Genomic DNA, 49,590 nt, shown 5'->3' with positions numbered 1-49,590 from the left:
CACCATGGGTGAGAACGACTTCCGGTCCACCGAGAAGTCCGCCGTGGTCGCCGAGGCCGGCGCCCTGCGCATCGAGCACGTCGCCGCCGACGGCAAGCGGATGCGGGTGGCATATCCGCGCCCCGACCTGGGCAGGGTGACGCTGCGTCACGAGGATTGACAGCGGTGTCACTTCACCGGCGCACGCCCGAGGGAGTCACCCGCTCCGGGCCGCCTTGAAGCGGGCCAGCGCGTCGGCGAGGTCCACCACCGGCTCCGGGTAGTCCAGCCGGGCCCGTTCCGCGGCCGGGAGCTTCCACGGCTGGTGCACCAAGGGCGCCGGCAGGTCGGCGAGTTCGGGCACCCAGCGGTGGACGTACCGGCCCTCTGGGTCGTAGCGCAGGCCCTGCCGGACGGGGTTGAGCACGCGGTTGGGGCGGGTGTCGGTGCCGGTGCCGGCCACCCACTGCCAGTTCAACTGGTTGTTGGCCACGTCCCCGTCGACCAGCAGGTCGAGGAAGTGCCGGGCGCCCACCCGCCAGTCCACGTACAACGTCTTGGCGAGGAAGCTCGCGGCCAGCATCCGGCCGCGGTTGTGCAGCCAGCCCTCGTGGGCCAGTTGCCGCATGGCGGCGTCGACCATCGGGTAGCCGGTGCGCCCGGCCCGCCAGGCCTCGGTCTCCTCCCGGGCCGCGCCTCCGGTGCGCCAGCGGTCGTGCCGGGGCCGGTAGTCGGCGGTGGCCGCCTCCGGCCGGGCGGCGAGCAGTTGGTGGTGGAAGTCCCGCCAGCAGAGTTGCCGGACGAAGGCCTCGGCGCCGGGTCCGCCCCGGGAGCGGGCCCGGGCGACCGCCTCGGCGGCGGAGAGGGTGCCGAAGTGCAGGTGCGGGGAGAGCCGGGAGGTGCGGTCGCCGCCGAGGTCGTCGTGGCCCTCCTCGTACCCGTCGACGGCGCCGCGCAGCCAGCCGGTCAGCCGGGCGCGGGCCGCGTCCTCGCCGCCGGGGGCCAGTCCGGGCGAGGTGCCGGTCACCTTCGAGCGGGCCGGCAGCGGGGCCGAGGACAGACCGTCGGGGACCGGGACCTTGCGCGGGGCCGCGACCGGGCGGCGCAGCGCGGCGGTCGCCCAGCGCTTGAAGTACGCGCTGAAGACGGCGTAGTGGTCCGAGCCGGCCGGCAGCAGCTCGCCCGGGGCGACCGCGGTGATGACGGCGTCGTGCACGTGCAGGGCGCAGCCCTGCGCCGCCAGGGCGTCGCGCAGCCGGTCCTCGCGCGCCTGGGCGTAACCGCTGGCCCCGGCGGCCAGATGGACCTCGCGGGCGCCGCTCTCGCGGACCGCCGCGCACACCTCGGCCACCGGATCGCCGGTGCGCAGGACCAGCCGGCCGCCGCGGGCGCGCAGTCCGGCGTCGAGGTCGGCGAGGCAATCGGCCAGGAAGGCCAGCCGGTTGGGGACGGCGAAACCGGCGGCGGCCACGCCCGGGTCGGTGACGAAGAGCGGTACCACCGGTCCGCCGGCGGCCAGCGCGGCCCGCAGCGGCGGGTGGTCGTGCAGCCGCAGGTCCGAGGTGTAGAGCACGACCGACGGCGCCGCGCCGGCCGCCGCGGGACGGCTCACCGGCGCTCCAGCAGGCCCCGCAGGTAGGCGGCCTGGCCGACGTGCTGGAGGTCGTCGGCGAGGATGCTGACCAGCCGCACGCCCAGGGTGACGGGCGGGTCCCAGCGTTCGTCGACCACCCGCCCGAGGTCGGCTGCGGTGAGTCCGTGCAGGTACTCCAGGGAACGGGCGTGGACCGCGTCGTAGTAGTCGCGCAGCAGCGCGCCGTCCTCGACCAGGACCTTCCCGGCCTCCTCGGGGGTGTGGCCGTACCCGTCCGAGCCGGCCGGCAGGTCCAGGCCGAAGCGCCCGGCCCAGCCCTCCTCGTGCCACACCTCGGTGCGCCCGGCCGGGCCGGCCACCTGTACGTCCTGGATGCGGGCCAGGTGCCAGACCAGCCAGGCGACGGAGTTGGCCCCGGGGTCGGGGCGGGCTGCCAGGGTCTCGGCGTCGAGTCCTTCGAGGACCGCGTGCACCTCCTCCCGGATCCGCCCGAAGCCGTCCGCCAGTACCTCTGTGGCCTTCATGTCCCGTCCTCTGCACGCCGGTCGTCGCTGTCGGGACCACCTTGCAGCCCCGCGCCCGCCCGCGCTGCCGACCGGGCGGGCGACACGCGGAGCGGCCTGGCGGCCGCCACCTGGGATCCCACCGGGGCCCTAGCGGACGAGAGCACGATGGGCCATCGGCCGACCGGCCGCCGCGCCTCCGGGACGGCGCAACTCCCCGCATGTGCAGTCCGGTTGACCACCGGCGCGGGATCCGGGACGGCACGGCACAGGCGCGACGAGAGGACTGGACCGGTGCTGACGATCAACGTGGCGGTATTGCTCGCCGTCATCGTCGTGCTGCGGCTGCGGCGCAGGACCGAGGCCAGGAGCCGCGGGGACGAGCAGCTGACGGTGGTGCTCGTGCTGACGCTCGGGATCCTCCTCGCCCCCACCGCCCTCGGGCACAGCATCTACGACCTGGTCGCGGGCGTGGTGGACGGGGTCAACCAGCCGCAGCAGCACACTCCCTGAGCGGCCGGGCGGCGCGAAGGCGCCCTGTTGCGGCCGCCGCCCGGCGGTCATGCTGACCGGGCAGCGGCCGGACGGCGACGAGGGGGCGGGCATGGGCCAGGGCACGGGAGCGGCAGCCGTGGGGGTGCGACCGGTGGCGGCCCGCATCGGGGCGGAGATCACCGGGGTCGACCTCGCCCAGGAGCCGGACGCCGCGACCGTGGCGGCGCTCCGGGCGGCGCTGCTGCGCTGGAAGGTGCTCTTCTTCCGGGGGCAGCACCTGGACCACGCCGCGCACCTGGCCTTCGCCCGGCGGTTCGGCGAGCCGGTGGCGGTCCGGGCCCGGGGCAGCTACTCCCCCGGCGAGCACCCGGAGATCGAGACCACCGCCGACCGCCTGGAGCTGGGCGGCCGCTACGGCATGGACCGGGACGAGTGGCTGGAGCGGCGGCGGCACACCCTGCTGCGCGGCTGGCACTGCGACCACGGCGCCCGGATCGACCCGCCCGCCGCGACGCTGCTGCGGGCCGAGTCGGTGCCCGCGTACGGGGCCGACACCTGCTGGGCCAACCTCGCCGCCGCCTACGAGGGGCTGTCGGCGCCGCTGCGCGGTTTCGTGGACGGGCTGCGCGCCGAGCACCGGCTGGGCGTCGGCTACCAGCCCCGGGCCGGCGAGGACGCGTACCTGCGGCACCTGCTGGAGCACCAGACCGCCTCCCGGCACCCGCTGGTGCGGGTGCATCCGGAGTCGGGTGAGCGGCTGCTGTTCGTGAACGGCTACTACGTGGAGCGGATCCTGGACCTCACGCGTGCGGAGAGCGGGCCGCTGCTGGAGCTGCTGCTGGCGCAGGCGGTCCGGCCGGAGTACACGGTGCGGTTCCGCTGGGAGCCGGGGGACGTGGCGTTCTGGGACAACCGGGCCACCATCCACCTGGCGCCCTCGGAGCTGCCGGCCGGGGACCGGCCCCGGATCATGCACCGGGTGATGCTGGCCGGGGAGGTGCCGGTCGGGGTGGACGGGAAGCCCTCGGAGCCGGTGACCGGCACCGAGGCCGGACGCTGGTGACCGGCCGGGGCCGCGCGCGGCGTACGGGCCCCGGGCCCCGTACGCCGCTGGTCGGGACCAAGGGGCGCGCCCTCGCGGACAGGCGCTTCCCCGGTGCTTCCGCACGCCCGCCCCCGATCGGAGCAACCCATGGTCGGCCACCTGGCCGGATCGATAGGTTCCCCCTCGCCGGCCGCGCCGGAAGTCGGGCGGCGGCACCGAAGAGGGGGACGACGCAGATGCACGCATCCACTCTGTTCAAGAAGTGGCGGGGCCGCGCCCTGGCCGCGGCCACCACCCTCGCGCTGGCCGGCGGGACGCTGGGCCTCGCGGCCGGCCCCGCCGCGGCGGCGCCCAGCTTCGGCCGGGCCTACGTGTGGGCCAACAGCCCCGCCGCGGCGCTCGGTTCGCCCTACGTCCCGGCCGGCGCCTACAGCCGCAACTCGACCGGCGCGACCAACACGGTCGTCCGGACGGGCACCGGCCAGTACACCGTCCGGATGCCCAACCTCGGCCGGATCGGCGGCGTGGTGCACGTGACCGCCTACGGCCCGGGCAGCCACACCTGCTCGACGGTCTCCTGGGTCCCGAACGGCAGCCGGCTCGACGTCCGGGTGGCCTGCTTCACCCGCACCGGGGTCCGGGCCAACAGCATGTTCACCGCGAGCTTCGAGAACACCGCGGCCCTCGGCGGGACCCGGTACGCCTACCTGTGGGCCAACCAGCCGAGCGCCGCCGGCTACGTCCCCGCCACCGCCTACCAGTTCAACTCCGCCGGCGCGACGAACACCATCACCCGTTCCGGGACCGGCAGTTACCTGGTCCGGCTGCCCGCCATCGGCTCCTCCGCCGGGCACGTCCAGGTCACCGCGTACGGTGACGCGGCGGCCCGCTGCAAGGTCGGCAGCTGGACCGTCTCCGGTACCGCCCAACTGGTGCGGGTGTACTGCTCGAACGCCTTCGGCCGGGCCCTGGACCACCGGTTCTCCCTGACCTACACGCGCGCGACCGGTCTGCTGCGCACCACCCCGGCCGCGTACGCCTGGGCCGACCGGCCCACGAACGCCGGGTACAACCCGGCCGCCGCCTACTCCTACAACTCCTCCGGGGTGGTGAACCGGATCCGCCGCACCGGTGTGGGCGTCTACCAGTTCCACCCTGCCAACATGCCGCTGGCCAACGGCACCGTCCAGGTGACGGCCTACGGTCCGGACGCCGCCTACTGCAAGGTCGACTTCTGGACGCCGGGCTCCGGGGTGCAGGTGCGCTGCTTCAGCGCGCTCGGCGCCCCGAAGGACACCTTCTACGACGTGTCGTTCCAGCGCTGACCGGCCCGCGCCCGCGGGACCTGCCGGGCCCGGTCACCTCGGTGGCCGGGCCCGGACGCCTGCCGCCGGGCGGGCGGTCGGGTCACCAGCGGCCGGACTCGGTGATCCGGGCCAGGAAGCGGCGGGTGCGCTCCTGCGTGGGGGTACCGAAGACCTCCTCGGCGGTGCCCCGTTCGCACACCACTCCGCCGTCCAGGAAGCAGACCTGGTCGGCCACCTGGCGGGCGAAGCCCATCTCGTGGGTGGCCAGCACCATCGTCATGCCCTCGTCCTTGAGGTCCCGGACCACCGACAGCACCTCGCCGACGAGTTCGGGGTCGAGGGCCGCGGTGATCTCGTCCAGGAGCAGCAGTCGGGGCCGGACCGCGAGGGCGCGCACGATGGCGGCCCGCTGCTGCTGGCCGCCGCTGAGCCGGTCGGGGTAGTCCCCGGCCTTGTCGGCCAGCCCCAGCCGCTCCAGCAGCTCCCGGGCCCGCTCCTCGGCCTCGGCCCGGGAGACGCGGTGCACCCGGCGCGGGGCGAGGGTGATGTTGTCGAGCACGGTCATGTGCGGGAAGAGGTTGTACGCCTGGAAGACCACGCCGATGCGCCGGCGCACGGCGTCGGCGTCGGCCCGCGGGTCGGTGATGTCCTGCCCGTCCAGGTGGATGGCGCCGTCGTCCACGTCCTCGAGGAGGGCGGCGCAGCGCAGCAGGGTCGACTTGCCCGAGCCGGAGGCGCCGATCAGCGCGGTCACGGTGTGCGGGGCCACGTCGAGGCTGACGTCCCGGAGCACGGGCGGGGCGTCCTTGCCGTAGGCCTTGCGGACCGAGTCGAAGCGGAGCACCGGTTCCGGCGCGGCGGCGGAGCCGGTCATACGAGGCCTCCCTGGGCGCGGCGCCGGGCGGTGCGGGCGGTGATCCAGTCGGTGAAGCGGGTCATGGGCACGGTCAGCGCCACGAAGATCAGCCCGGCCACCACGTAGGGCGTGAAGTTGAACTCCTTGCCGACGATGATCTGGGCGGCGTACACGGCCTCCACGACGCCCCCGATGGAGACGAGGCTGGTGTCCTTCTGGAGGGAGACCATGTCGTTGAGGAGCGGCGGGATGACGTGCCGGACCGCCTGCGGCAGCACCACGTGGCGCAGGGTCTGCGCCCCGCTGAGGCCCAGCGAGCGGGCCGCGGCCCGCTGCGAGGGGTGGACGGCCTCGATACCGGCCCGGAAGACCTCCGCCAGGTAGGCGGAGTACGTGATGACCAGCGCGGTGCCGGCGAGGATCACCGGGTCGGTGGTGACGCCCTGGAGCCGGAGCGCCGGCACGCCGAGCACCATGCTGAGGATGCTGATGATCAGCGGCAGGCCGCGGAAGAAGTCGGTGTAGGCGGCGGCGAGCACCCGCACCGGCATCAGCACCGGCCCCTTGAGGGTGCGGGCCACGGCGATGAGCAGGCCGAGGCACAGGGCCGCGGAGCCGCACACCAGCAGCAGCCTGATGTTGAGCCAGAGGCCTTCGAGGACGGCCGGCAGCGCCGCGCGGGCCTGGTCGAGGTCGAAGAAGGTGGCCCGGGTGCGCGGCCAGCCCGGCGAGTTGACCACGATCAGCACCACCGCGACGGCAGTGATCAGCATGGACACGGCGGCGGTCAGCGCGGCGCGGCGGGCCCGCCCCCGGCGGATCCGCTCGCGCTCGAGCCGGCGGGCGGAGGGGACGTAGCCGTCCTCCTCCGCCGGGCCGGCGACGGAGCTCTTCTCGGTGTGCAGGGTCATTTCAGGACCGGGGCGTCGGCGGCCTCGGAGAGCCACTGCTTCTCGAGGGCGGCGAGGGTGCCGTCCGCGCGCAGGCCGTCGACGGCGCCGCTGACGCAGGAGGTGAGCCGGCTGCCCTTGTCCAGGACCAGGCCGAACTGCTCCGGGGTGCCGGTGGCGGGCGCGAACTGGCCGACGATCTTCGCGTCGGTCACCTCGGCGGAGGTGATGTAGAAGGCGGTGGGCAGGTCCACCACGATCGCGTCGACCTGGCCGTTGCCGAGGGCGGCCTTGGCGAAGTCGTTCTTCTGGAAGATGGCGGGCTTCTGGTCCGGCTTGATCTCGTCGTTGATCACGTCGAGGCTGGTGGTGCCGACCTGGGCGCCGAGCTTGACCTTCTTGAGGTCGGCGAGGCTCTTGGCCCCGGCGGCCTTCGAGGTCTTGAGGGCGATCACGGCCTGCCGGACGTCGTAGTAGCCGGAGGAGAAGTCCACGGCCTTGCGGCGGCCGTCGCTGATGGAGATCTGGTTGATGTCGAAGTCGAAGTTCTTGGAGCCGGGCGCGAAGGAGCTGTTGAAGGGCACGGTCTGCCAGCTGACCTCGCTCTTGTCGAAGCCCAGCTTGGCGGCCACGGCATAGGCGACGGCCGCCTCGAAGCCCTTGCCGCTGGCGGGGGCGTCGTCCTGGAACCAGGGGGCGTAGGCGGGCTTGTCCGTGCCGATCACCAGCTTGCCCGGGGTGCGGGTCGCCAACTCGCCCTTGGTGCAGGCCGCCGCGCCGCTCGTGGCGGCGGACGCGGTGCCGCCGGGGGCCGCGGAGGTGTCGGGTTGCGGAGCGCAGCCGGCCGCAGCGGCGAGGGTGACCGCGGCGAGGCAGACGGCGTGACGGAGGACTGGGGTGGCGAGTCGCATCTGCGGAGCGTCGCAAGATCGGTGCCGTCTGTCCAGGTCAATCGGCTGCCCGCTCACATGGTGGGACGATCATTGCGGTGGCGTGAACTCCGCTACGGCGGAGGGCCGTCAGGCAGCGGACAGCGGGCAGCGGCGGGCTGTCCGGTGGTGCCGGGGCCGGGCACCCGTGCGGGTGGCCGGCCCCGGCGTTTCGTGCGGTGGTCAGCGGCCGAGGAGCTTCAGCATGCGCTTGCCCTCGCGGGACTCGCCGAGCGTGGTCCACAGCTTGGCCGAGCTGGTGGAGGTGTAGACGCCGGGGGCGCCCTGCTCCGCGCAGCCCTCGCCGTAGGAGACGATGCCGATCTGGTAGGTGCGGCCGGCCACGGTGCGGAACAGCGGGCCGCCGCTGTCGCCCTGGCAGGAGTCCTTGCCCTCGACCCCGGCGCAGATGTTGACGGCCTTGTCGTACTCCTTGTTGGTGGCCTTGCACTCGGCGTGCGAGAGCAGCGGCACCAGGACCCCGCGCAGCCGGTCGGGGTAGTGGGTCATCTCGGTGTCGGTGTTGCCCCAGCCGATGACCTTGGCCTTGGCGCCGGGGCGGAGCAGGGCGTCGGTGCCCTGGGTGGGCAGCTTGACGGTGTTGACGCCGGTGACCGGCTTGGCCAGCTCTATGAGGGCAAGGTCGTAGGCCTCGTCCTTGGCGTAGCGCGGGTGGACGACGATGCTGCGGACGTTGCGCAGCTGGCCCTGGCCCTTGCGGGACAGGACGGTGCGGCCGACGGTGATCTCCAGGTCCTTGGCCTTGGCGCCGGTGACGCAGTGCGCGGCGGTGAGCACCACGTTGGCGTCGATCAGGCTGCCGCCGCAGAACTGGCGCTGGACGGGGCTGGCCGAGCCCTTGGACAGCAGCGCGGCCATCCAGGGGTAGGCGCCGTCGGACTGCTCCTTGCCGCCGATGATGCTCTCCGGCTGGCCGGGGGGCACGGGCGCGGCGGTGGCCGACGCGGCGGCGGTGCCCAGGAGCGCGAGGGCCGCACCGGCGGCGAGGGCGGCCGAGGCCGCGCGACGGGCGGACGGGAAGGTGGTCATTGGGGGGTGGTCTCCACTCTCGTTGTACGGAACGCCGAAGGTCCGGACCACGGGGGCCGTTTCGGATCTTCGGCAGGTACCTCAAGACGAGACCGGAACCGACGGCCGGAGGTTCACTGGGTTCCCGGCATATTTTCAGCCGAATCGGGGGCCGGATCCCCGCCGGACGGGAGAACGGTCGCAAAAGGAGAGGGGGATGGGCGCCCTGCATCGCCCACCCCCCTCGGTCTCACGGTGTGATCAGCAGCGCGGGCAGGCGTCGCGGATCACCTTCCAGTTGAAGGTCGTGCTGCCGGCGGCGCCCGTCCGGTCGGTCGCCGTGACGGTGACCGCACGGGTGCCGGAGCCGCGCAGGGTGCCGGAGATGACGCCCGTGCCCGAGTTGATCGTCGCGCCGGTGGGCAGGTTGACCGCCGACCAGGTGTACGGCGCGGTGCCGCCGCTCGCCGACATCCCGAAGCTCACGGAGTCGTACTGGTAGTCGGTGCGGTCGCCCGGGTTGGCGACGCTGACGCCGCCGCTGGCGGTGCCCCCGGTGTAGAGCAGCAGATTGGGCGAGCCGGCCCCGGGGTTGAGCACCCGGTTCGGGGTGGCCGCGGCGACCAGGGCCGCCTGGACCTGGGCCGGGGTGTCGGCCGGGTGGGTGGAGAGGTAGAGGGCGGCCGCGCCGGCCACGTGCGGGGTGGCCATCGAGGTGCCCTGGAGCGAGTTGGTGGCGGTGTCACTCGTGTTCCAGGACGAGGTGATCGCCACGCCCGGGGCGAAGATGTCGGTGCAGGTGCCCCAGTTGGAGAAGGAGGCCCGGTTGTCGCCGCTGTCGGTGGCGTTGACCGTGATGGCCTCGCCGACGTGCGCCGGGGAGTAGTTGCAGGCGTCGGCGCCGGAGTTGCCGGAGGCGATGGCGAAGGTGACGCCGGTGGCGATGGTGTTGCGCACGGCGGCGTCCGCGGTGGCGTCGATGCCCTGGTAGCCGAGGCTCAGGTTGACCACCGCGGGCTTGACGGCGTTGGCCGCGACCCAGTTCAGGCCGTCGACCAGGCCGGCGGTGGTGCCGGAGCCCGCGCAGTTGAGGACCTTGACCGCGGTCAGCCGCACGTCCTTGGCCACTCCGTACTGGCTGCCGCCGACGGTGCCCGCCACGTGCGTGCCGTGGCCGTTGCAGTCGGTGTTGTCGGCGTCGACGGAGTTGTGGCCCCAGACGGCCCGGCCGCCGAAGGTCGTGTGGGTGGTGCGGATGCCGGTGTCGACGATGTACACGTTGACGTTCGGCGCGGTCCCCGCGTACGAGTAGCTGCCGTCCAGCGGCCGGTCCCGCTGGTCGATGCGGTCCAGGCCCCAGGACGGCGGGTTCGGCTGGGTGCCCAGTGCGTGCACCTCCGCGTCCTGCTGGACGTAGGAGACCCGCGGGTCGGCCGCCAGCCGGGCGGCCTCGGCGGCGCTCATCCGCACGGCGAAGCCGTGCAGGGCCGCCTGCCAGACGTGGCGGACGCGGCCGCCGTAGCGGGTGGTGAGGTCGGCCGCCGTCTGCGGGACGGCCGTCGGCGCGACCAGCCCGTCCTTGAGGACGACCAGGTAGCTGCCGGGGACGGCGCGGGCACCGGCGACGGTGCGGACCGTGCCGGTGCCCGCGGGGCTCGGCGCGGGCGTGGCGGCCTGGCCGGTACCGGTGGCCGCGGTGAGCGCGGCCACGGTGGCGGTCAGGCTGACGAGCGGGGCGAACAGGCGCCGGTGACGGCGGCGTTGCGTACCCAAGGGAGACCTCCGACTCGACAGGACATGGCGCGGCGCACCTGGTCGGCGCATGCCGCGTGTGCATCCCCCGCAGCGCGGGTTGATGGACGACATGTGTGCGAAGTGCGGTGGAACGGTGCAGCTCGGGCAGCATAGGAAGAGCCGCCGAGCAGGCACCAGGTGCGCAGCCCTCCCCTGAACAGGGGGGTTGCCCGGCTCGGGTGGAGCTGCGGGTCAGGCGTGGCCCGCCAGCCATTCCTCCACGGCGGCGAGGTCGGCGGGGTCCAGCTCGATGCCGAAGTGCTCCGTGAGGACGGGCCCGACCTCCGCCGGGGCGATCCGCCGCTCGGTGGCGGTACCGTCCGGGAGCCGGGTGGTCCAGGTGGCGCCGTCGAGCTGGTACAGGGCGTCGAGGGTGAACTTCTGTACGAAGGGACGGGCCACGAAGGGCGAGCGCGGATGGGTGCTCACGTAGTGGTTGCCCACCGCGAGGTCCACGGGCAGGACGGGGCTGAGGGTGAACCGGTTCCGGTCCTCCCAGCCCTCCTCGCCGCGCTGGCGCAGCGTCCAGAGGTCGATGCCGTACGGGCCGTCCTCGCGCTCCAGGACGAACCCCCAGCCATCCAGGTCGACTTCGGCGCCCTCGGCGACCTCGATCGGGGCGAGCGGGCCGCTGCCGAAGCCGATGTCGCAGAGCCAGGTCCGGCCGTCCTCGGGGTCCTTGACGGTGAGCAGGGCGTGGGTGGAGGGGATGGTGCGGACCTGGTGCAGCAGCACCCGGCCGAGCACGCCGACGATCTCGAAGCCCAGCCGCTCGAGCGCGGCGGCCAGCAGGGTGACGTGCTCGAAGCAGTAGCCGCCGCGCCGCCGGTCGACCAGCTTGCCCTGGACGGAGGCCAGGTCGATCTGCAGGCCCCGGCCGAGGATGATCTCGAAGTTCTCGAACGGGATGGTCAGCAGGTGTGCCCGGTAGACGTCGAAGAGGGTGGCCCGGGTCACGGGGTGCTCCCCCGGCAGTCCGATGCGGGCCAGGTAGGCGTCGAGGTCCAGCTGGTCCGCGTGCCAGACGGTGGGGGTGGCGGGTGGGGTCATGACGGAGGTCCTTTGCGGGTGTGTCCGGTGCCGGTCGGGGCCGCCCGGGGCGCGGTGGCGCTCAGACGGCGAGGAAGTCCAGGACGAGCTTGGTGAACTGCTCGGCCTGCTCGAAGAGGACCACATGGCCCGTGTCGAACTCGACGTACTCGCTGCCCGCGAGGCCGGCGTGCAGCTCGCGGTGGTTCTCCACGGGGATGGTGGCGTCCTGGGTGCAGCCGATGACCAGGGCGGGAGCCTGCACGAGCGGCAGCAGCGGGCGGATGTCCAGGCTCAGGTTCAGGTCGAGCTGGCGCAGGACTCCGGGGGTCGGCCGCATGAAGCCCGAGCTCGTCTCGACCCCTTCCCGTCCGATGCTCTGGATGTGGCCCCGGCTGAAGGCGGTGAGGGTGGCGAAGCGGCCGAAGGCGACGGGGTCGGCGGCCAGCCGCTGCCAGAGCGTCATCTGCGTGTGCAGGTAGGCGTCGCCCGGGTGGGTCCAGCCGGCCACGGCGACGAGGCGGTGCACCAGGTCGGGGCGGAGCGCGGCGGCGGCCGTGGCGACCGGGGCGCCGAGGGAGAAGCCGACCACGTCGGCGGGGCCGACCGCGGCGTGCTCGAGCACCGCGTGGACCTGGCCGGCCAGCAGCTCCGCGGTGAGCGGGCCGCCGTCGTCCTGGGCCTGCTCGCTGCCGGACAGCTCCGGGAGGATCACGGTGTGGTCCGCGGCGAAGGCCTCGACCATGCCGTCCCACAGGCTGGAGCCGGGGCCGGTGCCGTGGACCAGGATCACCGCGGGGCCGTGGCCGACGAGGCGGTAGGGGATGCGGGCGGCGCCGGCGGGGGCGACTGCGGTGATGGCGTCGAAGGACATGGCGAACTCCTCTTGCGTGGCGGGTCTTTGCCGATCGCACGGCCTCGTCCCGTGGCGTGCGGGACCGGGCCGGCGGGGCGGCTCTGCGCCGCCCTCCCGACATCGAAAACACTACACCGTTCAGTGCAGTTACTGAACTGAACGGTGTAGTCGATATCCGGAGCGGTCTATTCCGAGGAGTCCGGGGGGGGGCCACTACGCCGGCCGGGTCGTCTCGCGGCCCGTTCGGCCCAGCGTGGCGGGGTGACGATCATCGGTTGATCCAAGATCGTTTGATACTGCGAACCGGCGACGAGCGCAGGAGGGCGGCGTGACGGTGTCACGGGCACGACGAGGGCTGAAGTGGAGCACGCTGGGCTGTGTGACGGGGGCCCTGCTGGTGACCGGAGCGGCGGCGGATCCCGCGCCGGCGGCGGGCACGGCCGGCCGCCCGGCCCGCACGGCACCGGCCGGCTCCCCCGCCGCGGACACGGTCGCGGGCACCGGCACCGTCGCCGTCCAGGTGGGCCGGATGCTGGACGGCTCCGGCCCCGGGTGCCGGCCCGGATCGCTGCTTACCAAGGAGTGCGGGGGCTGGCAACTGGAGACCGTGCGCGCCACCCCCGGCGGGGCCCTCGACGTGGCGCCGGAGCACCTGGCCGCCCTCGCCCCCGGGGCCACCGCCGGTCCGCTGACCCGGCCCGGCGGCCCGCTGCGGCTCTCGGTCGCCGCGCCGGCGCGGCTGACCGACGTCACCGTCCACGACACCCACGGGCGACGGATCGCGGGCACCCTCGGCGCCGGCGGCGGAGTCTGGCGGAGCACCGACCCGCTGCGCGCCGACGAGTCGTACGCCGTGCAGGTCCGGGCACAGGGCCCGGCGGCAGCGGCCGGAACCGCCTTCGTCTTCCGGACCGCCCCGGCCCGCGAGCGGACCGAGGAACGCCTCACCGCCGACCTCGGCCCGCGCTCGGGGACCTACGGCGCCGGGCAGATCGTCACGGCCGAGCTCAGCGCGCCGGTACCGCGGCGGGACCGGCGGGCCCGCGCCCTGGTCGAGCAGGCCCTGGAGGTGGTCTCCGAGCCGCGGGTCAGCGGCTCCTGGTACTGGGTCGACGACCAGACCCTGCACTACCGGCCGCGCGGCTACTGGCCGGCGCACACCGTGATCGAGGTCCGCAGCGGCCTGGACGGGGTGGCCCTGGGCGGCGGCCGGTACGGCGGGCCGTCGGCGCCGGTGCACCTGGTCGTCGGCGACCGGATCGAGGCGGTCACCGACTCCGCCCGGCACCGGATGACCGTCCGGCGCAACGGCCTGCTGCTGCGGGAGCTGCCGGTGACCACCGGCAAGGCGGGCTTCCGCACCCGCAGCGGCATCAAGGTGGTGCTGAAGAAGGAGGCCAAGGTGCGGATGCGCGGGGACAGCGTCGGCATCAAGCGCGGCACCAGGGAGTTCTACGACATGCCGGTCTACTGGGCCACCCGCGTCACCTGGAGCGGGGAGTACGTGCACGCGGCGCCCTGGTCGGTGGAGGCGCAGGGCGAGGAGAACGTCAGCCACGGCTGCACGGGCATGAGCACCGAGGACGCCCAGTGGTTCTTCGAGACGGTGCACGAGGGCGACCTGGTGAGCGTGGTCAACAGCGGCGGCCAGGCGATGACCCCCTTCGACAACGGCTTCGGCGACTGGAACCTCGGCTGGCCCGCCTGGCTGGCGGGCAGCGCGCTGCCCGGCGCCCCGGACGACGGTCCGGCGCCGGGCGTCGAGGCCCCCGCCCCCTCCGCACCCGACGCCCCCGAGGACGCCGCCGACGAACTCCCCCAGCCCCCCACCGCCCTGCACCCACTGATCTGAACCGCAGCCCGGCGCCCGGCCACTGACCCGGCGTCACCTGGCCGGGCCTGGCTCGGTAGGTTCGTTGTATGACTCAACTGAACGGGTGGGAACTCCCGGCGCCCGCGACCCGGGCGGCGGACAGCGACCGCGAGGCGGTGGCCGAGCGGCTGCGGCTGGCCGCCGGGGAAGGCCGGCTCGAGACGGCCGAGTTGACGGAGCGGCTGGAGCTGGCCTACGCGGCCAGGACCTACGCGGAGCTGGCGGAGCTGGTCGTCGACCTGCCGGCCGACGGCACGGCGCCGGGGACCGGGACGCTGCTGTTGAAGACGCACATGACGCCCCTGCGGCAGACCGGGCGGTGGACGGTGCCGCAGCGGATCGCGGCCGAGTGCGGGATGCTCAACATCCTGATCGACTTCACCGAAGCCACCTGCCTGCACCGCGAGGTCACCCTGGAGGCGACCTGCGGGATGGGCACCGTCCAGGTCGTGGTCCCCAAGGGCTGGGACGTCCTGATCGACCCGGCGAGCACGAACACGGCGCGCATCGCCGTCAAACCGGGCGGGCCGGTGGACCCGACCGACCCGGTGCTGCGGATCGTCGGGCACCCGCGGACCGGACAGATCCGGGTCAAGCGCGCCCGACGGTAGCGACGCTCCGGCGCCCGCCCGGGTCGGCGGCAGGAGCCAGGTCCACGCCGGCCGGCCCGGGCGGGCGCCGATGTCAGTACGGGCCGTCGCCCGCCTCCCGCAGGGGGTTGGGGAGCGGGAGGTAGCGGGAGTCCGCGCCGTCGGCGTCGGTCCAGCGCAGCAGCAGATTGGCCTTGCCGGGCAGGGTGGCGCCCCGGAGCAGCCCGGCGATCTCGGGCAGCGGACGGCGCGCGTCGTACCGCTCGAACTCCCGGCGCACCGCCGCCCACAGCGCGGGGGCGGCGCCCGGGAAGCGGTCGGCGAGGGCGCCGGCGATCTCCGCGAGGTGGTTGACGACCAGGCAGTAGACCAGCCGCTGCCAGCCGGCCTGACGGCCGGTCTCCGCGAGGAGCTTCACCCCCTCCGGGTCCCGGAAGACGGCCTGCACCGGCAGGCCGTCGGGCGCCACCGCGACCAGGGTGTTCTGCAGGTGGCACTCGAGGACCAGGCCGTGCCGGTCGAACACCTCCAGCACCGGCGGCACCACGCACCGCAGGTACGCCTCCCACCAGGCGGCCGGGTCGCTGAGGCCGTCGAGGGGGTTGCCCTCGAAGCCCTCCGCGATCGCCGCCGGCAGCAGCGCGGTCGTGCCGGGCAGCAGGTGGCGGTCCAGGCCCTCCCGCACCAGCACCGCGCACGGCTCGAACAGCCCCTCGACGGTGCGGTACCCGAGGTCGCTCATCCAGGCCGCCGGGCCCTCCAGCGCCTCGAAGGCCACGGCAACCGCCCGGTCGGTGCGGCGCACCGTGAGCAGGTCGTGCCGCCACAGCCGGCGGATGTCGTTGGTGATCCGCACGTCGAGGCTGAACTTCAGGAACAGGTCCTCGCCGGGCAGGCTCCGGCCGCGCGGGACGTGGACCGTGCGCACCGAGGCGGTGGGCCACACCGGCCAGGAGGTCTCGCCGAGCCGGATCAGCCGCCCCTGCGCGAAGGCGTCGTGCAGCTCGGGGAGGTGCCCGGCCAGGGCCAGCTGCCAGGGGTGCGCGGGCAGCAGGCGGTAGCCGGCCGGGACCGGGCCCAGGGCGTCCAGCGCGGTGGTGTCGCCTTCCTCGGCGAGGACGTCCTCGCGCACCCCGAGCAGGACGAGCGGGAAGCTGGCGTGGGCCTCGGGGGCGTACCGCAGCCAGGTACCGGCGGGGGCACCGCCGCGGGCCTTGGGGGCGGGGTGGAAGGGGTGGCCGGTGACGAGGGCCTGCTCGGAGCGGAGCCAGGGGTCGGCGGGCGGGGTGGCGGTGGCCCGGGCGGCCAGGATGGCGGCCACCGCGGCGTGGCTCTCGGCCATCTCCCCGGCCAGGGAGTCGTTGGGGCGCCCGGTGGACAGGCTCATCTCCTCGGTGACGAGGGCGACGAGCGCGGCGTGGCTCAGCGGCTGCCAGGAGCTCTGCGCCCACACCTCGGGGGCGCCGGGTCGGTGACCCGCGCTCACCCTCAGCAGCTTGCCGCAGGCGGGTAGCCGGTAGGTCCGGTGCCCGTCCCGGGGCACGGACCCGAGGGCGGACCGGGGCCCGCCGGGCAGCGCCCCGGCCGGTTCGGCCAGCTCGCGGACCAGGCAGTTCAGCAACGGAGCCACGGCGAGGGCGTCGGCGGTGGGCTCGGCGGTCATGGGAAAGGCGTTCATCAGGATCCAGTATCCGCAGAGATCAGCTTCCGCTGAGATCAGTATGTATAACGTGCAGTCCTACGTGTCACGGGAGGCTTTTCTTGTTCCAGACGGGCGCCGAACGGGCCCTTGCCGACGAACTCCGCTCCGTACGGCCGGACCGGCTGTCCGCCTACGAGGCCGCCCTTCCCGGGGCGCGGGCGGCGGTCCTGGCCCGGCTGTGGCGGGGGCTGGTGTACGACCCCCTGCCCTGGACCGGCCGACGCGCGGCGACGGCCGACGGAGGCACGGCCGTGCACCTGGCCGACGGCCGCCGGATCTCCGGTCCGGCCGCCGACCCCTGGGCGACCGGGGACCTGACCGGGCCGCTGGAGCTGGCCGGCCGGGCGTACGGGCATCCCGCCGAGCTGCTGCTCGCCCTCGGAGTGCCGCGCGGCGCGCAGTTCGCCGAGGAACTGGCGGGGAGCGTGGCCTGCCTGGCGCTGGCCCGCACCGCACCCCTCCCCCACGGCGCGCCCCGTACGTCCTGGGAGTGGGAGCAGCGGGTGGTCGACGGGCATCCCTACCACCCCGGCTGCCGCTCCCGGCCCGGATTCGACGCCGCGGAGCAGCTGGCGTACGCCCCCGAGCAGGGGCAGAGCGTCCGGCTGCCGCTGGTGGCGGTCACGGACCCCCAGCTCAGCGGGGCCTGGCCCAAGGAGCTGCGGGAGGACGGCACCGTGCTGGTGCCGGTGCACCCCTGGCAGGCCGCGCACGTGCTGGACCGCCCGACGCGAGGTCCGGAGCTCACCGCCCACCCCCTGATGGCACTGCGCACCCTGGCCGCCGATCCGGCCGGCCCGCTCGGCGACCTGCACGTCAAGACGGCGCTCAGTGCCCGGCTGACCTCCTCCGTGCGGGACATCTCGGCCTATTCGGTGGCCAATGCCGGCGTGCTCTCGGAGTTCGTCTCCGAGCTGGTGCAGAAGCTGCCCGCGCGCTGGGCGGGCCGGCTGCACATCACCCGCACCGTGGCGGCGGTCGGGGCCCCGGCCCCTGATCTGGCCGCCGTGCTGCGCGAGTCCCCCGACCGGTACGCCGACGCCTCGGCCGGGGAGTCGGTGGTCCCGGTGGCCGCGCTGGGGGCGCTGGTCCCCGCGGCCGGCCGGACGGCATGGCTGGTCTCGTACGCGGAGCTGGTCCTGGGGGTGGGCCTGGGTCTGCTGGGGCTGGGAGTGGCCCTGGAGGCGCACGGGCAGAACCTCCTGCTGGTGGTGGACTCCGCGGGACGTCCGCTGCGTCTGGTCTACCGCGATCTGGCGGACATCCGCATCAGTCCGGCCCGCCTCGCCCGGCACGGGATCGCCGTACCGGAGCTCACCGCACGGCAGCAGACCGACGAGCCGGAGGCGCTGCGGCGCAAGCTCTTCGGCTCGCTGGTCACCGGCGCACTCGGTCCGCTGGCCGGGGACGCGCGGACCCTGGGCGAGGTCCTGACCGCCGCCACGCGGGAGTTGCCCCCCGGCGAGGACCTGCGGGCCCTGCTGACCGAGCCGTTGCCGGCCAAGGCGCTGACGCTGATGCGCCTGAGCCCGCCCGGCACCGGCGACCGGTGGGCCCGGCTCCCCAACCCGCTCACCTCCCCCTGAGGATCCCGAACGCCCACCGGACACACGGGAGTTCGGTTTTGCCCACGGGCGGCCGGATTCTTGTGATGTGATCGCGGGGTCGCGGCGGGAACCGTCGGGCGTGCCCCGCTCGTCGCTCACGTCGCAGCCGCACCCGCACGCGCCGCCGAAGCCGTCACCGAGGAGTCCGTCATGGCCAGCCACCGCACCCCCGTCCGCCTGCGCCGGGGCGCCCGGTACGGAGCCGCCCTGGGCCTGGCCGGCGCGCTGGGCGCCGGCGTCCTCCTCTCCGGCGGCCCGGTGACGCCCCGGGCCGTCGCGGCCGCCCCGGCCGCCGCCTCCCTCTCGCTGCCCCGGGGCAACGCCTCCTTCGACTACCAGCTGGGCGGCGCCTACAAGCCCAGCGCCGCGGTCAAGGTGCTCTCCCGGGACCGCTCGGACCGACCGGTCGCGGGCGCCTACACCATCTGCTACGTCAACGGCTTCCAGGCGCAGCCCGAGCAGCTGAAGTGGTGGCAGCGCAAGCACCCGGACCTGCTGCTGCGGGACGCGCGCGGGCGCCTGGTGATCGACAAGGACTGGAACGAAGCCCTCCTGGACACCTCGACCGCGGCCAAGCGCACCCGGCTCGCCTCGGTCGTGGGCGCCTGGATCGACGGGTGCAGCCGGCACGGCTTCAAGGCCATCGAGCCGGACAACCTCGACTCCTACGCTCGCTCCAAGGGCCTGCTGACCAGGGCGGACAACGTCGCCCTCGCCACCCTGCTCGCCCGCCGGGCGCACGCCCGGGGCCTGGCCATCGGCCAGAAGAACAGCGTCGAGCTGATCCCGAAGGCGAAGCGGATCGGCTTCGACTTCGCAGTGGCCGAGGAGTGCGGCCGCTACGACGAGTGCGGGGAGTACGTCGCCGCCTACGGCAGCCGGGTGTTCGTCATCGAGTACCGCGCCCGCGACTTCGCCAAGGCCTGCGCCGCCTGGGGGAAGCGGCTCTCGATCGTCCAGCGCAACCTGGACCTCCGGCCCCGGGGCGCCTCGGGCTACCTCCGCAAGGCCTGCTGACCCGCCCACCGGCCCCGCGCGGGCCCCGCCCGGCCCGCGGGCGGCTGACCGGCGGGGATTGCCCACGGGCGGCCCCGGGAAGGGGCCTACGCAGCGCCTCCAGCGGGTGGCTCGGCTAGGGTTTTCGGTAGGGAAGGCACCCCCCGGGGTTAGGTCGATGCATTGGACACTTACCAGTCGACGAGTGAGGTTCCCGATCAGCCCCTGTCGGCGGTCGGTTATGCGGGGGTGCTGCGCGAGCTGCTGCCGATGGCCCTGTGGCGGGAGGACGCCGACGGGCGGATCGTGGAGTGGTCGCTGGCCGCCCAGGACCTGCTCGGACACCGGCCCGAGGACCTGATCGGCCGGCTCGCCTCGGACGTGCTCGTACCGCCCGGGAACTGGCAGCTCGCCGACGACCTGACCGAGAGGGTGCACGCCGGCGAGACGGTGGTCGGCACCCTGTCCGTGCGGCACCTCGACGGGCACCCGGTGACCATGGAGATGTGGATCGTCCCGGCCGTGGACCCGCGCGGCCGGCCGGGCGCCATGCTGATCGCGGTGGAGACCTCCGAAGTGCTCCGCATGCGGGACTCCCTGGCCGCCCTGGAGAGCCTTTTCACCCAGTCCCCCATCGGGCTCGGCACCCTCGGCCCGGACCTGCGCTTCCTGCGGGTGAACGACGCCCTGGCCCGGATGAACGGCGTCAGCGCCGAGGAGCACCTCGGCCGCCGGCTCACCGAGGTGGTGCCGGGGGTGAACGCCACCGCGCTGGAGGAGATGATGCAGCGCGCGATGGACCGCGGCGAGGCGGTGGTGGACGCCCGGCGGACCGGCCGCACCCCGGCGGATCCCGAGCACGACCGGACCTGGTCCTGCTCCTATGCCCCGCTGCTGGACGGCGCCGGGCGGCGGCTGGGCCTGATCGCCTCGCTGATCGACATCACCGAGGGCCAGCGGGCCCTGGTCGAGGCGGAGCGGGCCCGCCGCCGCTTCGCGGTGCTCGCGGAGGCCGGTGCCAGCATCGGCACCACCTTGGACCTCGGGCAGACCGCCGAGGAGATCGTGCAGGTGCTGGTGCCGCAGCTGGCGGACTCCGCCGACGTACAGCTGCTCACCGGTGTGCTCGACCCGGACGAGGCGGGGGTCTCCACCCGGGGCCTGCTGCGCCGGCTGGCCGCCGCCTTCCCCGACCCGACGGCCCCGACCTCGAAGCTGGCGGTGGGCCAGACCTTCCAGATCCCGATCGGCTCGGTCTACGAGCGGGTGCTCGCCGAGGGCCGCCCGATGAACCTCTTCCGGCCGGACGTACCGGCCCTCATCAAGGACCCGCGCGCCGAGTCCCTGCGCCAGTACCTCACCCACGCCATCGGATCGGCGCGGATGATCCCGCTGGTCGCCCGCGGCAAGGTACTGGGTGCGGTGACCGTCACCCGGGTGCGCGACCGGGAGCCCTTCGACGAGCAGGACTGCGTGCTCATCGACGAGCTGGTCGGCCGGGCCGCCCTCAACATCGACAACGCGCGGATGTACATGAGCCAGCGGGAGGCCGCCCGCACCCTCCAGCGCAGCCTCACCAACAACGCCCTGCCGCAGGTCACCGACCTGGAGCTGACCGGGCGCTACCTCCCCGCCAGCGACCACGACGTGGGCGGTGACTGGTTCGACGTGATCGGCCTGGACGGCGGCCGGACCGGTCTGGTCATCGGTGACGTGATGGGACACGGCATCCATGCGGCTGCCGTCATGGGTCAGTTGCGCACCGCGGTGCGCACGCTCGCCCGTCATGACGTTCCCCCCGATCGGATGATGCGCTCTCTGGATGCGGTCGTGGCCGACCTCGGCGAGGACGAGATGGCCACCTGCGTCTACGCGGTGTACGACCCCGCGAAGGGCGGCTGCGAGCTGGCGCGCGCCGGCCACCCGCCGCCCGCGGTGGCCCGGCCCGACGGCACGGTGACCTTCCTGTACGGCCCGCCCGGCACGCCCCTGGGGACGGGCGGGCGGGACTTCCGCACGGAGTGGATCGCCCTGCCGCCCGGCAGCGTCCTCGCCCTCTACACCGACGGCCTGATCGAGACCCGTGACCGGGACCTGGACCAGGGCATGGCCCGCCTCGCGGAAGCCCTGCGGGACCTGGACCGGCCGCTCGAGGCGGTCTGCGAGGGCATGCTGGGCCGCCTCCTGCCCAACGCCGCCCAGGACGACGTCGCCTTCCTGCTGGCCCGCCCCCCGACCGGACCCTCGTAGGACCTCAGCCCGCGGCCGCCACCACCGGGGCCCCGACCAGCCGGGCCCATGCGTCGAGCGCGGCCGCCGACCGGGCCGGGTCCTCGCCGCTGCCAGCCCAGGCCAGGTAGCCGTCGGGGCGTATGAGGTACAGCCCCCGCCCGTAGGCCTCGTACGCCCCGATCCGGGCCGTCCGCAGGCCCGGGAGCGCGGGCAGGCGCTCCGGGAGCGGGGTGTCGACCGCGAGCAGGGTGAAGTGGGGTCCGGCGAAGAGGTCGAAGAGCCGTATCCCCTCCCGCCGGCCGTCGGGGGCCCGGTCGCCCGCGGCCAGCGCGTCCTCCGGCAGGCCGGTGCGGGTCTCCCGGCTGAGGGAGGACTCCCGCAGGTGCAGGCCGAGTTGGCGGGTCTCGGCACCCCGCCGGGCCTGGCCCCGGTGGATGCGGGTGGACAGCCCCAGCATGGCGGCGGCATTGGGCAGGCGTTCCTCCTCGTACGAGTCCAGCAGCGTCTCGGGGGCTCCGTCGCGCAGGACGGCCGCCAGCTTCCAGCCGAGGTTGTAGGCGTCCTGCACGCTGGTGTTGAGGCCCTGGCCCCCGGCCGGGGAGTGGATATGGGCGGCGTCCCCCGCGAGGAAGACCCGACCCTGCCGGAAGCGGTCGGCCAGCGCGGCGTTGACCGTGAAGTCCGAGGCCCAGCGCACCTCGACGACCTGCTCGGCGGATATCGGGGTGAGGGAGGAGAGCACTTCCCGCACGTCCTGCGCCGTGACCGTCTCGCGCTTGCGGTCCGTCTGCGCGACGAACTGGAACTCGTCCGTCTGCGGCAGCGGGCAGAGGGTGGCGAAGCCACCGCTGCCCGCCTCTGCCCCGCGGAAGATGTGCCAGTTGTCGCGGTCCAGGGCGGGTATCACCACATCGGCCACGAGCAGCGGGGCGCTGTCGACCTGCTCCCCCGTCATCCCGATGCCGGTCAGCCGGCGCACCGTGGAGCGACCGCCGTCGGCGGCGACGGCGTACCGCGCCCGCAGGGTGACGGGGGCGCCGCCCGCCACCGGGGTGAGCACGGCCTCGACGCCTTCGTCGTCCTGGCTCAGCGCGGTCAGCTCGATGCCGAAGCGCACCTCCCCGCCGAGCTCGACCAGCCGGCGGTGGAGCACGTCCTGGGTCCGCCGCTGGGGCATCACCCACGGGCCGGTGTACGGCGCGCCCTCGGTCGGGACGGCCTCCTCGAACATCCGGTGCTCGCCGACGCGGGCGCCGTCCTTCCACAGCATTCCCACGGGTGCGGGACCGCCCAGCCGGAGCACCTCCTCGACCACCCCGAGGTCGTGGAAGACCTCCAGGGTGCGCGGCTGGATGCCCTTGCCCCGGGACCCCGGGAACAGCCCCGGCGACCGCTCGACCACCACCGCGCGCACCCCGCGCCGCGCGAGGTCGCAGGCCAGTACGAGGCCGGTGGGGCCGGCGCCCACGATCAGGACCTCCTCGCCCGGCTCCGGCCGACGACCGGCTTCTTCCGTCCACTGCTGGGTCATGGCTCTCCCCCGTTCACCGTGCGACCGCGCCCTGCGGCCACCGCCGACCGATCTCCTTAACGCCGTTAAGGAAGGTCATGCCGAAAGAGTGCCCTTAACGCTGTTAAGCTGTCAACCCCCGCACGGATGAAGCCCCGGAAAGGCGGCCATGCCCCCCGAGCCGCAGCGCACCCCGCCCCGCGTGCCGCCCCTGAGCCGCGCCACCGTCGCCGAGACGGCCCTGCGCCTGCTCAACGAAACGGGCCTGGAGAAGCTGACCCTGCGCGCGATCGCGCAGGAGCTGGACGTCAAGGCCCCCGCCTTGTACTGGCACTTCAAGAACAAGCAGGAACTCATCGACGAGATGGCCACCGAGATGTTCCGGCGGTTCAACTCCGCACCGGACGCCGACGGCCCCCCTCCGCCGTGGCGGGAGCGCCTGTTCGCCGTCAACCGCACCCTGCGCACCTCGCTGCTCGGCTACCGCGACGGCGCCCGCGTCTTCAGCGGCTCCCGTTTCACCGGCACCGAGCACGCCGCGCAGTCCGAAGCGCAGCTGAGCGCCCTGATCGCGGCGGGGTTCGACCTCCCGCAGGCGGTCCGCGCGCTGTCGGCCACCTTCTCCTACACCCTCGGCTTCGTCACCGAGGAGCAAGGCGTCCACCCGCTGCCGGGCGAGCGCCGCGAGGGCTACGACGTGGCGGAGCGCGCCGAGCGCATGGCCGCATACCCGCTCACCGCCGCGGCCGGCGCCCTCCTGTTCGAGGACTACGACGCCCACTTCGAAGAAGGCCTCCACCTCCTCCTCGACGGCATCGAGGCCCGCTACGGGGTCCACTGACCGAGGTACGGAGAGACCGGGGTCCACTGACCCACCGCGGTGACGAGAAACCGGGTGCGCTGACCGTCCGGTGCAAAGAGAAGGGGGAGGTCCGATGGACCGAAGGAGACTGATCGGGATCGGCGCGGGCCTGGCGGCGGTGTGCGCGCTGTGGGGCGTGCGTCAAGCGGCGGACGGGTCCGCGAAGGACTGGCACACCGACGCGACCCCGCTGGAGAAGGCCTTCCCCGCCCTCGGCCCGCTGTCCGACGCGAAGTGGGTGAGCAGCCGGGACGACGACGAACGCAGCGGCCTGCCCTCGCCGGAACTCGTCATCTCCGGACTCGCCCGGCTGGCAGCGGGTCGGCTCACCGAGCTGACGACGGCCCACGCCTTCGTCCCCGGCGGGCCGCCCGCCGACTTCACCTCGTGGTTCGAGAAGCCCCTCAAGGGCGAGGGGCCGGACGACCCGCAATGGATCCGGTCGGCGGACCTCGACCGCGACGGCAGCGGCTACCGCACCATGCTCTGGTTCGACCGCCGCAGCGGGACCGTCCGCTTCTGGGCCCTCAACCCGTACGGCTAGCCGAGCTGTAGACCCAGGAACTTCGCCGGTGCCAGCTCGAGGAAGTCCGACATCGCGGTGGCGAGCCGCGCCGCCTCGGACCCACCGGGCTCGCCCGCCAAGCTACGGAACGTCAGCTCCAGAGCCCGATCGCCATCGCGCACCAGAAGGGTGGTGATCTGGGCCTGCTGCCCGACCGGACCGGCGAGCATCGTACGCATCAGGGCCTCGTCACCGAACCTCTGCTCCACCTTGAGCGGCTCGCTCGGATCATCGGCCGGATCCACCACCTGGATGGTGATCTCCTGATCGCCGATGCTCATCGTCCATGCGGCGCACTGGGCGTACACCTGCCGCATGTCGGCCATCCAGGCCGCGGCTGCCCCTGCCGCCCGTTCCGAGACTCCCTCGTCGACGACTATCGAGGAGTCGGCGTTCATGAACGACGTCCTGACCTCTCTCGCGGCCTTGTCGTTGAACGCCCTGTTCAGCAGGGCCGTGAGGGCCGGGGTCGGAGCGGTCATCGGCGGCGGGTCCTCGTCGGACGAGGGCGACGCCAGCTCGGTGAAGTCGTCGAGGCGTGCGTCGGCCAGATCCGCTGCCGCGACAAGAAGCTGCTCAAGGTCTCCAGGCCGTGCGGTCGGCGCCGCTTGCGAACCGTCAAATGTGCTCACGAGTTCCCCTTCAAGCCGTAGTTGGCATGTGGCAGGCGCCACCGTAACCCGCTGCGGCGCCAAGATGATCAAAGATTCTGGCGTCCGGGTCTTGCCCACCCCACCGCCGAAAGTCGTTTGGCGCGCCCCGCACGGCCGCCTACCCTCGGCCCATGATCGAGACGGACGCCCACGCACTGCGCAGTTACCAGGTCGGACCGGTGCGGGCCGAACTCCGCACCCTCGCCGTGGAGGACGACCGGGAGGGCATGCTCGAAGGGACGCCGTACCTGCACCGCCGCATGACCCTGATGCGGATCGCGACCGCGACGGCCAAGACCCGGCACCTCTACGTCCACGGCCTGGACGAGCTCCGGGCGGACACCGAGAGCCGGCTCGACGCGTGGCTGCCGCGGGAGAAGGTGGTGGCCCGGCTGACCTCCCCGTGGAAGCCGGCGGGCATCGCGGAGGACGGCCACACGACGCTCTCGGTCATGTGGTTCCAGGCCGCGTCCCAGGACCCCTTCGCCCAGCTGGCTGCGATCATCCGCCCCCTGGACTGGCCGTCCCTCGCCGCCTTCGTCCCCTTCGACGACTAGAGACACGAGCAGCGCAACACCGTCGAACGGTGCGTCAATCGGAGGAAACGTGGAAGAGCCAGGATTCCGAGTCGTGCTGACGGGGGCAGGAAGCCGGAAGGCGGACGTGATCCGTGCACTCCGAACGGTCACCGGCCTCAGTCTCTGGAACAACAAGCTTCTGCTCGACAGCGCCCCCGCAGCGGTCACAGAACCCGACTGGCTCGAGGCCGCTCAAGACACGGCGAGTGTCCTTGAGGCTGCTGGGGCCCGCACGGCGGTGGTCTGCGACTGGTGCGACCGGACCGTCACGCAGGGGGCGGGCCCGCTTGACCCGGCACCGTGCAGCGGGCCCTGGCCCCCCGAGGCCTGTCGGGCGAGTTGCCCACCGACAACCGACCGGGTACGGCTCCTGCTGACGCAGCCACGACGGCAAGATCTACGAGACACCCCTAGTTGAGCGCAACCGGACCCGTCTCACCGTGCGACTCCACCTCGGCCGGGGCAAGGGGGCCGTTCGGCCTGATCTGCTCAACTCAGCGTGGACGTCAGTGCCTCCTTCTAACGTCAGCGCATGACGACATTCCGATCCGGTTTCACACTCTGGCAGATGGTCAGCAAGGCACGAGAGCTCACGGAACAGCCGAGGGTTCTGGACCGCATCGACGCAGTTCTGCACGTCATGGGTCCTGCCTCCAGCGGGACCGGGTACGGCAAGGGCAGACCGCTGGTGACCGCATTGGAAGACGTTGCCCAAGAAGCGCTCCTGTGCGGAGACTTGGCCCTTGCCCAGCGGTTTCAGCGCTTCGCTGCCTACGCCTGTGGCGAACTGTTCCTCGAAATCCTCGAGAACTACTACGACGAGAGGGCTCGGCATCGCAGCGAGGAAGGCATGCGCAGACTGGTGGCCATGGGCGCCGATCGGGCGGTGGCCGTCTTGGACGCGCTCTCCAAGGACAACCCCGAGGCGACGGTCGCTGATGCGCGGGACCTCTTCCGCGGGATAGCCCTGTCCGTGGACCACTTGGGCCTCGGCATGGGGGAAGGTGGGATTCAACTTCCCACTCGAGAGCGGAGGCGACTCCAGCAGTACGGGCATATGGAGTTGGTCCTACGGAACCTGCCGCGACCGGCCTCGACCGAGGCGGCGCGGATGTGGGGCGACTTCATCGAAGATGCCGACGCCGGGCGGCTCGCCCAGTTGCTGGAACTGAAGGCCCGGCGAGCAGGTCTCGACGCCCTGCGTGCCGCAGTGGAGGACGAGACGAGTTCGGAGAGTGCCCTCCACGCCCGCCTGAAGAATCAGGAGTGGATCTTCGGCGGTGCGTACGTGGCGGAACTCGCACGCAGGCAATACACCGCGGACACGATTCTGGATATCCCGCTTCTGCGTGGTGATGGGTCTCTTCACGTGGTGGAGCTCAAGCGTGCCCACATCAAGGACCTGGTGATCCGCCGCAGCGGCCACCTCATGTTGGGTGCCGCGGCCCACCACGCGGTGTCGCAGGCACAGAACTACCTCCGCACGATGGACGAGAACCGCAAGGCCATCCTCACGGATCATGGAGTCGATGCCCGTAGAGCCTCGGCAACGGTGGTGATCGGGCACCCGCGATTCGTCAGTGCGGGCATTACCCCGCAGGAGATCGCGGAGACTCTCCGCACCTACAACACACACTCGGCACGCATCGAAGTGATCACGTACGAAACGCTGCTGGACTCCGCGGCCCGGATGCTGGCCCTCGCGTCGGCGCAGCAGGACCCTGACCAGACCGAGGAGCCCACGTCGTGACCGCAGACGACCGGCCTGCGGTCGAAAGACGCTGGCCCGCCTGTGCAGTGGTGTGATCACGGGCAAGGACTACCTCGGCTACTTCCTCAACGAGCACGGAGAAGAACTGGTCTTCGCCCAGCGTCGGGGAGAGAAGACCGCCCGGTTCTGGCAGCCCCAGGTCGTCGACCTGGGGCTTTTCGAGGAGCGGGTGGCGGCAATCGGAGCGGTGTGACGAGCCGGGGGAGGTCAGGGCTTCGGGTCGCGGTCGGAGGCGCTGCGGAGGACGCAGAATTCGTTGCCTTCGGGGTCGGCGAGGACGGCCCAGCCGGGGCCGTCGGGTTCGCGGCGGTCGGCGACGAGGGTGGCGCCGAGGGCCAGGAGGCGCTGGACCTCTTCCTCGCGGGAGGTCTCGGGGCGCAGGCACAGGTGCAGCCGGTTCTTGACCGTCTTCGGCTCCGGCACCTGGTTGAAGTACAGCTGCGGGCCCTGCGGCAGCAGCACCGCCGTCTCCGCGTCGCCCGGCGCGCTGTCCGGGTGGAGGGGACTGCCGAGCGCCCGGCTCCAGAACCGGGCCAGCTCGTAGGCGTCCGCGCAGTCGATCGCGACGTTCTGCAGTGTTGAGACCATGCGGGTGATCTTGCCCGCAGCTCCGCCGGGACGCCACATCGCGCCGTCAGGCCGTCAGCGCGGGTTCGGGGGCCGGAGCGGCGGCGCGGAGGGCGGCCTCGACGCGGCGGTTGGTGGTCATGGTCGAGGTGACGGCCGTCATCGCGAGGAGCAGGCCGGCGGCGGTGTAGAGGGGGGTGCGGACATCGTAGGCGGTGGCCAGCCAGCCGCCCAGGAAGGCACCGAACGGCGCGGCGCACATGCCGAGCATGCGGGAGGTGGAGACGACCCGGCCCATCAGTTCGGCGGGGACGACGGCCTGCCGCAGGGAGGGGGCGAGCACCATCGTGGCGCCCATGCCCGCCCCGCAGACGGCCAGTGCGAGCCCCGCGACGTACGCGTTCGGGGCGGCGGCCAGGCCCAGGATGGCCAGTCCTTCGACCGCGGCCGTGCAGGTCAGGGCCGTTCCGGTGCCCAGGCGCCGGCCCAGGAAGGAAGCGATGGCGGCGCCGAGCAGTCCGCCGGTGGCCTCCGCCGTCAGGAGCAGGCCGAAGCCGAAGGAGCCGATGCCGAGACGGTCGTGTGCGAAGAGGGCCAGTACGGTCTCCATCGCGACGAAGGCGATGTTCCCGACCGCCGGACGCAGCGCGAGCCCGAGCAGCAGCCGGTCCCGGAAGACGTACGAGGCACCGGCCCGCGCCTGGCGCAGCAGCGATTCGCGGGCCTGCGGTACGGGCCTCGGCATCGAGGGCAGCGAGCGGACCAGCGCCGCGGAGAGCGCGAAGGACACCGCGTCGGCCAGCAGCGGCACGGCCCGGCCGAGGGCGAGCAGGGCGCTGCCCGCGGGCGGTCCGGCGAAGCCGGAGGCGGCCGTCTGGGCGCCGCGCAGGCGGGAGTTGGCGCGCTCCAGGAGCACGGGCTCGCGGCCGAGCAGGTCCGGCAGGTAGGCCGTGGCGGCGGTGTCGAAGAAGAGTCCCCCGAGGCCGAGCAGGAAGGCGACGACCGCGAGCAGGGGGATGCTCAGCACGTCGAGCGCGGCCGCAGCCGCCGGCACGACGAGCAGCCCCGCCCGCGCCGCGTCGGTGAGCCACATCGTGCGCCGGCGGTCCCACCGGTCCACCAGCGCACCGCCGAGCACTCCGAAGAGCAGCCACGGCAGCGTTCCGGCGGCCGTGACCACGGCGAGCGCCATCGGGTCCCGGGTCAGTGTGAGGGCGATCAGGGGCAGCGCGGCGTGCGTGACGCCGTCGCCGAGCGAGGACACCGTCTGGGCCGTCCACAGCCGCCCGAAGCCGGCCGGCAGCTTCTTCGTGTCCGAGGTCTTGATGTCAGCGGTCTTGATGTCAGTGGTCTTTATGTCCGAGCTCCTTGTGTCCGAGTTCTCTATGTCCGTGCTCCTTGTGTCCGACTTCGTTATGTCCGAGGTCACTTGGCGCCCCCTTCGGCCTGCAGCTTCGACGACGGGTGGAAGAGGGCGAAGACCAGCGAGGTGTCCGGCAGCGCAGGGTCGGACAGCTCGCGGTACTCGTCGGCCAGGGCCTGCAGCCGCGCGCCGAGCTCGGCGAACTGCTCGTCGGTGAGGCGCAGGTGCGCCATCCGCACGTGCCGTTCGGCCTCCGCCGGCGCGGCCTCGAGGTCCGCCACCGCGTGCCGCATCAGCACGTCCGGCCCGCCCTCGCCCGGGTCCGGCAGCGCGATCGACCGGGCGGCCATGGCGTAGTACCGCTCGGTGACGCCGCGGACCTTGCGGGTCCGCACCACCTTGATCAGGCCCGCTCCTTCGAGCAGCCGGACGTGGTAGCTGGAGCTGCCCTTCGCAAGGCCCACCCGCTCGGCGATCTGCGTGATCGTCGCGGGCTCGAAGCGGAGGACCGCCATGATGCGGTGGCGGGTGAGGTTGGAGACGGCGCGCAACTGCTCGTCCGTCGTGACGTGGAACGTCTCTGGAAGATCATCGTTTGTCATGGCCCCAATGGTCAACACTTCTTGACCATTGCGCAAGAGGGCTTCCCACCCGGCTTCCGGAGCCCGCCCGTCCGGATGTCCCCCGGCTCACCGGGCGGGCTTCCACCTCACGAACTCGGCGTGGCCGCCGGGTCGGTGGTGGGTCGCGGGCCCGGGACGATGCGGCCGTCCTGGTCGACCACCACGGTCCCCCAGTACTCGTCCCACTTGTCGCCGACGTGCTGCGGCACCTTGCCCGCGGGGTAGCGGACGTACCCCGGCGGCGGCTCCTCGCCGTCGGGCACGCAGTCCTGGCCGGTGGTGTTGCCCACCGCCTTCACCGGGTAGTCGCCGGAGCCGCAGATCCGGTCGGGCCCGGCCGCACAACCGGTCGTGAGCAGTGCGGCGGCCACGCCCGCAGCGGCGAGGAGGGGCAGGGCCGTCCCGGACGGGGACGTCCGGCGCGGTCGGTTGAGCAGCATGGTCACGGTGCCTTTCTGGTGGATGCGCCCAGTCTCGGGGCGGCCCCGGTGCGCGTGATGAGTATCCGTACTCACTTTCCGCGCACCGGGACCGTCCATGTACGGGCCCCGGCGCCGCGTACGACCTGCCGCCGCGATTACAGTCGTCCCTGGCCGCGCCGGTGCGCGGCCGCCCGCACCGTGCACACCCAGGAGAGGCAGACCCCGATGGACGTACAGCACTTCGAGCGGATCACCGCGTTCATCGAGGCGCGCCTGACCCCGCTCTTCGACGCCTCCACGGGCAGCGAGCACGGCTGGGGCATGGACGACACCTCCCGCGCCCTGCGCGCCCTGCGCGGGGCCGTGCTCGCCGCCTCCTCCGTCAAGGGCGTCATCGCCCAGCGCGCCGACGCCGACCCGGCCCTGCGCAACGTCATCGACCAGACGCTGGAGCACAACTGGGACGTGCTGCGCGGGGCGGCCCGGATGTGGGAGGACCACCCGGACTTCCAGCGGGAGTTCAAGCGCCACGCCTGGGAGCTGACCGGGGCCGGCGCCGAGGCCTGAGCACCGCGGCCGCCCGGTGCCCGGACCCACCGGACACCGGGCGGCAGCCGGCAGGACCGGGCCGGCGAACGCCGGGCCCGGACGCCTGGATCACCGGCCGCCTGGCGCCATCTCTTCGGCCCCGGACGCCTACCTCACCGGCCGCCGGCGCTATCTCTTCGGCGCCGGCACCACCGCCACCGGGCACTGCGCGTGCAGCAGCGCCGCGTTGGCCACCGAGCCCATCAGCAGCGAGTCGGCCCGCAGCCGCGTCCGGTGCCGGCCGACCACCAGCAGGTCGGCAGTCTTCGACTGGGCGACCAACTGCCCCGCGGCGTCGCCCGGTCCGACCAGGCTCTCCACCACCACCCCCGGGTAGCGGGCGGCGATCGGCTCCAGCCGTTCCTGCTGGGCCCGCTCGATCTCCCGCAGCAGCGGGGCCAGGTCCTCGTCGGGCAGGCCGCCCGGCATCGGCGCGCCGATCAGCGGCAGCGGCGCCACCGGATCGAGGAAGGCCGTCAGCGGCATGATCTTCAGGCCGAGGTCGGCGGCCTGCCGGAAGGCGAACTCGATCACCTCGTCGGCCGTCTCCGAGGGGTTCAGCCCCAGCACCACCCGGCCCTCGCCCTCCCGGCCGGCCTCGCGCGCCGAGTGCGGTACGACGACCACCGGGCAGGGCGCGGTGGTGGCGCTGGCCCGGCTGGTCGAGCCGAGCAGCAGGCTGGCGAAGCCGCCCCGGCCGCGGGAGCCGAGCACCAGCATCCGGGCGCCGGCCGCCGGCGCGTCCAGCGCGCCCGGCAGTTCGCCCTCCAAGGACTCGTACCGTACCTGTGGCAGGTCCGCCCGGCCTTCCAGGTGCGCGCGGACGACCCCGGCGACCGGGTCGGCGGCCGGCTCCTCCGCCGCGCCCACCATCGAGGTCCGCCGGGCCTGCCAGAACTGCGCGTGGCCGGGCAGCACATGGGCGGCCACCACCTCCGCCCCCACCGCCCGGGCCGCGAGCAGCGCCCAGTCCAGGGCCTTCAGGCTGTGCTCCGAGCCGTCCACGGCGACGACGACCGGGCCGTTGCTGTCCATCCCTTTAGCGATCATGTGTCCAGGATTGCACCCCGGACGGCCCGGAGCCCGGAGGCGGAAGGCCCGTGGCAGACGCGGCTAAGGTCCCGCGGGGGCGTCCCCGAGGCGGTGGCCGCGCCCTTCGGCGGCCTCGATCAGGACGTCCGTCAGCGGTCCGGGGGTCGAGAGCATCGGGTAGTGCCCGGTGGGCAGGTCGAAGAGCGTCACGCCGGCGTCGGCCAGCCCGGCCAGCCGGGGCTCCCCCGCCGCGTACAGGGCCTCGACCACGGCCGTGGAAGCGCCGTTGGCGGTGCAGAACACCCCGCTGCGCGGCACCTTGCGGCCCGCGCCGGTCAGCCGCAGCCGCTCGGTGAAGCAGGCGTACGGGTGCGGTGCGGCCAGCCGGCGCAGCCGGGCCAGCGCAGCGGCGTCCAGACCGGCCAGGCTGCCGTAGTCGGCGAGGAGTTCGGCGGGCGGCAGCGGGAAGCGCCAGCCCGCGCCGCCGGTGTCCACCAGCTCCCGGACGGCCCGGCGCCGCTCCTCGTCCATGAAGGATCCGGCGACGGTGTCGCCGTCCTGGGGTACTCCGGTGTCCAGGTGCACCACCCGCGCCAGGCGTTCGGGGCGCCGGTCCGCGGCCCCCGCCACGGGGAAGATGCCGTAGCTGTGGCCGACCAGGACGGCGTCGGTCAGGTCTTCGTGGTCGAGGACCTGGACGATGTCCTCGACGTGGGTGGTCAGGCCCGTCTCGGGGCGGGCCAGGTGCCGCCGGTCGCCCAGGCCGGTCAGGGTCACCGGTACCGCCCGGTGGCCGCGCCGGGTCAGCTCCCCGGCCACCTCCCGCCAGGCCCAGCCGCCCAGCCAGCCGCCCGCCACCAGTACGAACTCCGCCACGGGAACCGTCCTTCCGCGCTCTCTCCGAGGTCCGGGCGGGCCGCCGCCCGCCCGGCCTCAGACTCCCCCGGGGCCCGGCCGGCCATGCATCCCCGTGGCCCGCACGGCCGGCCGGACCGCCGGGGTTCCCTCATTCGCGGGGTGCCATCCGGCACCCCGCGACCCCCGCCACCAGCAGTCCGCCGATCAGGGTGACCAGCGAGCAGCCGGGGCCGGAAGCCCAGTCCACGTCGGAGGCGTTGGCGGCCAGGACCACGCCCACGGCCACCGCCACGCCCGGCAGCGCCACCAGCGCCGGGCGTCCCCGGCCGAGGTCGTCGTCGACCAGCGCGCCGAGCACCCCGACCCCCATCGCGAGCGCCCAGACCCCCAGCGCCTGCGCGTCGGCGCGCCCCACCCGCCAGGGCACGAAGTCGGACCAGAAGCCGGGCAGCACCAGCAGTCCGGCCCCGATGCCCAGCCAGGACGAGCCCAGCACCGCGAGGAAGGGCTTGGACCAGCCCGGCAGCGGCGCCCGGCGGCGCAGCGGGACGGCCCGCCGGGCGTACTGGCGGCCGATGCAGACCACGGCCCCGAGCGCGAGCACCCCCAGCACCGGCAGCCAGCCCAGGCTGAACAGGGCCAGGAAGAGCGGCCCGCCCTGGGCGGCCTGGAGCGAACCGGCGTTGGTCAGGCCGACGGTGAACAGCCCCACCAGGACCACCCCCAGGGGCAGCACCAAGGTCCGCACCTCCTCCCAGGTCCGGGCCCGTCCGACCAGCAGGAGGCCCGGGGCGGTGCCGAGCATGGCGGCGCCGACCACCCCCTGGCCCACCGGCCCGGGGGCTGCGAAGGGGCCGGTGATCTCGCCGAAGAGCGCCCCGCCCGCCATCAGCGCCCCGGTGAGCAGGCTGGTCACGGCCACCACGCCGGCCAGCACCGCGATGCCCACGGTCAGTTCCCGGCCGCCCTCCGCGGCCGTGGCGGCGCCGGCCGTCGTCTCCTCGCTCATCCGCGGTCCCCCTTCTCCGAGTGCCACGGCTCAGACCGCCGCGGAGGTGGCGACGGCCGGGGTGCGCCCGGCGCCGTCCGACGGCGCGGTACGCCGGACCAGTTCGCGCCCGTACAGCACCCGCAGGCTGACCACGGCGGTGGCGGCGAAGGCGAGTACGCCGCAGCCGATGCCGGCCGCCGCGGTGAGCGCGGTGAGCCGGTCCAGGCCCATGGTGTGCCGCAGCGGCAGCGCGATCGCGGCCGAGAAGGCGGGGGCCAGGCACAGCGCGGCCAGGTGCAGCCGCCACTCCTCGCGCGCCCAGCCGTTCCCGGTACGGGCCGCCCGGCGCTGCCCCGCGACCATCACGGCGTACGCGAGCACGTACGGGATGAGGTACCCGGCCAGCAGGCGCGGGCCCGGGCCGCCGAGGCCGAGCAGGGCGTGGGCCAGCCAGCCGAGCCCGCCGGCCCCGGCGAGGTGGGCCGCGAGGAGGACGGGCAGCGGCACCCACGTCCCGGCCACCCCCGGGACGCGGGTGCGCCGGTCCAGGGCGCGGGAGGCGAGCAGCGCGCCGAAGACGACCAGCGAGCCGAGGTGCATCACCGCGACCCGGTTGATCTCGACCATGGACAGGCCGGGCAGCAGCCGGGGCAGCGCGCCCCACTCCAGCCGCAGCAGCGGAGCGGTCATCAGGAAGCCGTAGCAGAGCAGCATCCAGCGCTGGTGCAGGTCGGGCAGCCCGGCCAGGGCGGCCAGGATCCCGAAGGTGACGCTGAGCACGGTCCCCACCAGGATGGTGGTGAGCATGATCCAGAAGGCGGCGCCGCTGAAGGCGTCGGCGGGGTCGGTGCGGGCCAGGTAGACGGCCGCCCCGGCCATGCTGGCGTAGACGGTCACGGCGAAGAGCACACCGGCGGCGCGGTGCAGCCGGGTCCGGCGGCGGACCGCGGAGAGGAACTGGACCGGGCCCAGCAGCATGAGCAGGCCGCCGAGCACCGAGTGGACGACCAGCGGGACCAGGCTGCGCCCGTACGGTCCGATGCGGGTGGCCAGGGCGTCGGCGGCGTACCGGGCCGAGACGGTCCGGGCGAGCACCCACTGGCCGAACGCGGGGGCGCCGGGCCGGGCGTAAGGCCAGAGCTCGGTCATCGCGACCGGTGCGTAGGTCAGGCAGACGACGACCACGGTGATGGTGGCCACCCGCCCCCAGGCGATGTTCCTCGGTCGGTGCACGGCGACTCCCCCGGCGCGGGCCTCGGCCCCTCGATAGTCCTTATTGGACTATCGGGAAGGTAAGGGCGACCGGGTGCCCGGTCAACACCTCAGGCGTCACCGTCCTCGCCGCGCTCGCCCACCCACTGCCAGAAATCCACCATCATCCGCTCATAGCGGATGCCGAACTCCAGGGCCTCGCGCTGGCCGCGGGTGATGAGCTCGCCGACGGAATCGGCCAGTTGCTCGTATTCGGCCAGGGTCCGGTGGTGCTCCTCGAGCTGCACCGGGACGTGCAGCTCGGGGCGGGCGCCGAACCACAGCTTGAGGATGCCGCGTTCGCGGGCCTCGACCGGGACGAAGGCCGGGTCGGCCAGCCAGTCGGCCAGCGCCGCGCGCCCGGCCTCGGTCAGCCGCAGCAGCCGCCGGCCCCGCCCGCCGGCCTGCCGGTCCTCGGAGAGCATCCCGGCCTCCAGCAGCCGGTCGCACTGGGCGTAGACCTGGGCGTGCGGCACGGACCAGAACGGCGCGACGGTCCGCGCCGCCTCGACCTTGACGTCGTACGGACTGGCCTCGCCCAGGGTGTCGATGATGCCGAGGACGAGGAACGAGGGCGTGGTCAGACGGGGTTCAGCCATGCGGTGACCGTATCGCGAGACGGCCGATTCCCGACCGCCCCGGCACCGACCCGGCTTGCGCCCTACGCTGTCCAGTGAGGAGCCCTACTGAGAGGGGCAAGGCCGTGTCACCCGATGCTTCCCCCGACCCGTATGACGACCCGGTCCGCTTCGGGCAGCGGGTCCAGATCTACCGCAATCGCCGAGGCATGACCCGCGAGCAGTTGGCCGGACTCCTGGGGCACCACGAGTCGTGGGTCAAGAAGGTGGAGAGCGGCAAGCTGAAGGTCCCCCGGCTGCCCGAGCTGTTCCGGATCGCCGAGGCCCTGCGCGTGCGGCATCTCAACGACCTCGTCGGCGAGATCGGCGGCGAGCCGGAGATCGGCCTGTTCACGGGCCCCGGGCACGCCAGGCTGCCGGCTGTCCGAGCGGCCATCGACGCATTCCCCTTCACCGCGGACCGGGAGGCGCCTTCGACGGCGTACCTGCGGGCAGCGCTCGACGCGGCCTGGGCGGCCCGGCACCAGTCACCGAACCACCGCGAAGTGCTCGGCGACCTGCTCCCGGGGCTCATCCGCGACGCACAACTGGCGGTCCGCCAGGCGGATACGGGCGCCGAACGACGGACCGCCCAGGCTCTGCTCAGCGAGGTGTACTCGCTGACGCAGTTCTTCGTGGCCTACCAGCCCGACGCCGCACTGCTGTGGCGCGTGGCCGAGCGCGGCATGGTCGCCGCGCAGGAGTCGGAGGACCTGCACGCCATCGGCATCGCCGCGTGGCTCAGCGCGCAGGCGCACCGCGACAGCGGGCCCGGCCACTTCGACGCGGCCGATGCCGTCACGACGGAAGCGCTGCGTCTCCTGGAACCGGGTCTGGAGGAGGCGCCCCTCAAAGTACGGGCGATCGTCGGCGCCTTGACGTTCGAGGCGGGCTACACCGCGGCCCGTCGCATGGAGAGCGGGACGGCGTGGGGCTGGTGGGACCGTGCGGACCGGATCGCGCAGCGGCTGCCGGCCGACTACTTCCACCCCGTCACCTCGTTCGGCCGGGCCGTGATGGGCGCGCACGGCGTGACCGTGGCCGTGGAGCTGCGCAACGGCAGCGAGTCCAGCCGTCAGGCGGACCGCGCCGAGGCCGGCGCGATCCGCTCCCGGCCGCGCCGGGCCCGGCACCGGATCGAGCAGGCCCGGGCGTACTACCTCGACGGCCAGTACGTGACCGCGCTGGCCACCTTGGAACAGGCCCACGAGGCCGCACCGGAGACCGTCCGCTACAACGGCTACGCCCGCCGCATCGTGCTGGAGGAGGCCGAGGCACGCTCGCCCGAGCGACGGCAACGGGCCAGCCGGCTGGCGCTCGACATCGGCATGCTGGCCGCGTGAGACGAGGGGGCCCGAAGCGGGCCCCTTCTTCGCTGCCGGCGGGCCTACGGTCGCCCTACCACCCGCTGACCACGGTAGGAGCACCACCGCATGGCCCAGGAACCGCTCAACTTCACCGCCGTCGACCACGCGCTGCTGCGGCGCCGGGTCGTCGACACCCGTAGCCTCCGCGAGGGCGTCCTCGTGGCCGTGCTCGCCGAGGACGGTCGCCGGGTCGCGTACGTGCGCGGGGACGACCATCTGGAGTTCACGGCACCGGCCGACTGCCTGCGGGCCGCCCGGTGAGCCGGTGGCGGAGTCTGGCCGAGATGGAGGGCGAGGCGGCCAGTCTGCTCGTGACCGGGCTCGGGCTACCGGTCGAGGCCTCGGCCGCGCACCCCGGCGGGGTGTGCCGCGCCACCGCGACGCGGTGCCTGATCTGCCACGGGCCGGGGCGCCTCCAGCGGCTGCTCGGCTCGACCGTGGTCCGCTGCGACAGGTGCCGCGGCGGGGTGGGGGTACGGCACGACCCCGTGCACTGCTGGCAGCAGCTCCGCTGACCGGGAAGCATCAGGGCCCTTCGTGGGCCCCGCGCGGCGCCGGTGGGACCAGCCGTCCCCACAGCCACACGCACCCCGCCAGCCACGCCGTCGCGAAGAGCCAGCCGCCCAGGACATCGGTGGGCCAGTGGACGCCCAGGTACACCCGGGTCAGGCCGACCGCTAGGCCCCACAGGGCGATCCCGGCGGCGAGCGGCAGCCGGTGGCGGGGGCCACGCCGCCACACCGCCAGGACCAGCAGCCCGGCCGTGAGCACTCCGGTACTGGCGTGCCCCGAGGGGAACGAGAAGCCGGAGGCGTACGGCGTGGCCCAGTCGGCGGCCGGCGGGCGCGGCCGGGAGAGCGACAGCATCAGGGTGTACCGCAGCAACTGCCCCAGCCCGAGCACCAGCAGGCAGAGCGCGACGGCGGAGCGCCGCTCCCGCTGGGTGCGGGCGGCGATCAGGCCGGCCAGCGCGGCCAGCAGGTACGGGATCACGCCGGTGCCGGTGGCGGTCAGCAGCCGGGCGGCGGCCAGGGCCCAGCCCGGCCGGTGGTGCAGGGCCCAGTCGTGTGCCCACCGGTCGCCGGGCAGTGGCGCGCCGGCATGGCCGGCCGCGGCGAAGGCCAGCAGCCCGAAGGCCACCGCGGCCCCGAGGGCGAGCGGCCCCGCCCACCGCACGGCGGTCCGGTCCGGCGGCCGGCTCACCGGACGGCGGTCCCCCGCAGGCCGCCGCGGCCGCGCGGCGCCGACCGGTGGCGGACCGGCCTCATCGGGCCGCGCCCCGCTGGGCGTTGCGCCGGGCGCGCAGCACCTCGAAGACGACCGGGGCCACCGAGACGGCCACGACCAGGGCGATCACCGGCAGCAGGTAGCGGTCGACATTGGGGACCGAGGCGCCGAGCGCGTAGCCGCCCAACACCAGGCCGACGGTCCAGAACAGCCCGCCGGCCACCTGCCAGAGCGTGAACGTGCGGGCCGGTACGCCCAGGGCACCGGCCATCGGGTTGAGCACCGTACGGACCACCGGCACGAACCGGGCCAGCACGATGGCCTTGGCGTAGCCGTAGCGCTCCAGCAGTTCCTGGGCCCGGTGCGCGCCCTCCCGCAGTTTCGCCGAGCGGCTGCGCTCCAGCAGCGCGCCGCCCGCCTTGCGGCCGATCAGGTAGCCGCACTGGGAGCCGGCCAGGGCCCCGCCGGCGGCCGCGGCCAGCAGCGGCAGCAGGGACATCCGCAGGTCCGGGTCGGCGGCTCCGCTGCACAGCAGGCCGGCCGTGAACAGCAGGGAGTCGCCGGGCAGGAAGAAGCCGATGAGCAGGCCGGTCTCGGCGAACATCACCAGGCCCACGCCCAGCACGCCGAAGGCTGCCAACAGCGAGTGGGAGTCGAGCAGGTTGACCGCGAGGGGCAGCGGCGGGGCGGCGGACACGGGGACGGTCATCCTCGCGGGCCCTTTCGTCAGGGGCGGGTACGGCCCGGCGGAGCGGGCGCGCCGGAGCGACTACACACAAGTAGACGGTCTACGGCACTGTAGACGATAACGGCCCGGGACGGATTTGGTGACGGACCCCCGGTGAGACGGACCCTGGGGCGACGGACCCGGGGTGACGGATCTCAGGGCGCCGGATCCCGGGAGGACGGACCCGCGAGGACCCGGACGCGGCCCGCCGCCGGCCGCCCCCTAGGACCTGACCGGTGCCGTGGCCAGCGCGAACAGCCGCGCGATGTCCTGGCCGAAGTAGGGGCTGAAGGAGGTGTCCGGGCTGGTGCCGCCGGTCTTGTAGCCGCCGATGATGCCGATCACGTCCCCGGTGCGGGTGGCCGGGTCGTAGTGCGCGAGGAAAGGACCGCCGCTGGTGCCGCCGGGGTAGCCGGTGCAGTCGATGCGCAGGAACGACCCGGGGATCCCCCGGTCGGTGCTGGTGAACCTGCTCGTCGCGTTGGTGCAGGTGCGCGGCACGGGCTTGTTGCCGGGGTGGCCGATGAGGCGGACGCTCTTGTGCGCGTACCCCGGGTGCAGGAGGAGCCGGTCGGCGCCCACCGCGTCCTGGACCCGCCGGCCCGCGGCGTTGCGCGCGACCTCCACGAAGGCGACGTCCAGACCGGCGGCCCGGTCGTGGCCGAGACTGCGGTAGCGCGGGTCGATCCAGATGCGGTTGGCCCCGCCGGACCGGAGCACCGGGAAGACGCCGTGCGGCTGCGGCCGCGCCTGGGTGTACTGCGGGACGAAGGCGAGCTGCTGGTCCCGGCTGCCCCCGTCGAGGCAGTGGCCCGCGGTGAGGACGAGGCTGCGGCGGGGCGAGGCGATGACGCTGGCGGTGCAGAAGTACGCGCCGGTGCCGCGCATCAGGTACATCCGGCCGATCTGCGGGAGGCCGCCGAAGTCCCGGCCCACGCCGGGTGCGCCGGCCGTCCCGGCGGCCGGGGCGGCGGCCTCCTGGGAGCGGGGTGCGGGCGGACCGTCCACCGGCTGGGCGGCGGCCATCCGCTGCGGGGTCCAGTAGGCGGCCGCGCGGGCCGCGGACCAGCCGTCGTCGGCCGCCGGGCGCACCGGTTCCGGCCGGGGCTCGGAGGCCGCCGCCCCGGTGGCGCCGGCCAGGAGCGCCAGGGCGAGGGCGCCGACGGCGGCGGAGCGCAGCGGGCGGGGACGGTACGCGGTGGCGCGAGGCACGGAGCGGTTCTCCTCGGGGGCGGGCCGGCCGGCCGGGCCCGGTACGGGGGCCTCGGTCGGTCGGGGCGGGCCGCCCGGCGCGGGGCGGCCGGGCGGGGTCAGCTGCCCGGGAGGTCGCTCGCGGTGCGGGCGGCGGTGACTCCGGGGCCCTGGTATTCAAACACCAGCTCCTGCCATCCCGGCGTGAAGAAGAGGTCGGTGACCTCGAGTGTCCGGCCGCGGCCGTCGCGCACCACCCGGCGTACCGAGGGCCGTTCGGACCAGCGCGAGAGGGTGATGGACTCGCGGGTGACGGGCCGCAGCCCGGCCCGGTCCATCCACTGGTAGAGCAGCCGCAGGTCCGGCTGGTGGCCGCGGAGCCGGGCGCGGTAGCGCCGCAGTTCGGGGATCTCTGCCACGGCGACCGGGGAGAAGTGGGTCAGCGCCTCCTGGCGCAGCTCCCCGGCCGCCCCGAACGCCCGGTGCCGGTGGGCGAGTACGGCCTGCCCGGGCGGGACGCCCAGCAGCTCGGCGAGCGAGCCGGGGGCCGGGGCGACGTAGAGCCGGGCCTCGGCCTGCGCCGCGCCGGCCCCGGCGCCGCCCGGGAAGAGCGGGCGGCGCACCGGCGGGGGCGCCGGCGCGGCCCGGGGGCCGCTGGCCACGAAGGTGCCGCGTTTGTCCGTGACCACCAGTCCGTCCTCGCGCAGTTGCTGGAGCGCACTGCGCACGGTCTGGCGGTTCACGTCGGAGCGGGCGGCGAGCACGCGCTCGGCGGGGAGCCGGGCACCCGGCGGGAGCGCGCCGCGGTCGATCTCGCGGCGCAGCTGTTCCGCGATGCGCACATATGCCGGGACCTGCGCGGGCGGCAGGGGTGCGGGGGGAGCCGGAGTGAGGGAGCGGGACACGGCACGACCTCCAAGGTCACCGAAGGTGACGGGATGTGCGGGACACGCGACCAAACCTAGCATTGGTCTATACCTTTCAGAACCCCGCCCCCGCTTCCTGTCCGAATCCCGCCGCTTGGCTCCCGCAAACACCGCAGGCCCCGGGCGGACACGCCGAAGGGCCCCGGGGAGCGGGTGGCTCCCGGGGCCCTTCGGCATGTCCGGATCCGGTCCGGCGGCCGCGCTTCCGACGGTCCGTCAGCCGGCGGCGCCCTCCCGCAGCGTGTGCGCGACCAGGGCGTTGGCGTGGCCGTGCCCGAGGCCGTGCTCGCTCTTGAGCCAGCCGACCAACTCCATGTGGCGGGTCAGCGGCGAGCTGCGGATCAGCTCCTGCCAGTGCGCGACCGGCTGCCCGTACTTCTTCTCGATCGAGGGGAAGTAGCTGGCGGGGCCGCCCTTGGCGGCGGGAGTGGCGGGGGTCGTGGTCATCGCGGGCCTTCTTCCGTGGCGCTGAGGTCCTGTCACAGGATAAGACCGGCCGACCCGCGGGAACTCATCGGTCCGCGCGCGGAAAAATTCTCAGGCGGCGATGATTCCCGTCCCCAGCAGGCCGAAGAGCAGGACGCCGATGACGATGCGGTAGATCACGAAGGCGTTGAAGGAGTGCCGGGCGACGAACTTGAGCAGCCAGGCGATGGAGGCGTACGCGACGACGAAGGAGACGACGGTACCGATCAGCAGCGGCAGCGGGTCGACCCCGGCGCCCACCGCGTCCTTCAGCTCGTAGATCCCGGCGCCGGTCAGGGCCGGGATGCCCAGGAAGAAGGAGAGCCGGGTGGCGGCCACCCGGTCGAGGTCGAGCATCAGGGCGGTGGACATGGTGGCGCCGGAGCGCGAGAAGCCCGGGAAGAGCAGCGCGAGGATCTGCGAACAGCCCACCAGCATGGCGTCCTTGAAGCTGGTGTCGTCCTCGCCGCGCTTGTGCCGGCCCATCTGGTCGGCGGCCCACATCACACCGCTGCCGACGATGAGGGAGCCGGCCACCACCCACAGCGAGGCCAGCGGGCCCTCGATCAGCGGCTTGGCCGCCAGGCCGACGGCGACGATCGGCAGGGTGGCGTAGATGACCCACCAGGCGAACTTGTAGTCGTGGTGGTAGCGCTCCTCCTTGTCGGCGAGCCCGCGACCCCAGGCGGAGACGATCCGCACGATGTCCTTGAAGAAGTAGACGAGCACGGCGGCGATGGCCCCGACCTGGATGACGGCCGTGAAGCCGACCACCGAGGTGTCGTCGACGGGGATGCCCATCAGCCCCTCGGTGATCTTGAGGTGCCCGGTGGAGGAGACCGGCAGGAACTCGGTCACACCCTCGACGATGCCGAGGACCACGGCCTGGCCGACGCTGATTGCACTCATGGGATCCGTCTCATGACACACTCGGAACAGGGGTACTTCCGCACGACCGCAGAAGTTCTACAAGACTGTAGACGACAACGCCGGGTTCTCCGACCGGCGGTGTGCCGGGTGCGTACGACCCGCCTGCATGATGGCCTCGGCGCCACGGCGGTCGCGGCGCGAACGAGCCCGGGAGGCAGCGATGTTCGACGGATTGACCGAGGCGTTCAAGGACCTGTCCACCCCACTGGTCGCCGACGCCTGCGTGCGCCTGGAGGTCCCGCTGCGCCTGGCACCGCCCGGCATCCGCCCGGTGGCGCCGGGCTCCCGGCTCGCCGGACCCGCACTGCCGGCCCGGCACTACGGCAGCGTCGACGTCTTCCTGGAGGCCTTCGAGACGGCCCGGCCCGGCAGCGTCCTGGTCGCCGGCAACGCCGGCCGGCTCGACGAGGCCTGCGTCGGGGACCTCACCGCCCTGGAGGCCGCCGCGGCCGGGGTGGCCGGTCTGGTGATCTGGGGGCTGCACCGCGACACCCCCGAGCTGCTGGAGATCGGCCTGCCGGTCTTCAGTTACGGCAGCTGCCCCGCGGGGCCGGTACGGCTGGACGACCGGGAGCCCGAGGCGCTGGCCGACGCGCCCTTCGGCCCGCACCGGGTCACCGCGCAGGACGTGGTCTTCGCCGACGCGGACGGCGTGCTCTTCGTCGCCGCCGACCGGGCCGCCGAGGTACTGGAGACCGCGGACGCGATCCACCGCACGGAGCGGGAGCAGGCGCGGCTGATCCGGGCCGGCCGCACCCTGCGCGAGCAGACCGGATTCGCCGCCTACCTGGAGCGGCGGGCCGCGGACCCCTCGCACAGCTTCCGCCGGCACCTGCGCGGCTCCGGCGGGGCGATCGAGGAGTAGCACCGGCGCGATCACGGCCGTCAGAGGGCCGGCGGGGACTCCCCCGCCGGCCCTCACGCATGTCCCGTGAGGGCGCAAGCGTTACAGGTACGGACAAAAGTTACTTATCAGTATCTAGTGACTTGTCACTCGACTGGGACTAGAACCTGTTTCCACTCCGCCAGAGAGTGAGGAACCCCACATGAAGGCAAATCCCCAGCCGACAATGGGTTCCAAGGGTGTGTCCCGTCGTGGATTCATCATTGGAACAAGTTCTCTTTTCGGCAGCCTCGCGCTGTCCGGTCACGCCAGCGCCGCCCCCACAGGCGCTGCCGTCACCGGGCTCGCCAGCACCAACCCCATCGCCGACGGCGCACAGGTCCCCGCGCTGATCGTCGGATCCGGCTACGGCGGCTCCGTGGCCGCGCTCCGGCTCGCCCAGGCGGGCGTGGACGTCCAACTCGTCGAGATGGGCATGGCCTGGGACACCCCCGGGCCGGACGGCAAGATCTTCTGCAACACCCTCAACCCGGACCAGCGCTCGTACTGGCTGCGCACCCGCACCAAGGCGCCGCTGAACTACTTCCTCGGCTTCCCGATCGACAAGGACATCTCCCGCTACACGGGCGTGCTCGACGCCGAGGAGATGGGCGGCATCATCGTGTACCAGGGCCGCGGCGTGGGCGGCGGCTCGCTGGTCAACGGCGGCATGGCGGTCACCCCCAAGCGGGAGAACTTCGCCTCCGTGCTGCCCACCGTCGACGCCGACGAGATGTACAACACCTACTACCCGCGGGCCAACGCGGGACTGGGCGTGGGCCTGATCGACCCGGCCTGGTTCGAGACCGCGGACTGCTACCAGTTCTCCCGCGTGGGCCGCAAGCACGCCCAGCGCTCCGGCTTCCCCTGGACCTTCGTGCCCGACGTGTACGACTGGGACTACATGAAGCAGGAGGCGGCCGGCACGGCCACCAAGTCCGCGCTGGACGGCGAGATCCTGTACGGCAACAACCACGGGAAGAAGTCCCTGCAGAAGACCTACCTCGCGCAGGCGAAGGCCACCGGCCGGGTCACCATCTCGCCCCTGCACCGGGTCGCCACGGTGGCCCCGGCACCGGGCGGCGGGTACGCGGTGACCATCGAGCAGATCAACACCACCGGGGACGTGGTCGCCACCAAGAGCGTCACCGCCGGCAAGGTGTTCTTCGCGGCCGGCAGCGTCGGCACCAGCAAGCTGCTGGTCAAGCTGAAGGCCACCGGGGCGCTGCCGCTGCTCAACGACCAGGTCGGCAAGGGCTGGGGCGACAACGGCAACGTGATGTGCGGCCGGGCCAACTACCTGTGGGACCCCACCGGCAAGCTCCAGTCGACCATCCCCTGCTCCGGCATCGACAACTGGGCGGCCGGGGGCGCCTTCGCGGAGGTCGCCCCGCTGCCCACCGGCATCGAGACGTACGCCTCCTTCTACCTCTCGATCACCAAGAACCCGCACCGGGCCGAGTTCACCTGGAACGCGGCCACCGGCAAGGCCGAGCTGAACTGGCAGACCGCCTGGAAGCAGCCGGCCATCGACATGGCCAAGACCATCTTCGACAAGATCAACTCGAAGGAGGGCACGATCTACCGGACCGACCTGTTCGGCACCAACAAGATCTGGGGCGACCACCTCACCTACCACCCGCTGGGCGGTGCGGTGCTCGGCAAGGCCACCGACAACTACGGCCGCCTGTACGGCTACACGGGCCTGTACGTGATCGACGGAGCGCTGATCCCCGGCAACACCAGCGTCAACCCGTTCGTCACCATCACGGCCCTGGCCGAGCGCAACATCGAGAAGATCATCGCCACGGACCTGTGACGGCCGCCCGGGGCGGTCCGGGGGCCGGCCGAACCGGCCGGCCCCCGGCCGCCCCGGGCGCGCGTCAGTGCCCGGGCAGCACGCAGACGGAGTCGAGGCCCAGGACATGGTTGAGCCGGCCGAAGGCGAGCCACGAGCCGATGCTCATGCTCAGCTCCACGATCTCCACCTGGCTGTAGTGCGCCGTCATCCGGGACCAGAACGCGTCGTCGATGTTGTGGTGGTCCAGCGCGTACCGCTCCGCGTACTCGGCGGCCAGCCGGGTCCGGTCGTCGAAGGCGTCGGTGGTGCGCCACTGCTCGACCGCCTCGTCGAAACCGTCCTCGACCTTCTCGCCGTCCCGGTCGGTGCGCCAGTCCAGGCAGAAGACGCAGCCGTTGATCTGCGCGATGCGCAGCCGGGCCGCCTCGAACTCGCGCAGCCCCAGGGTGGTGTGGGCGTAGACGGAGAGCGAGAAGTTGGCGGCGGCCATGCCGATGCCCGGGACCATGTCGCCCCAGACGTAGCCGATGGGCTCCTGGCCCTCGGGGATGTCGATGATCATGACTGCTTCCTTCCGAGTTTCCCGGTGGCCGGGCGCAGCGGGACGTCCAGGGCGTCGTAGAGGCCGGGTTCCGCCTCCACCAGCCAGTCGATGGCGTTGACCAGGCGGCCGACCGCGGTGGCGTTGCCGCCCGCGGACCGGTTCTCCCCCTCGTCGCTGGCCTCCACGGTGACCTCGATCCGCGGCCGGCCCTCGATGATCACCTTGTGGGCGCCGGAGCCGTCGGGCGGACTGGGCCAGTCCGGGGCGCAGGAGGGGTGGATCCGGGTGATGTGCTCGATGACGATGCGGGGCTCGCCGTCGACGAACCCCTGCACCTCGAAGCGGATGGCGCCCTGGGTGCCGGCCTCGAACTCGCCCATGGTGCGGGTGGTGACGGTGGACTCCAGCGGCCGGCGCTCCAGCGTCTCGCGGATGTCGTCCACCTCGACGCCCAGGGCCCGGGCCATCATCCGTATCTGCCCGCCCCACACCATCGTCGGGACGCTGGGGATGAGCATGGGCGGCTCGTAGTCCATCGGTTGGCCCATGCCGACCAGGTAGCGGACCGAGTCGGGCTGCTCGTACGTCGAGTAGTCGAAGACCTCCTGGCAGCGGATGGCGTCGATCCGCGAGCCCAGGCCGCTCATCAGCAGGGGCAGCACGTCGTTGCCCCACCCGGGGTCCACCCCGGAGGCGAAGAGCGAGCCGCCGCCGGCCTCGACGGCGGCGAGCACCGGATCGCGGAACTCCGCGGGGGCGCTGCGGTGGTCGTAGAGGGGGTAGAGGGCGGGGCTGACCACGACGGCCCCGGCGCCCACCGCCCTGACGATGTCGGCCAGGGCCTCGTCGGGGCGGATGTCCCCGGAGGCCGCGTAGACCACGGCGCGGGGGCCGGCGGCCAGGACCGCCTCGATGTCGTCGGTGGCGGGCACGCCCAGGCTGCGGTCGAGACCGGCCAGTTCGCCGGCGTCGCGGCCGACCTTGTCGGGATGGTGGACGAGGACTGCGGTGAGGTGCAGGGCCGGGTGGGCATCGACGGCGCGGATCGCCGCGCGGCCCACGTTGCCGGTCCCCCAGACAACCGTGGAAATCATGCGCGGAGGGTAGCCAGCGGCCCCGGAGGTGCCCAGTGCCGTGACACATGATTTTCGGCCGGGACCGGCCGGGCCCCCTTGCGGACGACGCCCTCGGTCCGGCTCCGCGCGGTCCGTGGTGTGTGGGGTAGCCGCTTGACGGGTCGTGGCAGGCGGGACCGGGCCCCCTTGCGGACGACGCCCTCGGACCCGCTGCCGCGGTTGCCCGTGGCGTGTGGGGGAGCCCCTTGACGGGACGTGGCAGGCTGGTCCGGAGGCGGGACCGGGCCGGGGACATCCGCCCGGGCCCCGCGCGCGGTCCGTGGTGTGTGGGGTAGCCGCTTGACGGGTCGTGGCAGGCTGGCTCGGAGGCAGGCCCGGGCCTGGGATCGCCGCAGGCGACGGCGAAGCCGCGAAGTCCCAGGGGTGGGCCTGCCGCAGGGCCTGCAGGCCACGACCCGTCAAGCGGCGAGGGGACCCGCACACGACGGACCGCGCCCTGTAGACCCCCCCGCCACCCGCCCCTCACCCCTCCCGAACCACCACCACCATCGCCGCGTCGTCCCCCAGCCGGCCGCCCGCGGCGTGCCCCAGCAAGTCGGCGCACAGATGGCGCAGCAGTTCCTGCGGAGTGCCGCGCGGGGCCGCGGCCACGCGTTCGGCCAGCGGGTAGAAGCGGCCCTTCTCGTCCCGGGCCTCGATCACCCCGTCCGTGTACAGCAGCAGGACGTCCCCGGCGACGAACTCGAAGGGCTCGGCTTCCAGGGGCGCCCCGGCGAACTCGGTGAGCCCCAGCGGCGGGGCCGGCTGCGCCACCTCCAGCGCGTGCACCGCGGCGCCGCGCAGCAGGAGCGGCGGCGGGTGGCCGCAGTTGATCAGGTGCAGGCGGGGTTCCCCGTCCGGGACGTCGAGGACGGCCGCCGTGGTGAAGGCCTCCGCCTGGTCCTCCGGCCCGGCCTCGCCCGCCCGGTCCGGGCCGGCGCCGGCACCGGCACCGGCGTCCGCCGCATCGGTGCCGACCGCACCCTCCAGGAAGGCGATCAGCGCGGGCAGCGGCGCCGCCCGGTGGGCCGCGGCCCGGAAGGCGCCGAGCACCAGCGCGGCGTCCCCCACCGCGGCCAGGCCCTTGCCGCGGACGTCGCCGATGAGCAGCCGGGTGCCCCGGTCCGTGCGGGCCACCGCGTAGAGGTCGCCGCCGATCTGCGCCTCGGCCTCGGCGGCGAGGTAGACGGAGGCCAGCCGCAGCGGACCGAGCCGGCCGGGCAGCGGGCGGAGCACCACTCCCTGGGCGGCCTCGGCCACCGAACGGAGCTGGCTCAGCTGCTTCTCGTGCTCCTCGCGCAGATGGGCGAAGAGCGTGACGAAGACCGAGATGAGGACCAGGGCGGTGATCTGGAAGGTGTGGTTCAGGTCGGTGAGGGTCGTCCGCGCCGCCGCGACCACGGACTGCGCGAGGACCGCGGCGGCGCCCACCAGCGCGGTGGCCCGGGGACCGCGGAAGGACGCGGTCACCGCGGGGGCGGCGGCGAGGAAGGGCCCGAGGTGCACATCGGGCGGTGCCAGCACGTCCACCGTCGTGACGATCAAGATCAGCGCGACGGGGACCGCGAGCAGCGCCTGCCGCCGGGGCCAGGACAGGTGCCGGTGATCCATCGTCCCTGGATACACGCTTTCGCCCCCGCCCCGGCCGAAGCCGGGCCGTCTCTCCGGGGAGGTCCGGGTCACACCGGAGCCGCCGTCAACGGTGCGGCCGGGAGCGCCAGGAGTGGCAGGGGTGGAAGCCGCCGATCCGGGGCCGGTCCCAGTGGGCCCGGCCGGTGCGGCCCTCCCGACGGCCGCCCGCCGCCTCGAGGTTCTGCGCGAGCACGGTCAGGGCCAGCATCAGCGCGGCGAGTTCGACCTCGTCGGGGGCGCCGCGCAGCACCCGCAGGTGGAAGTGGGGGCGCGATATCACCGGTCACCGCGCAGGCCCGGGAGCACCACCGGCCCGGTCGCCCCGATGCAGTAGCCCCGCACGGGCCGTTCACCCGATCGGACCCACCGGGTTCGACGGCCCGTCGAGGGGGCCGGGACCGCGGTCGTCCCCAGGGCTGCGGGGACGGCCCCCGCGTCACCCGCCGGGCCCGGCCGGCCGGGGCCGCGGGGGCCCGGAGCCGGAGTCGTCAGCTGGGTCATCGGCGCACGCTCCTCGTTCGCTGTCACCCGCAGTGAGCGTCTTCGAGCATCGCACCGGGCCCGCGGCGACGGCTCGCCGGTTCGGCCACCCGGGTGGCGGACGTCACCGGCCCCGGCCGCCGCGGAGATCCGCTCGACGAGCGCGACGCCGGAGCGTCGGTGAGCCTGTGACGAAGAGCGAGAGAAAGGCGCACCCCCATGGCCACTCTGTGTAGACCTGCGGTGGCGGTACCCGAGCACGTGATCACGATGGAGGAGACCCTCGAACTGGCACGGGACATCCACAAGGACCATCCGCAGCTCCAGTTGGCCCTCCGGCTGATCCGCAACACCGGCGTGGCCAAGCGCCACATCCTCCAGCCGATCGAGGAGACGCTGCGCCACCCCGGCCTCGACCAGCGCAACGCGATGTACGAGGCCGCGGCCAAGGAGCGGGTCCCCGCGGTGATCCGGGAGGCGCTGCAGCACGCGGAACTCGAGCCCGCGGACATCGACGTGATCATCTACGTGTCCTGCACGGGCTTCATGATGCCCTCGCTGACCGCGTGGCTGATCAACGAGATGGGCTTCCGGACGGACACCCGGCAGGTGCCGATCGCGCAGCTGGGCTGCGCGGCCGGCGGGGCGGCGGTCAACCGCGCGCACGACTTCTGCATGGCCTACCCGGGCGCCAACGCCCTGATCGTGGCCTGCGAGTTCTGCTCGCTGTGCTACCAGCCCACCG

The 49,590-nt window shown here is 73.7% G+C and carries 52 protein-coding genes (1 of these 52 cut by a window edge); 21 read left to right on the top strand and 31 right to left on the bottom strand.

Annotation, left to right across the window (positions count from 1 at the left end):
• Positions 1-196: 196 nt before the first annotated feature.
• Together AB0O40_RS10065 and AB0O40_RS10060 are read right to left on the bottom strand one after the other, a co-directional pair.
• Positions 197-1,591: a deoxyribodipyrimidine photo-lyase gene (locus tag AB0O40_RS10065; RefSeq protein WP_365037683.1), complete on the bottom strand. Its 1,395-nt coding sequence runs from the start codon at positions 1,589-1,591 to the stop codon at positions 197-199.
• Entirely contained in the window at positions 1,588-2,097 is a 510-nt protein-coding gene (locus tag AB0O40_RS10060) for a DinB family protein (RefSeq protein WP_365037681.1), read from the bottom strand. Before AB0O40_RS10060 ends, AB0O40_RS10065 begins: the two co-directional genes overlap by 4 nt.
• A gap of 273 nt (positions 2,098-2,370) precedes the next feature.
• On the opposite strand from AB0O40_RS10060, the gene AB0O40_RS10055 reads away from it, so the two are divergent.
• The 3 genes from AB0O40_RS10055 to AB0O40_RS10045 all read left to right on the top strand — a co-directional run bounded on the left by AB0O40_RS10055 (position 2,371) and on the right by AB0O40_RS10045 (position 4,941).
• Positions 2,371-2,589: a hypothetical protein gene (locus tag AB0O40_RS10055; RefSeq protein WP_365037678.1), complete on the top strand. Its 219-nt coding sequence runs from the start codon at positions 2,371-2,373 to the stop codon at positions 2,587-2,589.
• A gap of 91 nt (positions 2,590-2,680) precedes the next feature.
• Positions 2,681-3,634, top strand: a complete 954-nt coding sequence (locus AB0O40_RS10050; protein WP_365037695.1) for a TauD/TfdA family dioxygenase — start codon at positions 2,681-2,683, stop codon at positions 3,632-3,634.
• Positions 3,635-3,852: 218 nt separating this feature from the next.
• Positions 3,853-4,941, top strand: coding sequence for a hypothetical protein (locus AB0O40_RS10045; protein ID WP_365037675.1), 1,089 nt, complete (start codon positions 3,853-3,855; stop codon positions 4,939-4,941).
• 82 nt (positions 4,942-5,023) lie between these two features.
• Here AB0O40_RS10045 and AB0O40_RS10040 read toward each other — a convergent pair whose 3' ends face one another.
• The 7 genes from AB0O40_RS10040 to AB0O40_RS10010 all read right to left on the bottom strand — a co-directional run bounded on the left by AB0O40_RS10040 (position 5,024) and on the right by AB0O40_RS10010 (position 12,324).
• Positions 5,024-5,797, bottom strand: coding sequence for an amino acid ABC transporter ATP-binding protein (locus AB0O40_RS10040; protein WP_365037672.1), 774 nt, complete (start codon positions 5,795-5,797; stop codon positions 5,024-5,026).
• Positions 5,794-6,690, bottom strand: coding sequence for an amino acid ABC transporter permease (locus tag AB0O40_RS10035; RefSeq protein WP_365037669.1), 897 nt, complete (start codon positions 6,688-6,690; stop codon positions 5,794-5,796). Before AB0O40_RS10035 ends, AB0O40_RS10040 begins: the two co-directional genes overlap by 4 nt.
• Positions 6,687-7,580, bottom strand: a complete 894-nt coding sequence (locus AB0O40_RS10030) for an ABC transporter substrate-binding protein (RefSeq protein ID WP_365037666.1) — start codon at positions 7,578-7,580, stop codon at positions 6,687-6,689. The genes AB0O40_RS10035 and AB0O40_RS10030 overlap by 4 nt, the downstream gene beginning before the upstream one ends.
• 201 nt (positions 7,581-7,781) lie before the next feature.
• Positions 7,782-8,648, bottom strand: a complete 867-nt coding sequence (locus AB0O40_RS10025) for a serine protease (protein ID WP_365037663.1) — start codon at positions 8,646-8,648, stop codon at positions 7,782-7,784.
• A 240-nt stretch (positions 8,649-8,888) separates the two neighbouring features.
• On the bottom strand, positions 8,889-10,400 hold the full coding sequence (locus AB0O40_RS10020) for a S8 family serine peptidase (RefSeq protein WP_365037660.1): 1,512 nt from the start codon (positions 10,398-10,400) through the stop codon (positions 8,889-8,891).
• 213 nt (positions 10,401-10,613) lie between these two features.
• Entirely contained in the window at positions 10,614-11,471 is an 858-nt protein-coding gene (locus AB0O40_RS10015) for an arylamine N-acetyltransferase (RefSeq protein ID WP_365037657.1), read from the bottom strand.
• Between the two features lie 61 nt (positions 11,472-11,532).
• A complete protein-coding gene (locus tag AB0O40_RS10010; protein ID WP_365037654.1) occupies positions 11,533-12,324 on the bottom strand; it encodes an alpha/beta hydrolase in 792 nt (263 codons plus the stop codon).
• Positions 12,325-12,634: 310 nt separating this feature from the next.
• On the opposite strand from AB0O40_RS10010, the gene AB0O40_RS10005 reads away from it, so the two are divergent.
• Together AB0O40_RS10005 and AB0O40_RS10000 are read left to right on the top strand one after the other, a co-directional pair.
• Positions 12,635-14,158, top strand: a complete 1,524-nt coding sequence (locus AB0O40_RS10005; protein ID WP_365037651.1) for an Ig-like domain-containing protein — start codon at positions 12,635-12,637, stop codon at positions 14,156-14,158.
• A 68-nt stretch (positions 14,159-14,226) separates the two neighbouring features.
• The gene (locus AB0O40_RS10000) at positions 14,227-14,790 is read left to right on the top strand and encodes a DUF1707 domain-containing protein (protein ID WP_365037648.1); all 564 of its coding nucleotides are present in this window, start codon (positions 14,227-14,229) and stop codon (positions 14,788-14,790) included.
• 73 nt (positions 14,791-14,863) lie between these two features.
• Here the strand turns inward: AB0O40_RS10000 and AB0O40_RS09995 are convergent, their stop codons facing one another.
• Complete coding sequence (locus tag AB0O40_RS09995) at positions 14,864-16,447, bottom strand: IucA/IucC family protein (RefSeq protein WP_365037645.1); 1,584 nt, start codon at positions 16,445-16,447, stop codon at positions 14,864-14,866.
• 83 nt (positions 16,448-16,530) lie between these two features.
• On the opposite strand from AB0O40_RS09995, the gene AB0O40_RS09990 reads away from it, so the two are divergent.
• From AB0O40_RS09990 to AB0O40_RS09980, 3 genes are all read left to right on the top strand, one after another.
• The gene (locus AB0O40_RS09990) at positions 16,531-18,057 is read left to right on the top strand and encodes an IucA/IucC family protein (protein WP_365037642.1); all 1,527 of its coding nucleotides are present in this window, start codon (positions 16,531-16,533) and stop codon (positions 18,055-18,057) included.
• 171 nt (positions 18,058-18,228) lie between these two features.
• Complete coding sequence (locus tag AB0O40_RS09985; RefSeq protein ID WP_365037639.1) at positions 18,229-19,095, top strand: endo alpha-1,4 polygalactosaminidase; 867 nt, start codon at positions 18,229-18,231, stop codon at positions 19,093-19,095.
• A gap of 162 nt (positions 19,096-19,257) precedes the next feature.
• Positions 19,258-21,324: a SpoIIE family protein phosphatase gene (locus tag AB0O40_RS09980; protein ID WP_365037637.1), complete on the top strand. Its 2,067-nt coding sequence runs from the start codon at positions 19,258-19,260 to the stop codon at positions 21,322-21,324.
• A 4-nt stretch (positions 21,325-21,328) separates the two neighbouring features.
• Here AB0O40_RS09980 and AB0O40_RS09975 read toward each other — a convergent pair whose 3' ends face one another.
• Positions 21,329-22,837: an FAD-dependent monooxygenase gene (locus tag AB0O40_RS09975; RefSeq protein WP_365037634.1), complete on the bottom strand. Its 1,509-nt coding sequence runs from the start codon at positions 22,835-22,837 to the stop codon at positions 21,329-21,331.
• A gap of 148 nt (positions 22,838-22,985) precedes the next feature.
• On the opposite strand from AB0O40_RS09975, the gene AB0O40_RS09970 reads away from it, so the two are divergent.
• Together AB0O40_RS09970 and AB0O40_RS09965 are read left to right on the top strand one after the other, a co-directional pair.
• Entirely contained in the window at positions 22,986-23,657 is a 672-nt protein-coding gene (locus AB0O40_RS09970) for a TetR/AcrR family transcriptional regulator (protein WP_365037631.1), read from the top strand.
• Between the two features lie 94 nt (positions 23,658-23,751).
• Positions 23,752-24,222 carry a hypothetical protein gene (locus AB0O40_RS09965; RefSeq protein ID WP_365037629.1) on the top strand — a complete coding sequence of 157 codons (471 nt, stop codon included), beginning with the start codon at positions 23,752-23,754 and terminating at the stop codon, positions 24,220-24,222.
• On the opposite strand, the gene AB0O40_RS09960 is transcribed toward AB0O40_RS09965, so the two are convergent.
• Positions 24,219-24,875 (bottom strand): hypothetical protein, encoded by a 657-nt coding sequence (locus AB0O40_RS09960; RefSeq protein ID WP_365037626.1) that lies wholly within the window; start codon positions 24,873-24,875, stop codon positions 24,219-24,221. The two genes, AB0O40_RS09965 and AB0O40_RS09960, sit on opposite strands and share 4 nt — an antisense overlap.
• Positions 24,876-25,027: 152 nt before the next feature.
• Between AB0O40_RS09960 and AB0O40_RS09955 the strand changes: the two genes are divergently transcribed.
• The 4 genes from AB0O40_RS09955 to AB0O40_RS09940 all read left to right on the top strand — a co-directional run bounded on the left by AB0O40_RS09955 (position 25,028) and on the right by AB0O40_RS09940 (position 27,438).
• Positions 25,028-25,453: a hypothetical protein gene (locus AB0O40_RS09955; RefSeq protein WP_365037623.1), complete on the top strand. Its 426-nt coding sequence runs from the start codon at positions 25,028-25,030 to the stop codon at positions 25,451-25,453.
• 49 nt (positions 25,454-25,502) lie between these two features.
• Positions 25,503-25,892 (top strand): ribosomal protein L7/L12, encoded by a 390-nt coding sequence (locus tag AB0O40_RS09950; RefSeq protein ID WP_365037620.1) that lies wholly within the window; start codon positions 25,503-25,505, stop codon positions 25,890-25,892.
• A gap of 114 nt (positions 25,893-26,006) precedes the next feature.
• Positions 26,007-27,224: a Shedu anti-phage system protein SduA domain-containing protein gene (locus AB0O40_RS09945; RefSeq protein ID WP_365037617.1), complete on the top strand. Its 1,218-nt coding sequence runs from the start codon at positions 26,007-26,009 to the stop codon at positions 27,222-27,224.
• A gap of 52 nt (positions 27,225-27,276) precedes the next feature.
• On the top strand, positions 27,277-27,438 hold the full coding sequence (locus AB0O40_RS09940) for a hypothetical protein (RefSeq protein ID WP_365037615.1): 162 nt from the start codon (positions 27,277-27,279) through the stop codon (positions 27,436-27,438).
• Positions 27,439-27,452: 14 nt separating this feature from the next.
• On the opposite strand, the gene AB0O40_RS09935 is transcribed toward AB0O40_RS09940, so the two are convergent.
• The 4 genes from AB0O40_RS09935 to AB0O40_RS09920 all read right to left on the bottom strand — a co-directional run bounded on the left by AB0O40_RS09935 (position 27,453) and on the right by AB0O40_RS09920 (position 30,238).
• Positions 27,453-27,833, bottom strand: coding sequence for a VOC family protein (locus tag AB0O40_RS09935; protein ID WP_365037612.1), 381 nt, complete (start codon positions 27,831-27,833; stop codon positions 27,453-27,455).
• A gap of 46 nt (positions 27,834-27,879) precedes the next feature.
• Entirely contained in the window at positions 27,880-29,115 is a 1,236-nt protein-coding gene (locus AB0O40_RS09930; RefSeq protein ID WP_365037692.1) for an MFS transporter, read from the bottom strand.
• Between the two features lie 122 nt (positions 29,116-29,237).
• On the bottom strand, positions 29,238-29,777 hold the full coding sequence (locus AB0O40_RS09925; RefSeq protein WP_365037609.1) for a helix-turn-helix domain-containing protein: 540 nt from the start codon (positions 29,775-29,777) through the stop codon (positions 29,238-29,240).
• Between the two features lie 107 nt (positions 29,778-29,884).
• On the bottom strand, positions 29,885-30,238 hold the full coding sequence (locus tag AB0O40_RS09920; protein WP_365037606.1) for a hypothetical protein: 354 nt from the start codon (positions 30,236-30,238) through the stop codon (positions 29,885-29,887).
• Positions 30,239-30,445: 207 nt separating this feature from the next.
• Here AB0O40_RS09920 and AB0O40_RS09915 point away from each other — a divergent pair, with 207 nt between their 5' ends.
• A complete protein-coding gene (locus AB0O40_RS09915; protein ID WP_365037603.1) occupies positions 30,446-30,787 on the top strand; it encodes a hypothetical protein in 342 nt (113 codons plus the stop codon).
• 150 nt (positions 30,788-30,937) lie between these two features.
• Here AB0O40_RS09915 and AB0O40_RS09910 read toward each other — a convergent pair whose 3' ends face one another.
• The 5 genes from AB0O40_RS09910 to AB0O40_RS09890 all read right to left on the bottom strand — a co-directional run bounded on the left by AB0O40_RS09910 (position 30,938) and on the right by AB0O40_RS09890 (position 35,539).
• On the bottom strand, positions 30,938-31,858 hold the full coding sequence (locus AB0O40_RS09910) for a universal stress protein (RefSeq protein WP_365037601.1): 921 nt from the start codon (positions 31,856-31,858) through the stop codon (positions 30,938-30,940).
• Between the two features lie 63 nt (positions 31,859-31,921).
• Complete coding sequence (locus AB0O40_RS09905; protein ID WP_365037598.1) at positions 31,922-32,716, bottom strand: alpha/beta hydrolase; 795 nt, start codon at positions 32,714-32,716, stop codon at positions 31,922-31,924.
• A gap of 130 nt (positions 32,717-32,846) precedes the next feature.
• Positions 32,847-33,707 (bottom strand): hypothetical protein, encoded by an 861-nt coding sequence (locus AB0O40_RS09900; RefSeq protein WP_365037596.1) that lies wholly within the window; start codon positions 33,705-33,707, stop codon positions 32,847-32,849.
• Between the two features lie 30 nt (positions 33,708-33,737).
• A complete protein-coding gene (locus AB0O40_RS09895) occupies positions 33,738-34,922 on the bottom strand; it encodes a DUF2306 domain-containing protein (protein ID WP_365037593.1) in 1,185 nt (394 codons plus the stop codon).
• A gap of 89 nt (positions 34,923-35,011) precedes the next feature.
• Positions 35,012-35,539 carry a helix-turn-helix transcriptional regulator gene (locus tag AB0O40_RS09890; protein ID WP_365037590.1) on the bottom strand — a complete coding sequence of 176 codons (528 nt, stop codon included), beginning with the start codon at positions 35,537-35,539 and terminating at the stop codon, positions 35,012-35,014.
• 104 nt (positions 35,540-35,643) lie between these two features.
• Between AB0O40_RS09890 and AB0O40_RS09885 the strand changes: the two genes are divergently transcribed.
• The 3 genes from AB0O40_RS09885 to AB0O40_RS09875 all read left to right on the top strand — a co-directional run bounded on the left by AB0O40_RS09885 (position 35,644) and on the right by AB0O40_RS09875 (position 37,439).
• The gene (locus AB0O40_RS09885) at positions 35,644-36,900 is read left to right on the top strand and encodes a helix-turn-helix domain-containing protein (RefSeq protein ID WP_365037588.1); all 1,257 of its coding nucleotides are present in this window, start codon (positions 35,644-35,646) and stop codon (positions 36,898-36,900) included.
• Positions 36,901-36,990: 90 nt separating this feature from the next.
• The gene (locus AB0O40_RS09880; protein WP_365037585.1) at positions 36,991-37,185 is read left to right on the top strand and encodes a hypothetical protein; all 195 of its coding nucleotides are present in this window, start codon (positions 36,991-36,993) and stop codon (positions 37,183-37,185) included.
• A gap of 23 nt (positions 37,186-37,208) precedes the next feature.
• The gene (locus AB0O40_RS09875; RefSeq protein WP_365037582.1) at positions 37,209-37,439 is read left to right on the top strand and encodes a hypothetical protein; all 231 of its coding nucleotides are present in this window, start codon (positions 37,209-37,211) and stop codon (positions 37,437-37,439) included.
• A 10-nt stretch (positions 37,440-37,449) separates the two neighbouring features.
• Here AB0O40_RS09875 and AB0O40_RS09870 read toward each other — a convergent pair whose 3' ends face one another.
• From AB0O40_RS09870 to AB0O40_RS09845, 6 genes are all read right to left on the bottom strand, one after another.
• Positions 37,450-38,127 (bottom strand): phosphatase PAP2 family protein, encoded by a 678-nt coding sequence (locus tag AB0O40_RS09870; protein ID WP_365037580.1) that lies wholly within the window; start codon positions 38,125-38,127, stop codon positions 37,450-37,452.
• A 61-nt stretch (positions 38,128-38,188) separates the two neighbouring features.
• Positions 38,189-38,860 (bottom strand): DedA family protein, encoded by a 672-nt coding sequence (locus AB0O40_RS09865; RefSeq protein WP_365037577.1) that lies wholly within the window; start codon positions 38,858-38,860, stop codon positions 38,189-38,191.
• A 240-nt stretch (positions 38,861-39,100) separates the two neighbouring features.
• The gene (locus tag AB0O40_RS09860; RefSeq protein ID WP_365037575.1) at positions 39,101-40,090 is read right to left on the bottom strand and encodes a trypsin-like peptidase domain-containing protein; all 990 of its coding nucleotides are present in this window, start codon (positions 40,088-40,090) and stop codon (positions 39,101-39,103) included.
• A gap of 98 nt (positions 40,091-40,188) precedes the next feature.
• Entirely contained in the window at positions 40,189-40,911 is a 723-nt protein-coding gene (locus AB0O40_RS09855) for a GntR family transcriptional regulator (RefSeq protein ID WP_365037572.1), read from the bottom strand.
• A 300-nt stretch (positions 40,912-41,211) separates the two neighbouring features.
• Entirely contained in the window at positions 41,212-41,442 is a 231-nt protein-coding gene (locus tag AB0O40_RS09850; protein WP_365037569.1) for a DUF4287 domain-containing protein, read from the bottom strand.
• Positions 41,443-41,532: 90 nt separating this feature from the next.
• Positions 41,533-42,369 (bottom strand): undecaprenyl-diphosphate phosphatase, encoded by an 837-nt coding sequence (locus AB0O40_RS09845; RefSeq protein WP_365037567.1) that lies wholly within the window; start codon positions 42,367-42,369, stop codon positions 41,533-41,535.
• A gap of 181 nt (positions 42,370-42,550) precedes the next feature.
• On the opposite strand from AB0O40_RS09845, the gene AB0O40_RS09840 reads away from it, so the two are divergent.
• Both AB0O40_RS09840 and AB0O40_RS09835 read left to right on the top strand, forming a co-directional pair.
• A complete protein-coding gene (locus AB0O40_RS09840) occupies positions 42,551-43,255 on the top strand; it encodes an RraA family protein (RefSeq protein ID WP_365037564.1) in 705 nt (234 codons plus the stop codon).
• Between the two features lie 181 nt (positions 43,256-43,436).
• Positions 43,437-45,092, top strand: coding sequence for a GMC oxidoreductase (locus AB0O40_RS09835; protein WP_365037561.1), 1,656 nt, complete (start codon positions 43,437-43,439; stop codon positions 45,090-45,092).
• A gap of 64 nt (positions 45,093-45,156) precedes the next feature.
• On the opposite strand, the gene AB0O40_RS09830 is transcribed toward AB0O40_RS09835, so the two are convergent.
• The 4 genes from AB0O40_RS09830 to AB0O40_RS09815 form a co-directional block, all read right to left on the bottom strand.
• Positions 45,157-45,636: a carboxymuconolactone decarboxylase family protein gene (locus tag AB0O40_RS09830; RefSeq protein WP_365037558.1), complete on the bottom strand. Its 480-nt coding sequence runs from the start codon at positions 45,634-45,636 to the stop codon at positions 45,157-45,159.
• Positions 45,633-46,712 carry a dihydrodipicolinate reductase gene (locus AB0O40_RS09825; RefSeq protein ID WP_365037556.1) on the bottom strand — a complete coding sequence of 360 codons (1,080 nt, stop codon included), beginning with the start codon at positions 46,710-46,712 and terminating at the stop codon, positions 45,633-45,635. Before AB0O40_RS09825 ends, AB0O40_RS09830 begins: the two co-directional genes overlap by 4 nt.
• Before the next feature lie 504 nt (positions 46,713-47,216).
• The gene (locus AB0O40_RS09820; RefSeq protein WP_365037553.1) at positions 47,217-48,344 is read right to left on the bottom strand and encodes a PP2C family protein-serine/threonine phosphatase; all 1,128 of its coding nucleotides are present in this window, start codon (positions 48,342-48,344) and stop codon (positions 47,217-47,219) included.
• 85 nt (positions 48,345-48,429) lie between these two features.
• Complete coding sequence (locus tag AB0O40_RS09815; protein ID WP_365037551.1) at positions 48,430-48,645, bottom strand: acyl-CoA carboxylase subunit epsilon; 216 nt, start codon at positions 48,643-48,645, stop codon at positions 48,430-48,432.
• Positions 48,646-49,064: 419 nt separating this feature from the next.
• Here AB0O40_RS09815 and AB0O40_RS09810 point away from each other — a divergent pair, with 419 nt between their 5' ends.
• Positions 49,065-49,590 carry the start of a type III polyketide synthase gene (locus AB0O40_RS09810; protein WP_365037549.1) on the top strand. Its footprint extends 590 nt past the window's final position, so 526 of the gene's 1,116 nt are visible here — the first part of the coding sequence; its start codon is at positions 49,065-49,067; the stop codon falls past the right edge of the window.

The sequence above is a fragment of the Streptomyces sp. NPDC089919 genome, assembly GCF_040684615.1.
In the GTDB taxonomy this organism is placed as follows: Bacteria; Actinomycetota; Actinomycetes; order Streptomycetales; family Streptomycetaceae; genus Streptomyces.
The sequence above is the reverse complement of the archived record's forward strand: the minus strand, read 5'-3'. Positions and strand labels throughout refer to the sequence as shown.

Excerpts from the sequence above, each read along its gene's own strand:
- AB0O40_RS10060 (WP_365037681.1), bottom strand. The coding sequence starts at position 2,097 with ATGAAGGCCACAGAGGTACTGGCGGACGGCTTCGGGCGGATCCGGGAG.
- AB0O40_RS10050 (WP_365037695.1), top strand. The coding sequence starts at position 2,681 with ATGGGCCAGGGCACGGGAGCGGCAGCCGTGGGGGTGCGACCGGTGGCG.
- AB0O40_RS10045 (WP_365037675.1), top strand. The coding sequence starts at position 3,853 with ATGCACGCATCCACTCTGTTCAAGAAGTGGCGGGGCCGCGCCCTGGCC.
- AB0O40_RS10040 (WP_365037672.1), bottom strand. The coding sequence starts at position 5,797 with ATGACCGGCTCCGCCGCCGCGCCGGAACCGGTGCTCCGCTTCGACTCG.
- AB0O40_RS10035 (WP_365037669.1), bottom strand. The coding sequence starts at position 6,690 with ATGACCCTGCACACCGAGAAGAGCTCCGTCGCCGGCCCGGCGGAGGAG.
- AB0O40_RS10030 (WP_365037666.1), bottom strand. The coding sequence starts at position 7,580 with ATGCGACTCGCCACCCCAGTCCTCCGTCACGCCGTCTGCCTCGCCGCG.
- AB0O40_RS10025 (WP_365037663.1), bottom strand. The coding sequence starts at position 8,648 with ATGACCACCTTCCCGTCCGCCCGTCGCGCGGCCTCGGCCGCCCTCGCC.
- AB0O40_RS10015 (WP_365037657.1), bottom strand. The coding sequence starts at position 11,471 with ATGACCCCACCCGCCACCCCCACCGTCTGGCACGCGGACCAGCTGGAC.
- AB0O40_RS10010 (WP_365037654.1), bottom strand. The coding sequence starts at position 12,324 with ATGTCCTTCGACGCCATCACCGCAGTCGCCCCCGCCGGCGCCGCCCGC.
- AB0O40_RS10000 (WP_365037648.1), top strand. The coding sequence starts at position 14,227 with ATGACTCAACTGAACGGGTGGGAACTCCCGGCGCCCGCGACCCGGGCG.
- AB0O40_RS09995 (WP_365037645.1), bottom strand. The coding sequence starts at position 16,447 with ATGAACGCCTTTCCCATGACCGCCGAGCCCACCGCCGACGCCCTCGCC.
- AB0O40_RS09985 (WP_365037639.1), top strand. The coding sequence starts at position 18,229 with ATGGCCAGCCACCGCACCCCCGTCCGCCTGCGCCGGGGCGCCCGGTAC.
- AB0O40_RS09975 (WP_365037634.1), bottom strand. The coding sequence starts at position 22,837 with ATGACCCAGCAGTGGACGGAAGAAGCCGGTCGTCGGCCGGAGCCGGGC.
- AB0O40_RS09970 (WP_365037631.1), top strand. The coding sequence starts at position 22,986 with ATGCCCCCCGAGCCGCAGCGCACCCCGCCCCGCGTGCCGCCCCTGAGC.
- AB0O40_RS09965 (WP_365037629.1), top strand. The coding sequence starts at position 23,752 with ATGGACCGAAGGAGACTGATCGGGATCGGCGCGGGCCTGGCGGCGGTG.
- AB0O40_RS09955 (WP_365037623.1), top strand. The coding sequence starts at position 25,028 with ATGATCGAGACGGACGCCCACGCACTGCGCAGTTACCAGGTCGGACCG.
- AB0O40_RS09945 (WP_365037617.1), top strand. The coding sequence starts at position 26,007 with ATGACGACATTCCGATCCGGTTTCACACTCTGGCAGATGGTCAGCAAG.
- AB0O40_RS09935 (WP_365037612.1), bottom strand. The coding sequence starts at position 27,833 with ATGGTCTCAACACTGCAGAACGTCGCGATCGACTGCGCGGACGCCTAC.
- AB0O40_RS09925 (WP_365037609.1), bottom strand. The coding sequence starts at position 29,777 with ATGACAAACGATGATCTTCCAGAGACGTTCCACGTCACGACGGACGAG.
- AB0O40_RS09920 (WP_365037606.1), bottom strand. The coding sequence starts at position 30,238 with ATGCTGCTCAACCGACCGCGCCGGACGTCCCCGTCCGGGACGGCCCTG.
- AB0O40_RS09915 (WP_365037603.1), top strand. The coding sequence starts at position 30,446 with ATGGACGTACAGCACTTCGAGCGGATCACCGCGTTCATCGAGGCGCGC.
- AB0O40_RS09910 (WP_365037601.1), bottom strand. The coding sequence starts at position 31,858 with ATGATCGCTAAAGGGATGGACAGCAACGGCCCGGTCGTCGTCGCCGTG.
- AB0O40_RS09900 (WP_365037596.1), bottom strand. The coding sequence starts at position 33,707 with ATGAGCGAGGAGACGACGGCCGGCGCCGCCACGGCCGCGGAGGGCGGC.
- AB0O40_RS09890 (WP_365037590.1), bottom strand. The coding sequence starts at position 35,539 with ATGGCTGAACCCCGTCTGACCACGCCCTCGTTCCTCGTCCTCGGCATC.
- AB0O40_RS09880 (WP_365037585.1), top strand. The coding sequence starts at position 36,991 with ATGGCCCAGGAACCGCTCAACTTCACCGCCGTCGACCACGCGCTGCTG.
- AB0O40_RS09875 (WP_365037582.1), top strand. The coding sequence starts at position 37,209 with ATGGAGGGCGAGGCGGCCAGTCTGCTCGTGACCGGGCTCGGGCTACCG.
- AB0O40_RS09865 (WP_365037577.1), bottom strand. The coding sequence starts at position 38,860 with ATGACCGTCCCCGTGTCCGCCGCCCCGCCGCTGCCCCTCGCGGTCAAC.
- AB0O40_RS09850 (WP_365037569.1), bottom strand. The coding sequence starts at position 41,442 with ATGACCACGACCCCCGCCACTCCCGCCGCCAAGGGCGGCCCCGCCAGC.
- AB0O40_RS09845 (WP_365037567.1), bottom strand. The coding sequence starts at position 42,369 with ATGAGTGCAATCAGCGTCGGCCAGGCCGTGGTCCTCGGCATCGTCGAG.
- AB0O40_RS09840 (WP_365037564.1), top strand. The coding sequence starts at position 42,551 with ATGTTCGACGGATTGACCGAGGCGTTCAAGGACCTGTCCACCCCACTG.
- AB0O40_RS09835 (WP_365037561.1), top strand. The coding sequence starts at position 43,437 with ATGAAGGCAAATCCCCAGCCGACAATGGGTTCCAAGGGTGTGTCCCGT.
- AB0O40_RS09830 (WP_365037558.1), bottom strand. The coding sequence starts at position 45,636 with ATGATCATCGACATCCCCGAGGGCCAGGAGCCCATCGGCTACGTCTGG.
- AB0O40_RS09825 (WP_365037556.1), bottom strand. The coding sequence starts at position 46,712 with ATGATTTCCACGGTTGTCTGGGGGACCGGCAACGTGGGCCGCGCGGCG.
- AB0O40_RS09820 (WP_365037553.1), bottom strand. The coding sequence starts at position 48,344 with ATGGATCACCGGCACCTGTCCTGGCCCCGGCGGCAGGCGCTGCTCGCG.